Here is a 55,088-nt window from a genome sequence, read left to right on the forward strand (position 1 = left end):
TGGTGCGGCGAGCGGAACGGCCGGCGGCGACGGATCTTGCCCCCGCCAAGGTCGCCCGCGACCGAAGCGACCATCGACACTTCGAGGGCCTCCGCCGGTTGCAGCGGCGGCAGGATTCCGGGCAGGCAGGCGGCAAGCAGCGACTTGCCCGCGCCGGGCGGGCCGCTCATCAGCAGATTATGCCCGCCCGCGGCGGCAATCTCGAGCGCGCGCTTGGCGACTTCCTGCCCCTTGACCTGGGCGAGGTCGGGGCCGCGTTCGAGCGGCTCGGCCTCGACCTCGGCGGGCGCGGGCAGCAAGGCGGTGCCCTTGAGATGCGCGAGGAGCGCGAGCAGGTCGGGTGCGGCAACGACGTCAAGCTCCCCCGCCCAAGACGCTTCGCTGCCTTGCGACGCGGGGCAGATCAGCCCCTTGTCCGCGCCCGAGGCGTGGATCGCCGCAAGCAGCACGCCCGGAGAGGCGGCGATGCGACCGTCGAGGCACAATTCCCCCACCGCGACATAATGCGACAGCGTTTCGGCATCGGTTGCGCCGATCGCCGCCAGCAGGCCAAGCGCGATCGGAAGGTCGTAATGCGACCCCTCCTTTGGCAAGTCGGCTGGTGACAAATTGATCGTGATCACCTTGGGCGGGAGCGCAAGGCCGATCGCGGCGAGCGCGGCGCGCACCCGCTCGCGGCTTTCGCGCACGGCATTGTCGGGTAGGCCAACGACGGTGAAGCGCGGCACGCCCGAGGTCAGCTGGACCTGGACTTCGACGGCGCGGGCTTCGAGGCCGAGATATGCCACAGTGGCGACGGTCGCAGCCATCAGGCCCCGTCCCCCAAACGCACAACGATGTTCAGACGTCCCCCTAGCTCGGCGCGGCCACGCTAGCGTGCCGTAGCGGCATTGGGCAAGGTGCTTGCGCGAACCGGTTTCGCGAACCACATGGGCGGCAAGATGATAACGCGGGAACAATGGCGGGCGTTTATCGACCATCCGATCGTCGAATGGACGATCTTCGCCATCGGCGTGATCCTGCTTTTGCTGACCCCCGTTGTCGGTGCGCTGCCTGGACCGGGCGGAGTCGTGATCGGCGGGCTTGGCTTGGCGATGGTGCTGAAGACAAGCATGTGGGCAAAGCGCCACTACGTCCGGTTCAAGCGCTGGCAGCCGCGGGTAATGGGACGCCGGATGAATCCCGGCACTTGGACGGACTGGGCGCTGCGCCGGCAAAGTGCCAAACGCCGCGAGGAAATGCGCAAGCAGAAGGAGCTCGAAAGTGGCCAGGTCGAGAGCAAGGTCGATTGACTTGGCGACATCTCTCCACTATCGGCGCGCACGACAGCGGCTGCCTTTGTAGGCGGCCCTTTTTCTTTCCGTTTTTTGAGGCATGAGCGATGAAGCGCACCTTTCAACCGAGCAATCTGGTCCGCGCGCGCCGGCACGGCTTCCGGTCGCGCATGGCGACCGTGGGCGGCCGCAAGGTGCTGAACGCGCGCCGGGCACGCGGCCGCAAGAAGCTCAGCGCCTAGTCACGATTCGTAAGCGCGCGGACTTTCTTGCTGCCAACGGCGGCAAGCGCGCGGCTACGCCCGGCTTCGTCCTCCTGATCCGCGATCGCAGGGATTCCGACCCCTCGAAACGTGTGGGCTTTACCGTCACAAAGAAGATCGGCGGCGCCGTCGTGCGCAACCGAATGAAGCGCCGCTTTCGCGCGCTCGCGCAGGAGATCGTCCCGACTGCCGGGCTTGCCGGGGCCGACCATGTGATGATCGGCCGCGCCGGCGGTGTCGAACGCGACTTTGCGCTGCTTCGTGCAGAGCTTGAAGTCGCACTGCAGAAGCTTCGAAAGTCGTGATTGCGCAGCTCCTGATCTGGATCGCCCGTGCGTGGCAGAAAGGCCCCTCGCGGGTGCTGCCGCCCAGCTGCCGCTACCAGCCCAGCTGTTCGGCCTATGCGATTACCGCAATCCAGCGCTATGGGGCTGCGCGGGGGGGCTGGATGGCCCTGAAACGCATCGGCCGCTGTCATCCCTGGGGCGGCCAGGGTCCCGACCCGGTACCGTAGACTTTTCCGTAAGGATCGACGCGACGTGAGCGACAGCAAAAATATGATCCTGGCGGTGGTGCTGAGCGCCCTCGTACTGCTCGGCTGGAGCTGGCTGGCCGATTCCTATTTCCCGACCGCCGCGCCGCAGAGCACGACGGTCGAGAACGGCAAGGTGCAGCCCGCGCCGCAGGCGCAGACGCAAGCGCCCGGCTCGCCCGTCGCGACATCGCCGACGGTCATGCGCAGCCGCAACGCCGTGCTCGCCTCGACCCCGCGCATCCGCATCCAGACGCCGTCGCTGCAGGGCTCGATCAACCTCCAGGGCGCGCAGGTCGACGACCTGACGATGGTCCGGCACCGTGCCACCATCGACCGTTCTTCGCAGCCCGTGCGCCTGTTCTCCCCGCTTGGTGCGCCGGGCGCCTATATCGCGACCTTCGGTTGGACCGGCCAGGGCGTGCAGGTGCCGGGCCCGGACACGGTATGGACCGCCGACCGCCAGCTGTTGTCGCCCGGCCAGCCCGTGACCCTGACGACGCAGATGCCCGACGGCATGCGCTACGCTATGCGCATTTCGGTCGACGACGGCTATGTCTTCACCGTCGAACAGCAAGCCAGCAACGGATCGGGCAAGCCGGCGATCGTTCGCCCGATCGGGCTCGTCAGCCGCGCTGCCAAGTCGAACGATCCCGACAGTTGGACGGTGCACGTCGGGCCGATGAGCGTTTTTGGCGGCACCGCCGACTATGACGTCGATTGGGACACGGTTGATGAGGCGGGTCCGGGCGGCACGACCTTTAACGACGTGCGCGGTTGGCTCGGCTTCACCGACACTTATTGGCTCGCCGCGCTGGCACCGGCCGGCGACGCGCCGATGGATGCCGCCTTCCGCCGCAGCCCCAGCGGCGGCTACCAGGCCGATTACGCGCTTCCAGCGACGATCGTGCCTGCGGGCGATTCGATCACCAATCGGACGCGGCTGTTCGCCGGCGCCAAGGAAAAGGCCGCGCTCGACCGCGCCGACGATGCCGGCATCACCAAGCTTTCGAAGTCGATCGACTGGGGCTGGTTCGAATTCTTCATGCGCCCGATCTTCGACCTGCTGACCTTCCTTTTCCGCTCGGTCGGCAATTTCGGCGTGGCGATCATCATCCTGACCTTCATCGTGCGGCTGGTCATGTTCCCGATCGCGCAAAAGCAGTTCCAGTCGATGGCGGCGATGCGCAAGCTCCAGCCCAAGCTCAAGGCGGTCCAGGACAAGTGGAAGGATGACAAGGCGCGCCAGCAGCAGGAAATCCTGAAGCTGTACCAGGCGGAAAAGGTCAATCCGGCCGCGGGCTGCCTGCCGATCCTGATCCAGATTCCGATCTTCTATGCGCTGTACAAGGTGCTGCTGGTGTCGGTTGAAATGCGCCACCAGCCCTTTGCGCTGTGGATCCGCGACCTGTCGGCACCCGACCCGCTGACTCCGGTCAACCTGTTCGGCCTGCTCGACTTCACCCCGCCCGCGATCCTCGCCATCGGCGTGCTGCCGATCCTGGTCGGCGCGAGCCAGTGGCTGTCGATCAAGCTCAGCCCGCAATCGCCCGACCCGACGCAGCGCCAGATCTTCGCGATCATGCCCTGGGTGCTGATCTTCGCCATGGCGCCCTTCGCCGCGGGGCTTCAGCTCTACTGGCTGACCAACAATATCCTGTCGATCGCGCAACAATGGTGGCTGTACCGGCGCTTCGGCCTCAGCTTCAGCGACACCCACCCGGTCGAGGAATGAGCGACGCGGCCGATCATGAAGTGGCCGAGCAGGCGCGCAAGCTGTTCGCCGGGCCGATCGCGTTCCTGAAGTCGGCGCCCGAACTGAGGTTCCTGCCTGACCCCATCGTGCCCGAAATCGCGTTCGCGGGCCGGTCGAACGTGGGCAAAAGCTCGCTGCTCAACGCGCTGACCAACCGCAACAAGCTGGCGCGGACCTCGAACACGCCGGGGCGGACGCAGGAACTCAATTTCTTTGACGTCGGCGAACCGATCGAGCTGCGGCTGGTCGACATGCCCGGCTATGGCTTTGCCGAAGCGCCCAAGGATCTGGTCAAGCGCTGGCGCTTCCTGATCAACGATTATCTGCGCGGGCGGCAGGTGCTCAAGCGCGCCCTGGTGCTGGTCGATTCGCGCCACGGCCTCAAGGACGTCGACCGCGAGGTGATGAAAATGCTCGACGCCGCCGCGGTCGGCTATCATCTCGTCCTGACCAAGGGGGACAAGGTCAAACCCTCGGCGCTGGGCGCGCTTTACGAAACGACCGCGCTCGAAGCGGCCAAGCATCCCGCCGCGCATCCCCTGATTTTCCGCACGTCGAGCGAAACCGGCGAGGGCATTGCCGAGTTGCGAACCGCAATCCTGGAGGCGTCCCGCACCTGACGGGCCGTCATTCCGGACTTGATCCGGGATCCACCCTCTTCTTGGTGGGCACGACGACAGATGGACTCCGGATCAAGCCCGGGGCGACGAAAGGAAGTCATGAAGCTGATCATCGGCAACCGCGCATATTCCAGCTGGTCGTTCCGCGGCTGGCTGGCGTGCAAGCAATCGGGCGCGGAATTCGAAGAGCTGGTCGTGCCGATGTTCGACGCCGAATGGGAAGAGCGGCGCGAAGGCGACGAGTTCGCGCCGTCGCTGGGCAAGGTGCCGATCCTGTGGGACGGCGAATGCGTCGTCTGGGACAGCCTGGCGATCGTCGAATTCCTCGCCGACCGGTTCGGCCGCGACCTCTACTGGCCCGAAGACGAAAGCGCGCGCGGCATGGCGCGGTCGATGTCGGCGGAAATGCATTCGAGCTTCGCCAACCTGCGCCGCGACCTGCCGATGAACGTGCGCAAGAGCTACCCGCCAGCCGACCTCAGCGATGAGGTGCGGGAAGAGATCAATCGTATCCTGCAGCTTTGGGCGCAGGCCCGCGCGCGCTTCGGCGGCACCGGCGACTTCCTGTTCGGCGACTGGTGCGCGGCGGACATCATGTTCGCGCCGGTCGTGACGCGCTTCGTCACCTACGGCGTTCCCGTCCCCAATTTCGCCGCCGTCTACATGAAGGCGGTCCTGTCCCACCCCCACGTCGCGGAATGGATCGACAAGGCGCAGGACGAGCCCTGGGTCATCGAGCAATATGAGGCGGAGAAGGCCTAGTAAGGCGTCCCGTCCTTGTGGACGTAGCGGCCGCCGGCGGTCCATTTCATGTCGATGTCCGAATAGGCGCCGCCGGTGTCGGTCCCGGCGCTGACGCAGATGAAGCTGCATGGTGCGTCGCTGCGGTTGATCAGGTGATGGCCGTCGGCGACGCCCGCCGGCCACGCGACGATGTCGCCCGCCGCAAGCTCGGTTTCCCCATCGTCTTCGACCAGCACGGCGGTCCCGCCCAGCACGACGAGCAGTTCGTCTTCGCTCTGATGCCAGTGCCGCTGGCTCGACCATGCTCCCGGCTCGAGCACGACGTGCCGCGCGCCGAGCGCCTTCATCCCAGCCGCCTCCGCGACCTTGCGCTGCCAGCGTCCAGCAACATCCGCATCATAAGGCGGCGGATAGCCGGTGGCGTTGGTCGGTTCGAGGGCGTCGAGATCGATCTTGGGCATCGGCGGCGCGCTCCCTTGCCAGCCGCCTAGAAGGTGCCTTTCACCGACAGGCTGAAGATCGGGCCGATCAGCTGGTTGTTGCGCTGGATGTAATCGATCGGGGATCGGTCGCGCCAGTCGGTGTAGACGAAGCGGGTCCAGCGGTGGCGCGCGTTGAGCAGATTGTTGGCGTCGGCGCGCACGGTCAGCCCGAACACATTCTTGTGCTCGATGAACAGGCCGGCCCACACCGGCCCTTCCCAGCTGCGATATACCTCCGTCAGGAAGAAGGTGCGCACATAGTGGCTGTGGTCGGCATAGGCGCCCCAGGCGATGTCGCTCTTGGGAATATCGTGGCGCAGCGACACGCTGAACCAACGGTCGCGGGTGCTGCTGATCGGTCGCCGCTCGCCGGTCAGCGGGTCCTTGACGCCGGTATGCTCGAAGCCCGCCGTGAGGTCGAGCTTGGCGCCCTGCCAGCCGATCGGATCGAACTGGAAGGTGCTGGTGCTCTCGCCGCCGAACTTGGATGCGCGCGGCAGGTTGCCGACGCCCTGGCCGTTGTTGGGCAGGGGAATGTAATCGACGATGTCCTCGACCCGGTGATACCAGCCGCGCAGGCGCGTCTTGCCCCAAGGCCCAAGGTTGCGGCCCACCTCGCCCTCGAACTCCCAGCTTTGCGGCGGGACGAGGTCGGGGTTCCCGGCGCTTTCGCGGTCGCTGCTGAGGTTGGGCTGTGACAGGAAGTCGTAGAAGCTGATCTGGCCGACGCGGCGATTGATCTTGAGGCTGGCGTCCCAATTCTCGGCCGGCCGCCAGCCCAGGGTCAGGCTGCCCTTGGGGCGGAAGAACTTGCGCGCCGGGATGTCGCTGTCGACGCGGGCCAGGCGCGAGATTTCCGCGCCCGCGGCAAGTTGCAGGTCGAGGTTGTCGGTGATCGGGCGGCTCCACGTGCCGATCGCCTCGTAGCGCAATTCTTCGACCAGGCCCGACCCTTCGGGATAATCCTGCTCGACGAACGCGCCGGACGGGTCGAGGTCGAACAGACGCCCTTTCTGGTCGAGCGAATTGAACGCGCGCTCGACCGACACCTGCCAATTGTTGCGACCGCCCTTCCACGCATATTCGGCGCGGCCGACCCGCTCGACGATGGTCGTGTCGCGGTCGAACCGGGTGCCGGTCGAAGGCGCCCCGCTGTCGAATGTCGTGATCTGCGTGGTGACCAGCGGCTCGCGCTTGCGATGCGCCAATCCAATCAGCTTTAGCCGCCCCGGGCCAACGCCGAATTCCCAATCGCCGTTGACGTCGTACCACCAGCCCTTGAGCTCATTCTCGGTAATCCTGGTGCGGAAATCGCCGGCGAGCGGCTCGCGGCGGTCCTCGCGAAAGGAGGGGTTCCAGTAGGGCGTATAGGCCAGGCTGAGGTTGCCGACCGAACTTCCCGGACCGTCGATGCCGAACTTGCTCTTGAAGGTCGGGGCTTCATACTCGCTGTGATAATCCTCGTTGCGCCGCTCGGTGAGGGTCTCGTTGCGGTCGTAGATCAGGATTTCCCCGCCAAAACCGCCGCGGCCCGATGAATTCTTGACCGACAGCGTGTAGTCGAGCGGACCTGTGGCTCCGCGGTAGCTGATTGAGCCATCGTAAAGGCGCGGCTTTGCGAAATGCGCGCGAACTTCGGGATTCCACTCGAACTGGCCCGACCCCGCCTTGCTCGCCTTGACGATGACGTTGGCGACCTGTCCCGACAGCCCGGCAATGCCCAGGCTCGACGCGTCGACGATCTCGATCCGCTCGACATTGCCGGCGGGGATGCGCTGCAGCTCATCGGCCGCGCCGCCCTGCTTGTTGGCGATTCGCTCGCGGTTGATAAGGATGTTCTCCGATGCCTGGCCCAGCCCGCGGTCCTCGACGTTGACCGATCGGATGGTGAAGCCCGGCACCTGCTTGAGCATGTCGTAGGCGGTGCGCGGCGCGAAGCGTACGAAATCCGCCGGGACGAAGGTGCGGCTTTGTCCAGCTGCCGCAGGTTCCGGCTCGGCCTTTGGCGCCACCGCCGGATCGGGTTCGGACGGCTGTTCGGCCGCCGACTGCGCCACCGCCGCGTCGGTGAGGGAAATCATCGCCATGCCGGCGAGGAGGACGGCGTGACGCCAACGCAACGGACTCATAATTTCCCCTAACCCTTTTCGTACTATTCGCTACATTTGTAGCTCTGCTACATTTGTAGCGCAAGTGCTTGTGTCCAATTTCGGCCATCGCCGTGCATTTCCGGACACGAATGATCGGGCGCGGGATGGGACACGCCCTCGCCACGCCTGTTCGACCTCCAATTTTGCAAGCAGCGTGCCAGCTGAGGCCCGAGCAAGCGGCTTGCCAGTCGTGGCCCGTTCGCTACCTCTGCCGCATGCCCGACATGATCGACCCAGTCAGCCTTGCCTCGCAGCTCATCGCCTGCCCCAGCGTGACGCCCGCGAGCGGCGCAGTGTTCGATGTGCTGGAAGCGGCGCTGCGCCCCCTGGGGTTCGACATCGACCGCTGGGTGATGGGCGAAGCGCCCGACGGACCGACCGAAAACATGATCGCGATCCGCGGGCACGGCGCACCGCATTTCGGCTTTGCCGGCCACCTAGACGTCGTACCTCCCGGCGAAGGGTGGAGCGTCGGCCCCTATGAAGCGCAGGTCGTCGACGGGCGGCTGATCGGGCGCGGCGCCAATGACATGAAAAGCGCGATCGCGGCCTATGTCGCGGCGGTTGCGCGGATCGCACCGGGCGCCGGCACACTGTCGCTGCTCATCACCGGCGACGAGGAAGGCTATGCCACCTACGGCACGCCGCGGATCATCGACCGGCTCAATGCACGCGGCATCCGCCCCGACATGATCCTGATCGGTGAGCCGACCTCGGTCGACCGGTTGGGCGATACGGTCAAGATCGGCCGCCGCGGTTCGGTCAACATGTGGATCGACGTGCCCGGCGTGCAGGGCCATGTCGCCTACCCCCACCGCGCCACCAACCCGGTGCCGCCGCTGGCGCGCGTGGTCGCCGCGCTGTCGGAGGTCCACCTCGACGACGGCACCGACGCCTTCCCGCCCTCGAACCTCGAATTTACCGCCGTCTCGACCCCGACCGATGCCAGCAACGTCATCCCCGGCGAAGCGACTGCGCAGCTCAACATCCGCTTCAACAACCTCCACAAGGGCAGTGATCTGGTGCGGATGGTCGAGGAGATCGCGGCGCGCGAAGCGCCGGGCGCCAAGGTCCGCGCGCGGATCTCGGGCGAGGCCTTTCTGACTCCGCCGGGCCGCTTGTTCGACATCATCGTCGAGAGCATCCGCGAGGAAACCGGTGCCGAGCCCGAGCTGTCCACGAGTGGCGGCACATCGGACGGCCGCTTCCTCATCCAGCTGTGCCCGGTGGTCGATTTCGGCCTGCCCAATGCGACCATGCACAAGCTCGACGAAAGCGCCGCCGTCGAGGACATTCGCGCGCTGTCGCGGATCTACGAAAGGGTCGTGCGCAAGGTGCTGGCGACCGAGAAATCCCCCGACTGAGAATTTTTCGCGAGCCGTCACAGCGCGTCACGGGTTCTTTTCGTACCGTTGTCTTCCCGTCTAAATCCGTGAACGAAATCCCGAAAAATAGGAGATGGTGATGCGTCGTTTTTGCCTGGTTCTGGCCGCGTTGAGTGTCGCAAGCAGCCCCGCCGCGGCGCAATCCGGCACGCCCGCCGCGACGCCCGCCCAGACCGTCGCCGAGCAAAAGCCCGCCACCAAGCGCGTGTGCAAGCGCGTTGCCGACGTCAATCAGCTCGTCGCGCGGAAGGTCTGCCGCGAAGTGGCGGTCGATGCGAAGGGACAGCCTGCGAACCAGCAAGCGGCGACCGCGCAGGGCGCCAGCGAATAAGCGCGAAAAGCCCTACGCCACCGATTTCGCGGCGCCCTGGTCGGCGCTGCGCATCCAGTCCAGGAACTCGTCCTCGAACATCGGATGGGCGAAGACGAAGCCTTGCACGGTGTCGCAGCCCATGGCGCGCAGGATATCGGCCTGGGCAACGGTCTCGACCGCCTCGGCCACAACCTCGCACTCGACGCCCTTGATCAGGTGGATGACGGCCTGGACGATGACCCGCGCCTTGTCCGACGTCTCGATGTCCTCGATCAGCGACGGGTCGAGCTTGACGCGGTCGAGCGGCATCGCACGCAGCCGGGCTAGGTTCGAATAGCCCGTGCCGAAATCGTCGATCGCAATGGTCGCACCGTCAGCGCGCAGTGCGGCGATCTCGGCAAGTACGGTGTCGCTGGCCTCCATCGCCGCCGTTTCGGTAAACTCCGCCTCGATCATCGACAGCGGCACGCCGGCATCCCTGAAGGCCTGGCGCATGCGCGTAAAGAAATCGGGCCGGTCGAGCTGGCGGGGGCTGATGTTGAAGGCGACCCGGCCGCGAAAGCCGTCGCGGTACCAGCCGCCGACCGTCGCCGCGACTTCGCCCAGCACCCAGTCGCCAAGCTCGGAGATAACTCCGGTGCGCTCGGCAACGGGGATGAAGGTCATCGGCAGGCGAAGCCCGTCGCGCGGGTGGTTCCAGCGAAGCAGCGCCTCCGACCCGACGATCTCGCCCGTGACCAGGCTCATCTGCGGCTGGAAGGCGAGCAGGAATTCGTCGCGCTGAACGGCATCGGTCAGCGCTTTTTCGGTCTCGACCTTTTGCTGATGCTCCGCGGCCAGGTCGGCGTTGAACAGGCAATGCTGCCCGCCGCCGCGGGCCTTTGCGCGATACATCGCAATGTCGGCGGCGCGCATCAGCGATTCGATGCTTGAGCCGTGGTCGGGGATATGGCGCAGCCGATGGACGCGCCGATATCGACGCTGTGCGACGACAGCTCGAACGGTTCCGAGATGGCGACGGCAATGCGCCGCGCGACCCGCTCGATCTCCGCCGACGATTTGATCTGCGGGTAGAAGATGGTGAACTCGTCGCCGGCAAGCCGTGCCAGGAGCGGCCGCGTGCGCACATCGCCGCTGAACTCGCCGTTCACGACGACCCGCAGGCGGTTGGCGACCATGATGAGCAATTGGTCCCCGCGAGCATGGCCCAGGCTATCGTTGACCGACTTGAAACGGTCGAGGTCCACGAACAGCATCGCCGACGGCTGGTCGCCGACCTCCCCCAGCATCTTGTCCGCTTCCGACCGGAAATGGAGGCGGTTGGGCAGCGATGTCACGGGGTCGTACATGCCAAGGGCATGGGCGTTCTCGATCGACGTGCGCACCTCGGCGAACAAGGTATCCACCGCGGCGGCCAACTTCGGCATCGATCGGCGGAGCGCCTGTGGTGCCGGTGAGACCAGGTCACCGTCTTCCACCGCCAGCAACCGCTCGCTCAGCGAATTCAGCGCGCGCGCACTTTCGCTGTTGGGGCGTTCGGCGGCGACATAGCTGATGAGGACGCAGAACGTCCCTGCGGCGATCGCGGCGAGGATCTTTTCGTTAAACTCGGTCAGGTACAGCAGCGCTGCGAGCGAGAAGAGGAACGAGGCGAAGCCGGCAACGCACGACAGGATCGCGTTACTGATCTTCTGGGCCGTACCTGCTGTCATCACCGTCGAGCGCCTCGAGCCGTCGGGGTAAATTCCGCCTGACGCACCCGCGGTAACCGAGCGCGGTTAACAAAGCGTCAGCGGCGGCGAAGAATCAGGTAGAGGCTCCCGCCGCCGCCGTGACGGACGTGCGCACCTCGCACTGCGGCAATGCGCGGCGCATGCCGCGATGCCGCGAGCCAGTCGTGAACGGCAGCGCGGATTCGCCCGCGTGCAATCGGCGGTTCGCCCGGCCGGTGATGGCCGGTGATCAGCAGCACGACCCGGTCACCCGCGTCGATTGCCTGCTCGATCGCGCGGTCGATCGTCGTCCACGCCTGGTCGAGGTTAAGGCCGTGCAGGTCGACGACACGGTCGGGCGTCACGCTGCCGGAACGCAGCTTCTTGTCCCAACTTCCGTCGAGCGTATTCCTCCCCGCCGGAACGGGGAGGGGGACCGGCCGCGGAGCGGACGGTGGAGGGGTCGCACGGCGGAGAGGCGGCGGCGGCGGGCCCACTCCACCAGCCTTCGGCTGGTCCCCCTCCCCGTTCCGGGGAGGATCGATCCGTTCGCGCGACAATGGCCGGATGGTACCGGTCACCCGCGCCCAGAGTTCGGCTTCCTCAGCGCTGAGGGACACGCGCCGCAACACCCTTCGGGAGAAGGATCAGCGCCTGACCAGAGGCGGACATGCCGCCGGCGATTCGCGTCGCGTCGGCGCCGGCGCCCCAGAAGGTGTCGAAGCGGTTGGCGCCCTTGATCGCGCCGCCCGTATCCTGCGCCACCCACAGGCCGTTCGCCTCGGGCCGGTCGACGGTGAGATAGGCCGGCGCGCCATAGGGGACGAACAACGGATCGACCGCCACCGTCACGCGCTCGCTGACCGGCAGGCCGAGCGAGCCGAGCGGCGGGCCCGACAGCTCACGGAAGAAGACGTAGGACAGGTTCTCGCGCATCAGCGCCCGCCCCTGTTCGGGATTGGCCTTCATCCAGGCGATGATGTCCTGCATCTTTGCGCCCCCCGGCGGAAGCAACCCACGCTCGCGCAACAACCGCCCGATCGCGACATATTCGCGCCCGTTCTGGTTGTCGTAGCCGAGGCGCATGACGCCGCCGTCGGGCAGCTTGAGCCGGCCCGATCCCTGGATTTGCAGGAAGAACAGGTCGATCGGATCGGCCGCCCACGCAAGCTCGAGCCCGCGGTTGGCAAGCGCGCCGTCGTCGATCTCGGCACGCGTGAAATACAGCACGCACTGGCCCGTGCGCGGATCGATCCGTCCGCGGCCGGTCTGGCCGTCGGCGCGGGTGCAGCGGACAAGGTCGGGCGGCGTGCGGTAGATGGGCACTTCGTAGCCGGGTCCGCGGGTGCGCGATCCCGCAAGTTCGGGCTCATAATAGCCGGTCGCAAAGGCCTGCCCGCCGCCGACCCGGACCCAGTCGAACCGGTGGAAGAAGAATCCGGGGGCGTATGCTGGCGCCAGCGTCGCCGCTTCGGCACACACCCCCCGCCAATCCTCGGGTCGCGTCAGCCCGGACCGGTCCTCCCGCCGCGTGACGGTCGAACAACTGATTCGGAAGGCGGCGAGCGCGCGGCTCGCCTGCTCAGGCGTCAGGAGCTTGGGCGCGGCGACCGTGACGCCCGCTTCCCGCGCCGTGCGAGCATTGGGATCGGTCGGCGGAAAGACCTCCGGGGCCGGCGCCGGCGGCGGCAGCGGCACGGGCGCCGGAGCCGGCGCCGGCGGTGCTGGCGAGGGCGGTGGCGGCGCCGTTGCGCAGGCCGAAGCAAAAAGGAGAAGGGACGCGGCGCCGAGGCCGCGAAGGCCGAGCCTCACTCTTCCTCGTCGGTTTCGATCAGGCGCCAGTTCGGGTCGGGCGACGAAATGTCGCGGCGGAAGGTCCACAAATCCCGCGTCTGGACCGCATCGCTCAGCGAGCCCGCCACCACCTGACCATCGGCGTTGCGCGTGATCGCCGCGATGTCCGCCTCGAACCGTACCGTGACGACGGCGATATCGCGATCCACCATCGCTTCGGAAATGACCGCCTGCTCAATCGCGACCAGCCGGTTGTCGAGGGTGAGGCCGTCCTTCGACCGTTGGTCGACCGCCGTTGCGAAAGTCTCGTAGACATGATCGTCGACATGCGGCCTGATGGCGGCGAGGTCGCCCCGCCAAAAGGCCTCCAGGATCATGCGATAGGCGGCCTTCCCGCCTTCGAGGAAGCGCGCCACGTCGAACGACGGGTCGGCCGCGAGGAGCGCGCGCACGCCGGGTCCAGCGGTCGGCAGATACGCCAGGTCACCGCTGTCCTGCGCCGATTGAGGGACGGCGGACGGCTGAGTCGGCCGCGCCTCGACCCGCGTGTCGGGATCGGCCGGCTTCAGGATCGGCTGCTGCTCATGCCCGGTGCGCTCGCCGAGCACGCTGTACAGGCGCAACCCGATGAACAATGCAACCAGGGCCAGGATGACGATGACGGTCAAAGGGGCATTCCAATCGTAGGTTCGCGAACCAACATAGTGCGCCGCGCGTAAAGATTCCAACTCCGCGCAACGCACGAGGTCGGCATTGCGCCGCATTTGACCGACTGCTAGTCGCTCGGGCCGCAACGCCGCGCCTGGCGCGGCCCCCGATATCACCTAGGATTTGCAAGGACTGAACAGCAATGGCGGACCAGGATTCCCCCACCGGCGGCAATGGTGCCGCCGAGCCCGGCAACGAGCCGCGCGTCACCGTACATGCCCAGTATATCAAGGACTTGTCGGTCGAAAATCCGAATTCGCCGCAAGTCTATCAGTGGCAGGTCCAGCCATCGCTCGACGTGCAGTTCAACATCAACGTCGACAATCTGTCGCCCGAGCTGCACGAGATCACGCTCAAGATCGACGTCAAGGCGCGATCGGAAAATGGCGTCCATTTCGTCGTCGACCTCAGCTATGGCGGGCTGTTCGAAATTCAGGGCGTGCCCGAGGAGGCAATTCCCCCGCTGCTGCTCATCGAGGCGCCGCGCCTGATCTTCCCATTCGCGCGCCAGGTGATCGCCGACGCGGTCGTCAACACCGGCTTTCCGCCGCTGCTGCTCGATCCCATCGACTTCGCGGGTGCATATATGGCGCAGCTTCAGGCCCAGCAGCAGCAGCTGCAGGCCGGCGGCGAAAACCCCGGCGGCGCGGCGCCGGTGGGCGGATTGCCGCCTCAAGAGGAACCGCAGCCCCAGTGACCGTGTCGTGACCGCGCTTGCGGGCTAGTCGCGCATGAACCTGCTCAAGGCCACTGGCACGATCGGCGGGCTGACGATGATCAGCCGCGTCCTCGGTTTCGCGCGCGACATGATCGGCTCGCGAATCCTCGGCGCAAGCCACGCCAACGACGCTTTCAACCTCGCCTTCCTGCTGCCCAACATCTTTCGGCGGCTGTTCGCTGAAGGCGCCTTCTCGTCCGGCTTCGTGCCGTTGTTCAGCCGTCGTCTCGCGGCTGGTGGACAGAAGGACGCCGAAGAATTCTCGAACGAGATCCTCGCGGTGTTCATGCCCGCGTTGCTGATCGTCACCCTGGTTTTCCTGATCTTCATGCCGGCGGTGCTTGCGGTGGTCGCCGCTGGCTATCAGGACGTGCCCGGCAAGATGGCGTTGGCGGTCGAGCTGACCCGCTGGACCTTCCCCTACCTGCTGTTCATCAGCCTCGTCGCGTTGCTGTCGGGCGTGCTCAACTCGCTGACGCGCTTCGCCGTCGCCGCCTTCGCGCCCGCATTGCTCAATGTCGCGCTGATCCTCGCCTTGCTAGTGGCGCCGCGCAACGACCTCGACGTGGTGCGCTACATGGCGACCGCGGTGCTGCTTGGCGGGGTCGCGCAATTCGCCTTGTGCTGGTTCGCAGTGCGCCGCGCGGGCATCCGCCTCCACTTCGGCCGGCCGCGGATGACACCGGCGGTCCGGGAACTGGTGATCCTCATCTTGCCCGCGACGGCAGCGGCGGGCGTCTATCAGATCAGCCAGCTGTTCTACGGCTATTTCTCGACTCTGCTCGGCGAAGGCGCATTGACCATGCTCAGCTACGCCGACCGCCTAAACCAATTGCCGCTGTCGATCATCGGCACTGCGCTCGGCGTCGCGATCCTGCCGGCAATCAGCCAGGCCATTGCCAAGAACGAGGACCATGTTGCCGCCGACGTGCAGGCGCGCGCCTTCGACCTGTCGATGCTGCTCACCCTGCCCGCGACCCTTGCGCTCGCGGTCGGCGCGGTGCCGATCATCGGCGCCCTCTTCCAGGGCGGCGAATATACGATGGCGGCGGCGGTCACGACCGGCCAGATCCTTGCCATCCTCGTCACCGGCCTGCCGGCCTATGTGCTGGTCAAGGTGCTGACCCCCGCTTTCTACGCGCGCAAGGACGTAAAGACCCCGGTGCTGATCGCGGTCACCATCCTCATCCTCAGCATCCCCGCCAACTTCCTGCTCATCCCGGTGATCGGCATCTACAGCCTGGCGACGGTCACCTCGGCGGGCGCTTGGATCAATTTCATCTTCCTGTTCACCATCCTTTACGTTCGCGGCCACTTCCGCATGCCCGTATGGCTCGTGAGCCGCGTCGCGCGTCAACTGGTCGCGGCGCTGGTCATGGCCGCCGCTCTGTTCGGCGTCCGCGCACTGCTCGACGATTGGTTCTTCGGCGGTGTCGCGCAGCGCGGCCTGGCGTTGATCACCCTCGTCGGCGTTGGCGGGCTGGTCTATTTCGGCGTCGCTTTCCTGATCGGCGGCGTCGACCGGGAGGCCATCGCCTCCCTGCGCCGGCGAAAGCCCCCGCAATGAGGGTCGTTTCCGGCATCCAGCCCACCGGTGGCCTGCACCTCGGCAATCTGCTCGGCGCAATCCTGCGCTGGGTGCGGATGCAGGATGAGGCCGAGTGCCTGTTCTTCCTCGCCGACATGCACGCGCTGACCATTGCTGTCGATCCGGCCGAGCTGCGCGCCAACATTCGTGAAATGGCCGCCGCGCTCATCGCCAGCGGAATCGACCCCGCCAAGGCGACCTTGTTCCGCCAAAGCGCCGTCCCCGCCCATGCCGAGCTTGCCTGGATCCTCCAGGGCACGGCGCGCATCGGCTGGCTCGAGCGCATGACGCAGTTCAAGGAAAAGGGCGGCAAGCATAAGGAGCGCTCCAGCGTCGGGCTGTTCACCTACCCCGTGCTCCAGGCCGCCGACGTCCTGCTCTACCAGGCCACGCACGTGCCGGTGGGCGAGGACCAGAAGCAGCACCTCGAGCTGGCGCGCGACATCGCGCTCAAGTTCAACAATGATTTCGACGTCGAGCTGTTCGCGCTGCCCGAGCCGTTCATCGGCGGCGGCACCGCGGCGCGTGTGATGAGCCTGCGCGACGGCAAGGCCAAGATGTCCAAGTCCGACCCGTCGGAGATGAGCCGGATCCACCTCACCGACAGCGACGAGGACATCGCACAGAAGATCCGCAAGGCGCGCACCGACCCCGAGCCCCTGCCCGAGGATCCCGCGCTGCTCGACGGCCGTCCGGAGGCGCGCAACCTCGTCGGCATCTACGCTGCGCTTACTGGCGAAAGCATCGAGCAGGTGCTCGCCCGCTTTGCCGGCCAGGGCTTCGGCACCTTCAAGCCCGCGCTGGCCGACGCGGTGATCGCGATGCTGAGCCCGCTGCGCCGGCGCCTTGACGAACTCCGCGCCGATCCGGCCGAGCTGGAGCGCATCCTCGAGTCTGGTGCCGAGCGCGCCCGCACCCTCGCCGCGCCCACGCTCGCCAATGCCTATCGCGCGGTCGGGCTCGCCTGATCGACGCCGCGCCGCGCGCGGCTCGTCCACGACCTCATCACGGCGATGTTGACGGCATTCCCGGGCGCAATGGCGGGACGGTCAGCGCCACCGTCCCCGCCCGGACAAACTAGCCCTCGAGCTGCCGCATCAGCAGGCGGATGTCGGCGTCGAGCTCGGCGTCGGCAGCGCGCAGCTTCTCGATCTGGCGGACGGCGTGGATCACCGTCGTATGATCGCGCCCGCCGAAGCGGCGGCCGATGTCGGGCAGCGACTTGGGGGTCAGCTGCTTGGACAGATACATCGCGACCTGGCGCGGACGGGCGACTTCGCGGGCGCGCCGCGCACTGGTCATCTCGGCCTTGCGGATGCGGTAATGTTCCGCGACCTGGGTCTGGATTTCGTCGATCGAAATGCGCCGCTGGTTGGCACGCAGGACGTTGGCCAGCACTTCCTCGACGAACGCGACATCGATGGCCCGGCCGGTCATCATCGCATAAGCGCCGATGCGGTTGAGCGCGCCTTCAAGCTCGCGCACCGAAGAAGTCACGCGCCGGGCGAGGAAATCGATGACCGGGCGCGGCATGTCGACGCCTGGCAGCGTTTCCAGCTTCGACACGATGATGTTGAAGCGCAGTTCGTAGTCGGCGGCATTGATGTCCGCGACCAGGCCCCACGACAGGCGCGACAGGATTCGCGGTGCAATGCCGTCCAGGTCCTGCGGCGCTCGGTCGGACGTGATCACCAGCCGCCGCCCGGCGGTGATGATCTCGTTCATCGTGTGGAAGAATTCCTCCTGCGTGGAATCCTTGCCGGCAATGAACTGGACGTCGTCGATCAGCAGCAGATCGGCATTGCGCAGCCGCTGCTTGAACCCGATCGTGTCGTTTTCCTTCAGCGCGCGAATGAATTCGACCATGAACTTTTCGGCCGACATCGAAACGACGCGCGCACCGCGATTGTGGGCGGTGAAGGTGTGGCCGATGGCGTGCAGCAAGTGGGTCTTGCCGCGCCCGGTGCCGCCATGGATGAAGAGCGGGTTGAAGCCGACGGTCGAGGATGTTGCCAAGGTGCGTGCCGCGGTGGCGGCGACTTCGTTGGCCTTGCCCACGACAAAGGTTTCGAACCGGTAGCGCGGATCGAAATTGGGCGCGTTGGGATCGCGCTCGGCTGGCGGCGGCGTGTCTTCGAGGATGAGCAACGGCCCGGGACGGGGCGCATCGGTGGACGCAATGATCCGCACGTTGCGGACGATCGGAAGCACGGTCTTCCACGCCAGTGCAATCCGCTCCCCGAAGTGCGACCGCACCCAATCGGCCATGAACTGGCTGGGCATCACGATGTCGAGCGTGCCGCTCTCGGGCTCGAAGGTGCCAAGTTCGGCGGGCTTGAGCCAGCCGTCGAAGGTGCGCGCGCCAAGGTCGCGGCGAAGCCCGGCGCGCAGCGATTCCCACGCTGCCTCTAGGGGGCGGGCGCCGTTTCCATGGTCAGATTCTCACCGCCGCCCTGCACTGGCTCGCGCCTCCCTCAAACAGCCCCCGAAGAGGCAAAAGGATGCCCCCGCCCGCAAACCCGAGTCGCGCGCCGAAGACCTCGTTTCTCTCTTGCCCCCAGCGCGAAACCACGCCCGGAAGATCGTTTTTGAAAGTCTGCGCCCAAGCTTTCAAGGCCGTTTTTTCACAGAAGTGAAATAATGGGCCTTGACATAGGAAACCCGCCGATGCTGCGCAGGATTGGCGGAAAACCGGGGAATTTATCGTTATCTCCGCGTTAACGCTTTTGCGAATCGCGGGAATTGCTGCATTTTTTGGACAGTCCAGAAACGGGACGAGCCGCCGGTCGCCCGGCGGCTCGCAAAAGCCCCTCGATTTGACGGCGGTTTAGCCCAGCGATGCGACGCGCTTGGACAGGCGCGACACCTTCCGCGACGCCGTGTTCTTGTGGATAACGCCGCGGGCCACGCCGCGCGCGATTTCCGGCTGCATCTTCTTCAGCGCTGCTGCAGCATCATCCTTCTTGCCCGTGGCAATCGCCGATTCGACGGCCTTGATGAAGGTCCGGATGCGGCTGACCCGCGAATGGTTGATCGTCGCCCGCACATTGTTGCGGCGGATGCGCTTCTTGGCCTGCGGCGTGTTCGCCATCGAAAGTCCTCGTTGAATAAGCAGCGTCAAAAGAAAAAGCGGCGCAGAGCCAAATGGCCGCGCCAGCGTGGGCGTTCCCCTACGCAGACATGCCCCAAAGGTCAACCGTCGCTAGCGCTGGCAACGCGGGCAGTAAAAGGTCGATCTTCCGCCCTGGACGAAGCGCCGGACCGTGCCGCCGCAAGCGCACGGCTCGCCCTCGCGCCCATAGACCGCGAAGGTCTTGGAAAAATAGCCGAGCTCGCCGTCGGGGCTGCTGAAATCGCGCAGGCTCGATCCCCCGGCGGCGATGGCCTCGCGCAGCACGTCCTTGATCGCCGGGACAAGCCGCTCCAGCCGTGTCCGCGACACCGATCCGCCGGCGCGGCGGGGATGGATGCCGGCCCGGAACAGCGCTTCGCACACGTAGATGTTGCCCAGCCCGGCGACGATCCGCTGGTCGAGCAGGAGCAGCTTGATCGCCGCCGTGCGCCCCTTGAGACGGCTTGCCAGATCGGCGGCCTCGAGCGTGAGCGGCTCGGGCCCGAGCGCGGCGAAGGCCGGCCAAGCGGGAAGTGCGTCGGTCGCCATCAGGTCGAGCGATCCGAATCGCCGCGGATCGTTGAGCGCGATGCGCCGCCCGCTACCGGTCGTCACCAGGAAATGATCGTGCTTTTCCACGGTCTCGGGATCGACTCGCCATCGCCCCGACATGCCGAGGTGGAAGACCAGGCTGTCGCCGCGGTCGGTGTCGATCACGCCATATTTGGCGCGTCGCCACAGCTTCGTCACCCGCGCCCCGGTGAGCCGTTGCCCCAGGTCCTCGGGCATCGCCCGACGCAAATCCGCGCGGCGCGCCTCGACCGAGGCAATGCGCTCGCCCAGCAGCACGCGATCCAGCCCGCGCACGGTAGTTTCGACCTCGGGAAGCTCGGGCATTGCGCACGCCATACCCAACCCCGCTCATCCTGAGTAGCGCCGCAGGCGCGTATCGAAGGACAGTGCTTCGATACGCCGCTGCGCGGCTACTCAGCATGAGCGGGGTAGAAGGATGCAGGTATGCGCTTTAAGGCCCATGCCCATGAACGATCAGGTCAATTTCGGCGATCAACTCGTCACGCCCGAAGAAAAGACGCAGCGTGTCGGCGCGGTCTTCAGCTCGGTGGCGCGGCGCTACGACGTGATGAACGACCTGATGAGCGGCGGCATGCACCGCTTGTGGAAGGACCGGTTCGTCAATCGCGTGAAGCCGCGCCCGGGCGAGCGCATCCTCGACATGGCCGGCGGGACCGGCGACATCGCCTTCCGCATGGCGCGGCGCGGCGCGCTGGTGACCGTCGCCGACATTAATCCCGATATGCTTAGCGTCGGCCAGGACCGTGCCGCCGACCGCACCATCCCCGGCCTCATCTGGCAGGTGGAGAATGCCGAGCGGCTGAGCTTCGCCGAAAGCGCGTTCGACGGCTACACGATCGCATTCGGAATCCGCAACGTAACCGACATCCCCGCCGCCTTGCGGGAGGCGCATCGCGTTCTGAAGCGCGGCGGCCGCTTCTACTGCATGGAATTTTCGACCAGCGACTGGCCCGGCTTTGCTGACCTCTACGAGGCCTATGCGTCGCGCGCGATCCCGCGCATCGGCAAGATCGTGGCCGATGACGAAGACAGCTATCGCTATCTGGTCGAAAGCATCCGCCGCTTTCCCAAGCCGCCGGCGTTCCGCGCCATGATCGAGCAAGCGGGCTTCGTCCGCGCCGCGTTCGAGCCGATGCTCGGCGGCCTCGTCGCCATTCACTCAGGCTGGAAGATTTGACCGCTAGCACCACCCATTTGTGGCGGCTGTGGAAATGGGGCCGGACGTTGGCGCGGCACGGGGCGCTGCGTGGGATCGAACAGGATCCCATGACCCCGCCGCAGGTCCGCCGGTTGGCCAAGGCTATTCGCTTCGGCATTCGAGTGCCGGATACCCCGATTACGCCCGTGCGCTGCAGGAGATCGGCCCGGCCGCGATCAAGCTTGGCCAGGCCCTGTCGACCCGTCCCGACCTGGTCGGAGACCGCGCCGCGCTCAACCTGTCGCTGCTTCAGGACGACATTCCCGCCTCGCCGTTCCCAGCGATCAAGCAGGTCATCGAATCCTCGTTCGGCGCGCCGCTCGAAAGCCTGTTTGCGCAGTTCGACGAAGTGCCCGTCGGCTCGGCCTCCATCGCCCAGGTGCATAAGGCGGTCACGACGGAGGGCCGCCAGGTCGCGGTCAAGGTGCTTCGCCCAGGGATCGAGGACGAATTCGCCCGCGCGATGGAAACCTACGAATGGGCCGCCGCGCATGTCGAGCGCTACGGCGGGGAGGTCGAGCGCCTGCGCCCGCGCCTGGTTGTCGCGCATTTCCGCCAATGGACCGCGCGCGAGCTCGATCTGCAGCGCGAGGGCGCATCAGCCTCCGAGTTGCGCGAGAATATGGCTGCCGAGCCCAACTATCACGTGCCCGAGATCGACTGGCGGCGGACGGCGCGGCGCGTGTTGACGCTCGAATGGCTCGACGGCACGAAGCTCAGCGATCGCGCGACGCTCGCCGCGGAAGGCCAGGATTGCGAGGCGCTCGCCGCGACCCTGGTCCGCGCCTTCCTCCGCCAGGCGGTAGTCGACGGTTTCTTCCACGCCGACCTCCATCACGGCAATTTGTTCGCGCTGCGCGACGGGCGCATCGCCGCGATCGACTTCGGGATCATGGGGCGGATCGACCGCCGCGCCCGCGTCTGGCTCGCCGAAATCCTCTACGGCTTGATCACCGGCAATTACCGGCGCGTCGCCGAAATCCATTTCGAGGCGCAATATGTGCCCGGCCACCACAATGTCGACGAATTTGCGACCGCGCTGCGCGCTGCGGGCGAGCCGATCCGCGGCCTCCCGGTCAAGGATATTTCGGTCGGGCGCATGCTCGAAAGCCTGTTTTCGATCACGCGCGACTTCGACATGCCGACGCAGCCGCACCTGCTGCTGCTGCAAAAGACGATGGTGATGAACGAAGGAGTCGCCACCGCGCTCGATCCCAACATCAACATGTGGGAGACGGCCGAGCCGTTCCTGAAGGAATGGATCCGATCCGAGCTTGGGCCCGAAGCTTATTACGCCGACCGCATCATCGACATCGTCCGCGCTGCGAAGAAGCTGCCCGACCTGGTCAACCGCATCGACGAATATTACCCGCCGCGCGGCGCCGCCCCGCCTCCTCCGCCGCTGCCGGAGATTGCGGTGATCGAACATCGCGGCTGGGGCGGCTATGCCGCGACCGCCCTGCTTGCCGCAGCGGCCGGCGCCGTGGCGGCGGTTGGAGCAATGCAGCTGCTTTGAAGAGCGATTGTCCCATGGCCCGGGTTACTGTATTGTCGAATTAATACAGTGAAAGGTCCCAATATGATCGGGTTTTTGGCCCTCGCCTTCGTTCAAGCCCCTGCCGCCTCCGTCGAGGTCCCATCACAGCCCGCTCTCAGCCAGATCATCGCTGCTCGCGACGCCGAGTTTTTCGCTCTGTTCTTCGAAGGTTGCGATCCGGTTCGCCTGCGCAAGATGATCGCCGATGACGTGGAATTCTACCACGACAAGGGCGGATTGCTCTTTACCAACGCCGAGTCAATGGTCGCCGACTACGCAAAGAATTGCGCAGCACGTCAACAGCCGGACGCGTGGCGGTCACGTCGAGAGTTGGTGCGATCGAGCCTGCACGTCGATCCCGTTCCGCGGCACGGCGCGTTCGAGGTCGGCGAGCATGTATTCCACGAGCGCAAAGGTAGTGGACCTGAAAAGCTGGTGGGCCGCGGCCGCTTCGCCATCATCTGGAAGCTCGACGGCGGTACCTGGAAGCTGTCGCGCGCGCTCAGCTTCGCCCACGGCTCCGCTACCCCTTGACCGAACCGGCGGGGCCCGCCTAGCGCTCGACCTCGTGCCGGCCGAAGCCTTCGGGCCCGGGCGGACGCGCGCGGATCCAGCGCGACGCGAGAAACTTGACGCCCGCCGTCACCGGCCGTCCGGCATGACGCATGCGCGGGTCGGGCCGCTGCTCGGCATCGGTGTTGGCGAACACCAGCAGGTCCCCCGTTTTGCCGCGAGCTTCGATCCCGATGTCGGGAAAGCTCGTCTCCCCACCCGCATAATCCTCATTCAGCCAGACAAGGGCGGTCAGGATGCGCGGATTGTCCATCCCCGCGACCGCATCGAAATGCGGACGATACTCCTGCGTCTCGGCATAGCGCAGCACCTGCAGCGGCTCGCCTTGCTCGACCGACGTGCCGGTGGCGGCCGCGATGCGGCGGTTGATCGCGCGCACGAACGGCCATTCGCTGACCAGCGGAAAGCCGCTCTTGTCCGAACGGCGGACGGGATCCTCGACGAAGCGCTGGAGTTCGTCGTGAAAGATGGTCGCGCGCCGCATCCGCGGCTCGGCGAGCGTGATGAGGAAGTCGCACTCGTCGGCCGACAACAGACCTTCATGACGCGCCACGCGCGGGTCGTCGTGCACCACCTGCAATGGATAATCGCCTCGCGGGATTCCGTCCGCGTCGAGATCCATGCGCGCGATCAGCGCCAGCTGCTGCGCCGCGACGGCGTCGCGTTCGGCCCATCGCCTAAGCACGTCTTGCGCACCCTGCCAGTCGGGGTCGCCGCCAACCCCGCACGCGACCAGTCCGGCAAGCGTGCGCGCTGCGCCGACATGGCCAAGCTCGGCCGCCTTGCCCAACGCCGCCCGCGCTGCCGCGGGATCGCGCGGCGCGAACCGCCCCTCGATCAGCCACAGGCCTTCAAGAAGAAAGGCATCGGCCTCGCCGCGCGCTTGCGCGGCGCGCAATAGGGCCAGCCCCTCGCCTGCCTGTCCCGCTTGGGCCAGCGCCATCGCCTGCTGCGCGCTCGTCGTCATGTGCGATCAGTGGCAGACGCAAGGCGCCTCCGCCAATCCCCTAGTTGTCGCTGTCCAGCCCCGCAGCGTCCCACACGGCAGCTACCGCGGCTTCGCTCGCCAGCCCGACCGCGGCGCCGACGATGACGTCGCTCGGATAATGCGCGCAGCGCGGGATTTGCGACGCCCCGACGGCCGCACCTGCAGCCAATGCCGCCGCTCCATATTCGGGATATTCGCGCGACAAGGCGCGGGCGGCCGCCATCGCGCCCGCCGAATGGCCTGACGGGAAGCTCGATTCTTCCTTGGCCTTGCTGTCGCCTTTGCGGATCTCCTTGTCGACCTTGCGCTTCGCGCTGCGCGGCCGGGTGCGGTCGAATTCCATCTTGATCGCCAGCTTGGCCGAGGTCGCGGCCTCGTGTGCGATCAGCATCCGCACGCCCGCGCGGATCAGCCGCTGCTTGCGCAACAGCAGCCCACCGACGATCACCGCCGCGCACAGGGTGCGCATCTGCGGCTGGTCGCCAAGTTTGCTGAACAGGTCGAGCGCCTTGACCGCGCGCGTGTCGCCGTGCGGTTCGAACAATTCATGCGTCGCGTGATCGAAATCGATCACATATCCTTCCGCCGCGTCGATCTGCTTTTCCAGGATCATGCGGATTCAACCGTCCGCCGCGCCTTAAGTGCCGCCGCCCACAGTCTCGACTTGGGCGATGATGCGCGGCATGGGTCGGTGCATGGCGCATGTGCTCCTGATCGTCGGCGGCGGGATCGCGGCCTATAAGTCGCTCGAGCTGGTTCGGCTGCTCAAGAAAGCCGGTCACCGGGTGACTCCGGTCCTGACCAGCGGCGGCGCGCATTTCGTGACCGAGATGAGCCTCGGCACGCTGGCCGAAAACCCAGTCCACACCTCGCTGTGGGAATTGAAGGACGAGGTCGAAATCGGCCACATCCAGCTGTCGCGCGCCGCGGACGTCCTGCTCGTCTGCCCGGCGACCGCGGATCTGCTGGCAAAGATGGCGGCGGGGATTGCCGACGACCTCGCAACCACCCTGCTGCTTGCGACCGACAAGCCGGTCGTGGTCGCCCCGGCGATGAATGTGCGCATGTGGCAACATGCCGCGACGCAGCGCAACGTCGCCCAATTGAAGGCCGATGGGATCCGCGTGCTCGATCCCGACGAGGGCGACATGGCGTGCGGCGAATTCGGTCCCGGCCGCCTCCCGGAGCCGCCGGACATCGTCGAGCGCATTGCCGACCTGCTCAAGTGACGCTGCGCGGCAAGCATATTATCGTCACCGCCGGCCCGACGCATGAGCCGATCGACCCTGTCCGCGTCATCGCCAACCGCTCCTCGGGCCGCCAGGGGTTCGCCATCGCCGCCGCCGCTGCCGAGGCCGGCGCGACGGTGACGCTCGTCGCGGGTCCGGTCGCGCTTGCAACGCCGGCAGACGTCCGCCGCATTGATGTCGAGACCGCCGCGCAAATGGCCGATGCCGTCATGACGTCACTCCCCGCCGACGCCGCGATCCTCGTCGCCGCAGTCGCCGACTGGCGCGTCGAACCCTCGGCGGAAAAGCTCAAGAAGGACGCCGGCCCGCCCCAGCTGGCGTTCGTCCGCACCCGCGACATCCTTGCCGAGCTCGCCACGCACGCCGATCGTCCCCGTCTCCTCATCGGCTTCGCTGCGGAGACCGAGCGGGTCGTCGCCAACGCCGTCGCCAAGCGCTCGGCCAAGCACGCCGACTGGATCGTCGCCAACGACGTTTCAGGCGGGGTGATGGGCGGCACGCACAATCGCGTGCATCTGGTCACCGGGACCGGCGTCGAAGACTGGCCCGAAGCGTCGAAGGAGGACGTCGCCGAGCGGCTGGTCGCCTGCGTCGCGCGCGCCTTACGCTGACCCGCACGCCTTGCACGCCGGATCCGCGGGAATGCGGATCGTCCGCCAGCTCAGCGCCTGTCCGTCGAACAGGTGGAGCTTTCCGCTCTGCTCCCCGCCCACGCCGACAATCGCGTTGATGGCGAGCAGCGCGGCAAAGCCGCCGACCGCCGCGGTCAGCGCACCCAGCACGCCCAGCTCCGCGCAATTATCGCAATCCTCGGCATCGAACGCGTCGCCGACGAAGCAGCGGTAGCAGGGCCGCCCCCGGAACAGCGCAACCTGCCCTTGAAATTGCACGGCTGCCGCGGAGAGCAAGGTCAGGCCCGCCGCCACGCAGGCGTCGCTCACCGCTAGCCGGGTCGCAAAATTGTCGCTGCCGTCGATGATGAGGTCGTGACCCGCAAGCAGCTCGGCGGCGTTGTCCGCATCGATCCGCGCCCGCCGCGGGACAACCTCGATCAGCGAATTCAAATCGGCGAGGCGCGCCGCTGCAACCTCCGCTTTCGACGCGCCGGCATCGCTTTCCCGGAACAGCGGTTGGCGGTGAAGATTGCTCAGTTCGATCGCGTCGTCATCAATGATGGTGATCCGCCCGACCCCCGCGCCCGCCAAGGCTGGCAGCACCGCGCTGCCGATCCCGCCCGCGCCGATCACTACAACCGATGCCGCTTTCAATTTGCGCTGCCCGACGCCCCCGACCTGCGGCAGCACGATGTGCCGCGCGTAACGGTCGAGTTCGACGTCAGTGAGCATCATCCTCCCCACGGGTTCGTGGGGAGGGGGACCAGCGAAGCTGGTGGAGGGGTTCTGAACGGCATTCCGAAGAACCCCTCCACCGCCTGCGGCGGTCCCCCTCCCCGGCAACTGCCGGGGCGGACGTGTATCACGTACCCGTGCTCCCGAAGCCCCCGGCGCCCCGGCTGGTTTCGCTCAACACTTCCACCTCGCGGAATGCGGCCTTGAGCACTGGCGCCGGCACCAGCTGCGCGATCCGCTCGCCGCGGCGCACCGCGAACGGCTCGCTGCCGAGGTTGGCGAGGATGACCTTCACTTCACCGCGATAGTCATGATCGATCGTGCCCGGCGTGTTGAGGCAGGTGATGCCATGCTTGAGCGCAAGCCCCGAGCGCGGGCGTACCTGCACCTCATAGCCTTCGGGAATGGCGATCGCGAAACCCGTAGCGACCGCGTGGCGCTGGCCCGGATTCAGCGTCAGGTCCTCCGCCGCGACGACGTCGAGCCCCGCCGCGCCATCGGTCGCATAGGCCGGCGCCGGCAATCCCTCGCCATGCGGCAGGCGCTGCAGCTCGATGTCGATCATTTCGCCTTCTTCCTCGCCGGCTTGCGGCCGCCCTTCTTCTTGGCCGGCCCCTTCGCTGCGCGCTCGTCGATCAGGCGGACGGCTTCGTCCAGCACGATGCCCTTGGGGTCGGCGCCCTTGGGCAGGGTCGCATGGGTCGTCCCGTCGCTGACGTACGGCCCGTAGCGCCCTTCCATCACCTTCACTTCGTTGCCGTTCGGATGCTTGCCCAGCACCGCGATCGGCTCGCGCGCCGCACCGCGACCACGCCCGCCGCCCGCCGCCGCATCGGCCAGCTTGGCGACCGCGGCGTTCATGCCCGTCTCGAACACTTCGGCGGTCGAAGCGAGCTTCGCATACTTGCCGTTGTGGGCAAGGTACGGGCCGTAACGCCCGATCGACGCTGTAATCGGCTCGCCTGTCTCGGGATGCGCGCCGATTTCGCGCGGCAACGACAGCAACCGCTCCGCGACCTCCAGATTCACGTCGTCGAGCGGAATGTCCTTGGGGATCGAGGCGCGCTTGGCGTCCTTGCCCTCGCCGCGCTCGACATAGGGGCCAAAGCGCCCGGTCTTGAGCAAGATGCCCTCACCCAGGTCCTGCGGGCCGTCGCTGGCGCCGCCCTCGGCTCCGCCCTGCCCGAATTTCTGCGTGTAACGGCATTCGGGATAGTTGGAGCAGGCGACGAACGCGCCGAATTTGCCGCCCCGAAGCGACAGCCGCCCGTTGCCGCAATTGGGGCAGATCCGCTGATCGCTTCCGTCCTCGCGCGGCGGGTAGAGCCACGGCGCCAGGAACTCGTCGAGCGCCTGGGTGATCTCTGACGGCTTCTGCTCCATGACCTCGCCCGCCTTGGGCTTGAAGTCGCGCCAGAACATGTCGAGCAGTTTTTGCCATTCGAGCCGGCCGCCCGACACGTCGTCCAGCTCTTCCTCGAGTTCGGCGGTGTAATCGTAGCTGACATAGCGTTCGAAGAAGCGCTCAAGGAAGGCCGTGACCAGCCGCCCGCTTTCCTCGGGGATGAAGCGCGCCTTGTCGACGCGCACATATTCGCGGTCTTTGAGGGTCTGCAGGATCGAAGCATAGGTCGACGGCCGGCCGATCCCCAATTCCTCGAGCCGCTTGACCAGGCTCGCTTCCGAATAGCGCGGCGGCGGCTGTGTGAAATGCTGCGTGGCCTCGACGCCGGTGTTGGCCGGCGCGTCGCCTTCGCGCAGCAAGGGCATGCGCGCGCTTTCCTCATCTTGCGCATCATCGCGGCCTTCGTCGTAGAGCGCCATGAAGCCGGGGAAGAGCACCACTTGCCCCGTCGCCCGAAGCACCGCCCGGCCAGTCCCGTCGCTCAGCTCGACCGTCGTCCGCTCGAGCCGCGCGGACGCCATCTGGCTCGCCAGCGCGCGGTTGTAGACCAGCTCGTACAGCCGCGCGTGGTCGCCAGACGCGGCCTTGGCGCGGTCGAAATCGGTCGGGCGGATCGCCTCGTGCGCTTCCTGCGCGTTCTTCGCCTTGCTCGTGTAATGGCGCGGCTTGTCCGGGACGTATCCGGCGTCATAGCGGTTGGCGATCGCCTTGCGCGCCGCGCTCACGGCCTCGGGCGCCATATCGACGCCGTCGGTCCGCATGTAGGTGATCAGGCCCTCTTCATAGAGGCCCTGTGCCACGCGCATTGTGTGGCTTGCGGCAAAGCCGAGCTTGCGCGCGGCCTCCTGCTGCAGGGTCGATGTCGTAAACGGCGGCGGCGGGTTCTTGGCGAAGGGCTTGGTTTCGACCGAGGAGACGCTGAAGCGCCCCGCCTCGACCGCCGCCTTGGCCGCGTCCGCATCGCCCTTGTTGCCGATCGTCAGCCGCTCGATCTTCTTGCCGTCAAGCTGGACGAGCCGCGCGGTGAATGGCTGCCCCGCACTTTCGAAGCTGGCCGACACCGACCAATATTCCTGAGGGCGGAAGATTTCGATCTCGCGCTCGCGGTCGACGATCAGGCGCAGCGCGACCGATTGCACCCGGCCCGCCGACTTGGCGCCGGGCAGCTTGCGCCACAGGATCGGCGACAGCGTAAACCCGACCAGATAGTCGAGCGCCCGGCGCGCCCGATAGGCATCGATCAGGTCGGTATCGAGCGCGCGCGGCTTGCCCATCGCCTCGGTCACCGCGCTCTTGGTGATGGCGTTGAAGGTCACGCGCCGGACGTCGGCGGGGAGCGCCTTCTTGCCCCGCAGCACTTCCTGCACGTGCCAGCTGATCGCCTCGCCTTCGCGATCGGGGTCGGTGGCGAGGATCAAGGTGTCCGCGCCCTTCGCCTCGTCGGTGATCGCCCGCAGCTGCTTGGCGCGGTCGGGCGAGACCTGCCACAGCATTTCGAACGCCGCGTCGGGATCGACCGAGCCGTCCTTGGGCGGAAGGTCGCGCACGTGGCCGAACGAGGCGAGCACGCGGTGCCCCGGCCCAAGATATTTTTCGATGGTTTTCGCCTTGGCGGGCGATTCGACGACGACCAGCTTCAATTTGATCCCTCACGCATACGCGTAAGGTGGTGCGCCGGGATTCACCTCGTCAAGCCGCTCCTTCACGCTATGGTGGCGGCAATGAATCAGGAATTGAAACAGGCGATCGCCCGGTTCGAGGCGGGCGACGGCGCAAATGCCGTCGAGACCATCCGCCGCATTGCCTCCGCCGGCGACCCCGACGCGCTCAACGCGCTCGGCATCCTCACCTGGAGCGGCAACCAGGTCGCCTCCGATCCGCCGCGCGGGCGTCTGCTGTTCCAATATGCCGCCTCGCTCGGCAATGCGCAGGCGGCGCTGACCACCACCAACCTGATGGCCTCGGGGATCGCCGGCGAGCGCAACTGGCCGATGGCTTTCGAGCGGCTCGAGGATGAAGCCCGCCTCATTCCGCAGCGCCGCCGCGCGCTCGACCTCATCCGCCGCATGGCGCTCGACGCCAACGGCGACCCGGCCGACGCGGCGGACGGCGAAAGCCTCTCCGATCGGCCCGAAGCGCGCCTCTTCCGCCAGCTGCTGACGCCCGATGAATGCACCTACCTGATCGACATCGCATCGCCCGGCTATCAGCCGTCGACCGTCTACAACACGGCCCGCGAGCTGGTTCGCGACACTATCCGCACGTCTCACGGATCGACCATCTACTGGCTGATCGAGGATCCCGCGGTGCATGCCATCAACCGCCGCATTGCCGCGATCACCGGCACGCGTTTCGACCAGGGCGAGGCGCTGCAGGCGCTGCGCTACGCCCCGGGCCAGGAATATCGCCCGCATTTCGATTTCGTCGAAGGCGCGGACAATCCCCGCATCTTCACCGCCCTCATCTATCTCAACGACGATTATGATGGCGGGGAGACGGCCTTCGTCCGCACCGGCCTCAAGGTCCGCGGGCGGCTGGGCGACGTCCTCCTGTTCCGCAACACCGGCGACGGCGACGCGCCCGAGCCCTTGTCGGAGCACGCCGGCTTGCCAGTGACCGCCGGCACCAAGTTCCTCGCCACGCGCTGGATCCGCCGCAACCGCTGGGTGCCGTGACCGTCAGTCGCGCAGGCTGACCTTGTTGCCGGCGTGCCGCTCGAGCCGCCCGGCAAGGTCGAGCTCGAGCAAGGCCATCTGCACCGCGCCCGGCGAACCGCCCGACAAGCGGATGATCTCGTCGACCGGCACCGGTGAGGGCCCAAGCAACGCATCGACCGCGCCGATCAGCCGATCGTCGGGGTCTTCGAGCGGGGCGGGTTCGAACATGCTCGCCGCCGACGCCACGCGCGACAGCATCGGCGTCAGCACCTCGGCCACGTCCGCCGCGTTTTGCACCAGCGTCGCGCCGTTGCGGATCAGCTGGTTGCAGCCCTGCGCGCGCGGATCGAGCGGCGAGCCAGGCACCGCCATCACCTCGCGCCCCGCCTCGGCGGCCAGCCGCGCGGTGATCAACGATCCCGATCGCGGCGCGGCCTCGACCACCACCGTGCCCGCGGCCAGGCCCGCGATGATGCGGTTGCGATAGGGGAAGTGCCGCGCGCGCGGCTCGGTCCCCGGCGGCATCTCCGCAAGCACCAGGCCGCGGACGAACATCGCTTCCTGCCGCGCCTGGTTTTCGGGCGGATAGAAGACGTCGATGCCCCCTGCGATGACCCCGATCGTGCCCGTCCCGATCGCCCCGTCATGCGCCGCGCTGTCGATTCCCCGCGCAAGCCCCGACACGACCACGAAATCCTGCTGCCCAAGTCGTGCGCCAGCCCGCGCGCGAAGCGGCACGCCGCGGCCGAGGCATTGCGCGCGCCGACCATCGCCACCATCCGCCGGTCGAGCAGCTTGGCCTGCCCGCGTGCGATCAGCAGCGGCGGCGCATCGTCAAGCTGCGCCAGCGCACGCGGATACAGTCCCTCACCCAGCGCCAGATAACGCGCGCCGAGCTTCTCGACGGCCGCCATCTCGCGCTCCGCTTGCTCGCGGCTGCATAGCTTGGGCGGCGTACCACCCCCGCGCCGGGCAAGGTCGGGAACGCCCGCCAGCGCCGCCGTCGCGTCGCCGAAGCGGCGGATCAACTGGCGATAGGTGACCGGCCCGATGCCGGGGGTGCGGACCAGCCGAAGCTGATCGACAAGCTGTTCGTTCAATCCTTGCCCTTCCCAATGCGTGGCTCGGTCCCAGCCTTCAGGCGAAGGATGTTTTCGCGGTGCTTCCATAGGATCAGCACCGCAAAACCGAGCAGCATTGGGAGGAGCTTGTCGTTACCGATGATCGCGGCAGTGATCGGCGCACTGACCGCTGCAGCCATGCCCGCAACCGACGAGATTCGGATCGTCAGAAGCAGCATGACCCACGCGGCCGCATAGATGATTGCGGCCGCGGGGATGAGGGGAATGAGGACGCCCAGGAAGGTCGCGACGCCCTTGCCGCCGCGAAACCTGAGCCAGACGGGATAAAGGTGCCCGATGAGCGCACCGAAGGCCGCGAAGGGCGCAATCTGCCGGTCGAACAGGTTTTCGACCAGCAAGATCGCCGCCGTCGCCTTGAGGCAGTCGAGGACCAGCGTCAGCGCCGCCAGCCAGCGGCTGCCCGTGCGCAACACGTTGGTCGCGCCGATATTGCCCGACCCGATCTTGCGCACGTCGCCCTTGCCGCCGAGCCGCGCGAGCACCAGCCCGAACGGAATCGACCCGAACGCATAGCCGATCGCCAGTGCAAGGATCATCTCGGTCGTCACGAGCCGGGTGGTAGCAAACGGTGACGACGGCGCAATCTCCTACCGAAGGCGCGACGCTGCCTCACATCCTCCCCAGCAGTTGCTGGGGAGGGGGACCATGCGTTAGCATGGTGGAGGGGTTCTTCGGGTGTCGGTCACACAAGCACGCAATTATCGCCGCAAGATGAGCTCGCCCGAAATTCGGCTTTGGGGCGTGCTCCGCACTCGTCCGCACGGCTTCAAATTCCGTCGGCAGCGCCCGGACGATCCGTTCATCTTCGACTTCTACTGTCACCGCGCGCTTCTCGCGATCGAGATCGACGGCTTCGCTCATGACTGCGGGACCAACCCGCAACGCGATGCGTCCCGAGATAAGTGGGCCGCGGGCAGGAGCATCGCCACGCTGCGGATTTCCGCGTCTGAAGTTCGCGATAATCTGGATGGGGTCGTAGCCGGCATCCTTCAGCGATGCTGCGAAAGAACCCCTCCACCAGCTTCGCTGGTCCCCCTCCCCTCGAACCCGAGGGGAGGATGATAATCTCTTCCACCGCCCCCCTCCTCTTCTTCGACTCCGGCGTCGGCGGCTTGTCGGTGCTCGGGCCGACGCGGGCTCTGCTGCCCTCGGCCCCGACCGTCTACGTCGCCGACAGCGCCGGCTTCCCCTACGGCAAGCGCAGCGAGGCGGAGATTGCGAGCCGCGTGCCGGCGCTTCTCGGTCGGCTGGTCGAGCGCTTCCGCCCACGCCTTGCGGTGATCGCCTGCAACACCGCATCGACCATTGCGCTCGACCACGTCCGCTCCGCGCTCGACGTGCCGGTCGTCGGCACCGTCCCCGCGATCAAGCCCGCCGCCGAGCAATCGCGCAGCCGCGTGATCGGCGTGCTCGGTACCGAGGCGACCGTCCGCCAGCCTTATGTCGACGACCTTGCCGCGCGCTTCGCCGCCGACTGCACCCTCATCCGCCAGGGCTCCCCCGCGCTGGTCGAGCTTGCCGAGGCCAAGCTGTCGGGAGGTGCAGTCTCGGTCGCCGACATCGCCGCCGCGACCAAGCCGATGTTCGCCGCCGACCGCGGCGCACAGATCGACACCATCGTCCTCGCCTGCACCCACTTCCCCCTGCTCGCCGACGAGCTGCGCGCGGCGCATCCCGGCGTCGCCCTGGTCGACGGCGGGCCCGGCATTGCCCGCCGCATCGCCTTCCTCACCCGCGGCCAGCCCTGGCCCGAGGCGCCGCCGCCCGGCATCGCGGTCTTCACCGGCGAGCCGCCGTCGCCGGCGCTGGCGGCCGCACTTGCGCGCTACGGCCTTCATGAGGTGCAGACCCTATAGTCCCTCTCTCTCTCTCTCTCACTCTCTGCCGGGGAGAGGGAGGAAGTTGCGAGTCGTTCGCTATGGAAAATCGCGAGCACGGTCGCTAAAGGCCCGGCCAAGCGAGGCCGATCCTTGAATTACGACGCCATCTTCCAGTCCGCGATCGACCGCCTTCACGAAGAAGGCCGGTACCGCGTGTTCATCGATATCCTGCGCACTAAGGGGCAATATCCCAACGCGCGCTGCTTCGGCGGCAATGGCCCCAAGCCGATCACCGTGTGGTGCTCCAACGACTATCTCGGCATGGGCCAGCACCCGGACGTGATTGCGGCGATGGAGGCCGCGCTGCACGACGTCGGCGCCGGCTCGGGCGGCACGCGCAACATCGGCGGCAACACCCACTTCCACATCCAGCTCGAAGCCGAGCTCGCCGACCTTCACCACAAGGAAGCGGCGCTGCTCTTCACCTCGGGCTATGTCTCGAACGAAGCCGCGCTGTCGACGCTCGGCAAGCTCCTTCCCGGCTGCGTCATCTTCTCTGACGAGCTCAATCACGCCTCGATGATCGCGGGGATCAAGAATTCGGGCTGCGAGAAGCGCGTCTTCAAGCACAATGACCTCGACCATCTCGAGCAATTGCTGCGCGAGGAAGATCCCGAAACGCCCAAGCTGATCGCGTTCGAAAGCGTCTATTCGATGGACGGCGACATCGCGCCGATCGCGGCCATCTGCGACCTCGCCGACAAGTATAACGCCCTCACTTACCTCGACGAAGTCCACGCCGTCGGCATGTACGGCGCGCGCGGCGGCGGGATTTCCGAGCGCGACGGAGTCGCACAGCGGGTAACCCTGATCGAAGGCACGCTCGGCAAGGCGTTCGGCGTGATGGGCGGCTACGTCACCGCGTCACGCATGATCATTGACTGCATTCGCAGCTATGCGCCCGGCTTCATCTTCACCACTTCGCTGTCGCCGGTGCTCGTCGCCGGCGCGCTTGCCAGCGTCCGCCACCTCAAGGTCAGCGCCGCCGAGCGTGAGGCGCAGCAGCAATCGGCGGCGATGCTCAAGGAGAAATTCGGTGAAGCCGGCCTGCCGCTGATGCCCAGCGTCACGCATATCGTGCCGCTGCTGGTCGGCTGCCCGGTCAAGGCCAAGCGCATCAGCGACATCCTGCTTGCCGAATATGGCTTCTACGTTCAGCCGATCAATTTCCCCACCGTCCCGCGCGGGACCGAGCGGCTGCGCTTCACACCCGGTCCCCATCACAGGGCGGACATGATGGACTCGCTGACCGCCGCATTGGTGGAAATCTGGAGCCGCCAGGAGATTCGGCTCGCCGCCTGAACTTCGCACTGTCCTACAGCCGCCACTTTCGGTTAAGCGCGGGCCGTGGCCGCACTTCCTCCAACATTCGTCATTCCGCATGCGCAACGGCTCGCCCCGTTGTCGCGCCTGAGCACGGCGGCGAGCTTTGGCGGCTTTCGCCAAGCGCGGCAGCTTGCCGCAGTTGCGCGCGTGAGCAGTGCGACCTTTAGTGACTTTTCGCCTCTGCGACGGCCTGCCCCGGCCTCGCGCGTGAACACCGCGACCTTTTGTGACTTTCCGCTGCCCGGCTGGCCCGTCTAGGAACGCCGGATGCGCATCGCCCTCGCCGCCGACCATGCCGGATTTCAACTGAAGGACGAACTCGCCGCCTGGCTGCGCGAGCAGGGGCATGAGGTCGTCGACCTTGGCACCAATGCGCCCGACAGCGTCGACTATCCCGAATATGGCTCGAAGCTCGCGCGCGCCGTGGCGTCGGGGGAGGCCGAGCGCGGTGTTGCCGTCTGCGGCTCGGGGATCGGCATCTCGATCGCCGTCAATCGCGAGCCCAAATGCCGCTGCGCCCGCGTCGACGACCCGCTGTCGGCCGCGCTCGCCCGTGAGCATAATGACGCCAACGTCCTCGCCCTGGGCGCTCGGCTGGTCGGGCCGGACATGGCCAAGGCCTGCGTCAGCGCGTTCCTCGGCACCGATTTCGCCGGCGGCCGCCATCAGCGGCGCGTCGATCAACTGTCTCACCTTCTGCAGGATTCCGACTGATGGCCACCGCCGCCGAACTTGTGTCCGACCTTAACTATCGCGTGCCCGCGGGGTTCTTCAGCAACGGCGTCGCCGCCTCCGATCCAGCGGTTGACGCGGGGATCAAGGCGGAGCTCGAACGCGAGCAGACCCAAATCGAGCTGATCGCGTCGGAAAATATCGTCAGCCGCGCGGTGCTCGAAGCGCAGGGCTCGGTGCTCACCAACAAATATGCGGAAGGCTATCCCGGCCGCCGCTATTATCAGGGCTGCGGGCCGTCGGATACGGTCGAGACGCTGGCGATCGAGCGCGCCAAGCAATTGTTCGGCTGCGGCTTCGCCAACGTCCAGCCGCATTCGGGCGCGCAGGCCAATGGCGCGGTGATGCTGGCGCTGACCAAGCCCGGCGACACGATCCTGGGCATGAGCCTCGACGCCGGTGGCCACCTCACGCACGGCGCCAAGCCCGCTTTGTCGGGCAAATGGTTCAACGCCGTTCAATATGGCGTCCGGCGCGACGACGATCTGATCGATTTCGATGAGGTCGAGGCTCTTGCCAAGGCGCATCGCCCGACCCTCATCATCGCCGGTGGTTCGGCCTATCCGCGCCACATCGACTTCGCCCGCTTCCGCGCCATTGCCGATGAAGTCGGGGCGACCTTCATGGTCGACATGGCGCACTTCGCCGGCCTCGTCGCCGCGGGCGAGCATCCCTCGCCGTTTGGCCATGCGCATGTCGTCACCACGACCACGCACAAGACGCTGCGCGGCCCGCGCGGCGGCATGGTGCTGACCGATGACGAAGCCATTGCCAAGAAGATCAATTCGGCCGTCTTCCCCGGCCTTCAGGGCGGCCCGCTGATGCACGTCATCGCCGCCAAGGCGGTTGCGTTCGGCGAGGCGCTCCAGCCCGAATTCAAGACCTACGCCAAGGCGGTGATCGCCAACGCCCGCACGCTTGCTGGCCGCCTCAAGGAACGCGGCGCGGATCTCGTTGCGGGCGGCACCGACACGCACCTGGCACTGGTCGACCTGCGCCCGCTTGGCCTGACCGGCAAGGACGCCGACGAAAGCCTCGAGCATTCCGGCATCACCTGCAACAAGAACGGCGTCCCGTTCGATCCGCTGCCGCCGATGAAGACCAGCGGCATTCGCGTCGGATCTCCCGCGGGCACCACGCGCGGCTTCGGCGAGGCGGAATTCCGGGAGATCGGCGACATGGTTGCCGACGTCCTCGACGGCCTCGTCAAGAATGGCCCCGAGAATAACGGCGAAGTCGAGCGCGCGGTCAACGCCCGGGTGCGTGATCTTTGCGCGCGCTTTCCTATTTATAGCTGATGCGCTGCCCCTTCTGCGCCCACGAAGACAGCCAGGTTAAGGACAGCCGCCCGAGCGAGGACGCATCCGCGATCCGCCGCCGCCGCCAGTGCGAGGCTTGCGGGGCGCGCTTCACCACCTTTGAGCGGGTGCAATTGCGCGAACTGACGGTGCTCAAGAAGGACGGCAAGCGTCAGCCGTTCGACCGCGACAAGCTCGCGCGCGCCATCGGCCACGCCACCCGCAAGCGCGAGATCTCGCCCGAGAAGATCGACCGCCTGATCAGCGGCGTCCAGCGTCAGCTCGAGACCCGCGGCGACGAAGTAAAAACCGCGCAGATCGGAGAGGCGGTGATGACCGGTCTCAAGGCGCTCGACCACGTCGCCTACATCCGTTTTGCGAGCATCTACAAGGACTTCAGCGACCCCGGCGACTTCGCCGAAATCGCCGAGCGTGTGGAGAAGGAGGCGGTGCCGCCCGGGCAGGACAAGCTGATTTGAGCTTCTGGGCGTACATTTTGCGCTGTGCGGACGGTAGCTATTACGTGGGACACACCGAAGAGTTGGACGTCCGGATCGGTGCCCACCAATCGGGGCTGATCGAAGGATACACGAACACGCGCCTGCCGGTGACGCGGGTGTGGAGCCAGGAGTTCACGACCCGCGGGGAAGCGCTCGATGCCGAGCGGCAAATCAAGGGCTGGTCCCGCGCGAAAAAGGAGGCGCTGATCCGGGGGGATTGGGACGGGGTTCAGGTCCTGTCCCGCAAGCTCTTCGTCCGTGCGTCCTTCGATACGCCGCCGGTGGCGGCTACTCAGGATGAGCGGGCTGAACACGATGAAAATATCCCGCTCATCCTGAGTAGCGAACGAAGCAATAGCGAAGGGCGCGTATCGAAGGACGCACGCCGTCAATGACTCCGCCAATCATCATCCTCGTCCGCCCCCAGCTCGGCCAGAACATCGGTAAGGCCGCCCGCGCCATGCTCAACTTCGGCCTTACCGAACTGCGCCTTGTCACCCCGCGCGATGGCTGGCCCAACCCCGACGCGGGCCCCTCGGCCAGCGGCGCCGACATCGTGCTCGAACGCGCCCAACTGTTCGACACAGTCGAAGCCGCCATCGCTGATTGCGCGTTGGTTTTCGCCTCCACCGTCCGCCGCCGCGACCTCGTCATGCCCGTCATCGGGCCGGAGGAGATGGCGACGCAAATCCATGCATCGCCCCAGCGCTCCGCGATCCTGTTCGGGCCCGAACGTTCGGGGCTGGAGACCGAGGACGTGGCGCTCGCCAACGCCATCGTCACGGTGCCGATCAATCCCGATTTCGGCTCGCTCAACCTCGCCCAGGCGGTGATCCTGCTGGCCTATGAATGGTCGCGGCGATCTGCCTTGTCGCAACCCCCAGCGAAGGAGCTCGAAACCCCAGCACCGCACGGCGAGATCGACGGGCTGATCAACCAGCTCGACGCCGAACTCGTTGCGAAAGGCTATTTCCATCCGCCGTCGCGGACCCAGGCGACACGCAACACCATCCGCACCATCTTCACCAAGACCGGCTGGTCGTCGCGCGAGGTCAAGGCGGTGCGCGGCATCATCCGTGCCCTCGTCGGGCCAAGCCGGAACCGCTCCGAAACTTGACCTCTTGGCACCTCTCGCCTAGGTGCGCCGCTCGCAATTGACCCTGCACGTCCGGTGAAGCGGTGGTCGCGTCAGGCATCTTGGCCTGGCGGTGCGGTTCCGGACATACTCGAAACGCGAATTGGAGAATGAACTGTGACGAAGCGCACCAGCGCCAAATATAAGCTCGACCGCCGCATGGGCGAAAATGTCTTCGGACGCCCCAAGAGCCCGGTCAACCGCCGCGAATATGGTCCCGGTCAGCACGGCCAGCGCCGCAAGAGCAAGATTAGTGACTTCGGCATCCAGCTGCGCGCCAAGCAGAAGCTCAAGGGCTATTACGGCGACATCACCGAAAAGCAGTTCAAGAAGAATTATTTCGACGCCAGCCGCATGAAGGGCGACGCCAGCCAGAATCTCATCGGTCTGCTTGAGCAGCGCCTCGACATGGTCGTTTACCGCGCCAAGTTCGCGCCGACGATCTGGGCCGCGCGCCAGCTGGTCAGCCACGGCCACATCCGCGTCAACGGCGTGAAGTGCAACATCGCCAGCCGCCGCGTGAACGTGAATGACGTGGTCGAGCTGGGTTCGAAGGCGCAGGAAATGGCGCTGGTCATCGAAGCGCAAAGCCTCGCCGAGCGCGACATTCCTGATTACGTCGTTCCCGACGGCACCTCGAAGGTCACCTTCACCCGCGTGCCCAAGCTCGACGAAGTGCCCTATCCGGTGCGGATGGAGCCCAATCTCGTGATCGAATTCTACTCGCGCTGACCTTGGGTTCGGCACGGACAATCAGGGCGGCCCTCGCGGGTCGCCTTTTTTGTTGCTAGCGCGCGGCACCATGGTGCAACCGCCACTTCCCGAATGGGCGCCGCATGAGACGGTGTGGATCGGATTTCCGAGCGATCCCGAGCTGTGGCTTGCGGATTTGAAAGAGGCGGAGTGCGAAGTCGCGGCGTTTGCCGAGGCGGTCCATGCCGGCGGTGCGGGCGAGCGGGTGATCCTCGTCGTGGCGCATGAGGACGCCGCCGCCGCGGCGCGCCGGCTCGCGCCTTTCGCCGACATTCTGGTCGAGCCGTTCGGCGACATCTGGCTGCGCGATACGGGCGCGATCGTCACGGGAACGGGCAAGGCGCGGCGCGCGCAGGGCTTTTGCTTCAACGGCTGGGGCGGAAAGTACGATCTGCCCGGCGACGACAGCATCGGGGAGCGCCTCGCTACGCATGCCGGGCTGCCATATGCGAAGGCCGACTGGATTCTCGAGGGCGGTGCGATCGACCATGACGGATCGGGAACGGCCATCACCACCGAGCAATGCCTGCTCAACCCCAATCGCAACGCGCTCGGCCGCGACGAGGTCGAGGCGCGGTTGCTGCGCGACCTCGGCTTCGATCAGGTGATCTGGCTCGGCGAGGGCCTGGTCAACGACCATACCGACGGCCATGTCGACAATCTCGCGCGGTTCGTCGCGCCCGGCCGCGTGGCGATTCCGACGCCCGCGAGGGATGATCCCAACGAGGCCGTCTATCGCGACGCGGCGAAGCGGCTGCGCGGCACCCGGCTCGATATCGTCAACCTCCCCTCGCCGGGGCGCATCCAGAGCGAAGACGGCGACATCATCCCGGCGAGCTATATGAATTTCTACATCGGCAATGCCGCGGTGGTGGTCCCGCAATATGGTGCGCCCAACGACCGCGCGGCGGTGGATGTGGTGCAGGCCCTCTTCCCCGATCGCCGCGCGGTGGGCCTGCGCGCGGATCACATCCTGACCGGCGGGGGCAGCTTTCACTGCATCAGCCAGCAGGTGCCAGTCTGACGCCCCTCACCCGCTCATCCTGAGTAGTATCAAAGACGCGTATCGAAGGACCGCGGGTGGTTCGATACGCCGCTGTTGCGGCTACTAGCATGAGCGGGTTGGGCGAAGTGCGAATACTCCCTATGTGCGCGCCATGACCAAGCTCACAGTCGCCGCGCTCCAGCTCGCGTTCACCGAGGACACCGCCGCCAACATCCGCGCGGTGAGCGATCTCGTGCGCGAGGCTGCGGCGAAAGGCGCCGAGGTCGTGTTGCCACCTGAACTATTCGAAGGCCCCTATTTCTGCCGCGTCGAGGACGAGAGCCTGTTCGCCACCGCGCGCCCGACGGCGGAGCACCCGTCGGTGCTGGCGATGCAGGAGCTCGCCGCGGAGCTGAAAATCTGGATCCCGACCAGCTTTTTCGAGCTCGACGGCCCGCACCATTACAACAGCCTCGCGATGGTCGGTCCCGACGGCAGCGTCGCAGGCGTCTATCGCAAGAGCCACATCCCCGACGGCCCAGGCTATGAGGAGAAATTCTACTTCCGCCCCGGGAATACGGGCTTCAAAGTGTGGGACGGGCCGCACAAGGCGACACTCGGCGTCGGCGTGTGCTGGGACCAATGGTATCCCGAAACCGCGCGCGCGATGGTGCTGATGGGCGCGGACATATTGTTTTACCCGACCGCGATCGGCACCGAGCCGCACGATCCCGACCTCGACACCAGCCGGCTATGGCGCCGGGCGATGATCGGCCATGCGGTGTCGAACGTGGTCCCCGTCGTCGCCGCCAACCGCATCGGCACCGAACACGGCCAGCGCTTCTACGGCCACAGCTTCATCTGCGACGAACGCGGCGACATGCTGGCGGAATTTGGCGCGGAGGAGACCGGCGTGCTGGTCGCGGAGCTCGACCTCGCCGCCGCCAAGAAACACCGTGCGGCATTTGGGTTTTTCAGAGACCGGCGGCCCGAGCTTTACGGGCGGCTTACGCAGGACGTTTGAGGGCCGTCGTAAATACCGCCTCAAACATGGCCGCGTCGAGCCGCCGCGTATTCTGGTTGTAGCGGCTGCAGTGGTAGCTATCGATCAACCGCCTGCTGCCGGGAAGCGCGTGCGTTGCACCATGCGCGAATTTGGTTCGTGCAACCGGCACTTCGAACGACCGGCACAAGCTGTCGTGCGCGACCTTTCCAAGGGCGATGAAGGTGGTCAGCCGCGGCAGCGACGCAATCCCCTCCATCAGGAATGGCCGACAATTGGCTTCTTCCTGCGGCAGCGTCTTGTTCTGCGGCGGCAGGCATTTGACGGCGTTGAGGATGATCGCGCCCTTCAAGCGCAGCCCGTCGCCGGGGTCGGCGCGATACTCGCCTTCGGCCAGCCCGAACTTGAGCAGGGTCGCGTAAAGCAGGTCCCCGGCGTAATCCCCGGTGAACGGCCGCCCGGTACGGTTGGCACCGTGCTTGCCGGGCGCAAGGCCGATGATCGCCAGCCAGGCCTGGGGATCGCCGAACGCCGGTACGGGCGCGTTCCACCAGTCGAGATGCTCGGCGCGGCATTCGTGCCGCAGCGCCACCAGCCGCGGGCATAAAGGGCAGTCGCGCGGCGCTTCGGCTTGCGGCAGCGGCGATCGGTCGGCGGGTTGTATTGCGGTCACCCCTCCCACTTACCGTTCGTCCTGAGCTTGTCGAAGGGCGTTCTTTTCTGCGTCCGTCACGGCTAACGCCCTTCGACTTCGCTCAGGACGAACATACGCCTTGCCAACCATCAATCACCTTTACGCCATCGCCATCGGTTCGAACCGCCCGCACGGCCGTCACGGTCGCCCGACGGGCGTGGTTGAGGCGGCGATTGCCCGGCTCGACCGCGACTTTGGGCTGTTCGACGCCTCGCCGATCGTCCTCAACGCCGCGCATGGCGGCGCGGGGCGCGACTTCGCCAATGCCGTCGCGATCGTCGAGAGCGATCTCGATCCGCTCGAGCTGCTCGCCCAGCTCAAGGCGGTCGAGGGCGAATTCGGCCGCCGCCGCGGTCGCCGCTGGGGGGCGCGCGTGCTCGACCTCGACATCGTCTTGTGGAGCGGGGGGAAATTTCGGCAGCGTGGCCTGACCATTCCACATCGTGCGCTTGCGACGCGTAGCTTCGTGCTCCAGCCGCTCGCCGCCATTGCGCCCGGATGGCGGGTCGAAGGCGGATTAAGCGTGCGCCATCTTGCGCACCGCCTTGCCCGACGCGCCCGGCGCGGGTAACCGGCGCGAGGCGCGTGGGCCCTTAGCTCAGTCGGTAGAGCAACTGACTTTTAATCAGTAGGTCGCTGGTTCGAATCCAGCAGGGCTCACCAGCCACCCTCGATCCGGGAACTAGCCGATCCCCATATGACGCGTCGGACGAAGCGCGGTCGCGTCCTCGCGCTTGCGCAGGGCAACGGTCATCAGGCCGAGGCACATCGCGAAGACGGCGCCCAGCGCGGCGGTGCGCAGCGGATAATCGACCAGGCTGTGCAGCAGGATCGCGGCGGATGCGATCGCTGCGGCCCGGGCAAAAGGCGACGAGGCCGCTGACCGCCACACCCCACCGGCGGTGAGCGCCCACCAGCCGAGAAATGCAACGATCAGCAAGATCCCCGGAAGGCCCAGCTCAAGCGCCAGTTCGAGATAGTCGTTGTGCGCGTGATTGGTGGCCACGCGGTCGGTCGTGTCGGGATCCTCGTAGTACCGATACACCGGGCGGAAGGTGCCGAGGCCGGACCCGAACGGCAAGAATTCGCGCGCGGCGGCGATCGTCGTCCGCGCCATTTCGGCGCGCGCACTGACCGACACTGAAGACCCAAGCATGCGATCGCCGACCGGGCCCAGCGCGACTGCCCCCGCGGCAACGGCAAGCAAGGCCAGCACCGGCACGGCCCAGCCGCGAACCATGTTCCGCGCCCGCGGCAACAGCATCAGGCTGGCCCCCGCGGCCGGCACGGCAAGGATCAGCGCAGCCGCGGAGCGATTGAGCGCGATGCCGACGGCAACGACGAGCGCGACACCGACCAGCACGGCGGCGATCCCCGCCCGTTGCTGCGTCTTGCGCCCGCGCGCGGCGACGAACAGCGCGGCGATGAATGGCAGGCTGACGACCAGCAGCTGCCCCATATGGTTGGCGTTGGCAAAGAAGCCGACGGCAAGCCCGAACGACGATTGCGGATAAAAATACCACGAAGAGGTCCCGTCCTCACCGCCGGCGACCTGAAGCACGCCAAGCAGGATCGCGGCGAGCGTGGCAAGGATCAGCGCCAGCGCCAGCCACGTCCCGCGATAGGCGCGCAGGCGGACGACGGCGCAGTACATGGCGACCGCCGGGATCGCGCGCAGCACAGTCGCGATCGTGTCGTGCGGCGTCAAGGATAGCGACATCGCCGGGAGCGGCTGTCCTAGGATGCGAAAGTCGGCGGCCAGGCCCGCGCGTCCACCAAGGCCAGACCAGATTGCAGCGGGCAGCGGGATCAATTGGAGGACGACCACGATCAGCGCGGCCAGCGCTAGCCAGGCCAATGCGCGCGCCTTGCCCGTCAGCGGTTCGCTTGGCGGTGCGAGCGCCGACCAGGCGATGATCGCGACCCCCGTTAGCTGCAGCAGGACGTTGGTCCAGATGCCTTGCGCGCTGCCGCCAAGCGTCAGGCACATCAGGAGGTAGAGCGGGGCGACCCCGTGGCGCATTCGGTCAGCCATCGGCGCCGTCCCGGGTCAGGCGAACCTCACGCACGATGACGTCGCTGGGCTGGGGCATGTCGGCGGCCGAACCCACCAGCTCGACGCGCTGCGCGGGGCAATTGCCCGCGATGTCGAAGACAAACCCTTTGGCCCCCATGTCCTTGAGTGCCCGCAACGCGATTTCGCTGTTCGTGCTGACGCACCATATCCGCCAGCGCAGGCCTGCACTTCGCGCACCACTGCCTGAAGCGGGTGCCGCAAGGCGGTAACGGCCGGGCCGCAGCAGGGTAAGCTGAGCCGCCAGCACTCCGTCTTCGCGCCCGTGGTAGATGACGTGGAGCCCGCCACCGCGCTGCCGCTCGGCAAGGCCCACGCCGGACGAGGTCAGGCTCCAATTGAAGGGCGGCGGCGCCGTGCCGTCGCTGAAGGTGGGATCGAACAGCAGCGCAGTGCCCGGGCGGGCGCCTGAGACAGCCATCCATACGCGCCTGGCTTCGGCATAGCGTCCGACCCGCACGAGATTGTCGATGAGTTGCGGCAGCCAGATGACGCCCGCGCTCTTACGCGTTGACAAAGCGAGGACCGCCTCGGCGTTGGCGGCATCGGCGGCGAGCGCCTGCATGGTGGCTTGCTCGAGCAAAGGTTCGGCCCGGAACAAGGCCCGCAGCTGCGGCCAGGTTGCGCGCTGCGACGCGAATGTCGCGACATAAGGGGCAAGGCTCGCGACGCCGTTGGGCGCGAGCCGCGCAAGGACGGCAATTTCGCGCAAGCCCGCCGCAGCATTGCCCTGGCGAAGATAGAGGTCAGCCAGAAAATACCGCGCGGGGAGCGATTGCGGGTCGCGGGACCTGGCGGCGGCGAATGCGCGCAGCGCCGACGCCACGTCGCCGCCAAGCTGGGCTTGGATACCGCGGACGAGATACGGTTCGGGCGCAAGCGGCGCTTTTGCGGCCGTCTTGGCGATCCCGGCCAAGACCGCGTCCGGAATGGGTTGCCGTGCGCGCGTCGCCGCGGCGATCGAGGTCATGCCCTGCGCTATTCGCACGTCCGGATGTCCCGGCCAAACCGCCGCTGCAGTCTCGGGGCGCAAGGCGGCGAAGCTATCGACCATCCCCTGCCGCACGATTTGGGCAGCCACAAGCACGGCAATCACCGCAACCAGAATGCGACGCACGGCCATCGGTGCACTCATCGCGGCGCGTCGATCAGGCGTCGCTATCCTGCGGGATCATCAGGATTTCGGTCCGCTTCCCGCGCACCTTTTCCTGCCCGTAGCCATAGCCGTAGCCATAACCATAGCCCTTGTAGCCGTAGCCCCCACGATGCTCGGTCGACTTGGTCAGGATCGCGCCCAGGACGTGCGTGCCGGTCGCTTCCAGCCGGTTGAGCGCTTCGATCGCGGCGCGCGTGCGGGTCTTGCCGCTTTCGATCGCGAAGAGGACGTTGCCCGCAACCGCCGAAAGCAACGGCGAGTCGGCCAGCCCCAGGGTCGGCGGGCCGTCGATCACGATCACATCGAACATGCCTTCTGCCTCGGCGATCACCTTGCGGATGCGGCCGGTGGCGAGGAGGTCGGCGGGGTTCGGCGGGACCGGCCCGCTTGGCAGCAGCCAAAGTTTCTCATGCTGGGTTTCGACCACATGCGCAGCAACACTGTCTTCGGTGGTCAGGAGCTTGCTGAGGCCGACCTTGTCATTGGCGGACTTGAAGGCGGGCTTGCGCAAGTCGCCATCGATCAGAAGTACGCGCCGTTCGCGGCGCGCCAGGTTCTGCGCAATGGCCAAGGCGCTGGAGGACTTGCCCTCGGCGGGTCGCGTGCTGGTCATCAGCAGCACCTTGGGCATCCCCGATTCCGTGCTGTAGCGGAGCGCGGCGACGATTGCCGAATAGGCTTCCGAGACCATGGATGTCGGATTTTTCAAATCTTCGACGAACGTATCCTTCGCCGCCGTCCTGGGCACGGTGCCGAGGCACGCCAGCTGCAGCTTTGTGCGGATATCCTCCCGCGTTTTGATCGTATCGTTGATGAATTCGAGGCCCACCGCGCCCGCAATGCCGGCGAGCAGCCCGAATGCGATGCCCGCCAACAGATTGAACAGCAGATTGGGCTTGAACGGCGCGCCTGGAACTTCACCGCGATCGACCACCGAGACGGGCGCAACCCCGATGCCGCCGGCAACGCCGATCTGCTTGTAGCGTTGCAAGAGCGCGTCGTAGAGGCTGCGGTTGGTATCCACCTCCCGCTGATAGATGTTGTACTGGATGCTGCGACCGCGAAGGTTCAGCACCGCGCCCTTGAGCTGCGCCACTCGCGCCTGAAGCGCCTGTTCGGCGGATTGAGCCGCGCGATAGTCGGCCAGCAAACTATTGGTCCGCCCCGATTGCATTTGACCGCCTTCGCGCGAGATGGCGGCGTCAAGCTCGTTAATCTGTGACTGCAGTGCCAGCATCTCCGGATGGTCCGGCTTCATGAAGGTCCGCTTCTGCTGGTAATCGGCCTGAAGCAGCGCACGCTGCTGTCGCAAGGCCTGGGTGCTCGCGGTGACATCGCTGGTCTGTCCAACCGACTGGGACTGACGGTAGGCGCCCTCCGCCGCAACCCGGCGCGCCGTCGCTTCCGACAAGGCCCGGTTCAGCGCAATGAGCGATTCCCCTTGCAGCGAGCTGGCGTCCGACGCGGGCTTGCCGTCCGTCCCTTGCGCGGTGGTGATGATGCCTTGCGCCTGCGCATAAGCAACCAGCGCTCGTTCGGACTTTTCGAGATCGCCGCGAGTCTTTGAAATCTGCCGTTCGAGGAAATTGCGCGCATAGGCCGACGCCTCGTAGCGTCGCTGAAGCGCGGAGTTGATGAAGCTGTCCGCAATGCCGTTGGCAATCATGGCCGCGAGCTGCGGGGAGGTGTCCGAATAGCTGAAACGGATCAGCTGCCCCTCTTCCGGCGGAATGACTCGAAGCCCCCCATGGACTTTCGCGGTCGCCATCTTCAGCCGGGTGCTGGCATCGGCATCCTGCGGCACGAAATCGGCATTATTGGCGAGGTTCAGTTCCTGCGCAGTCCGCTGGGCGACGCTCTTGCTGGCCAGGAGGCCCGCCTGCGTCGCGATGAAATCGAAAGAATTGGTGCTCGTCCGTTCGCGTTCTCGCGTGTCGTCCTCGCTCACGGACACGCTCGGGGGGTTGGCTTCCAGCGTGACCGACGAACGGTAGACCGGCGTTGTCAGCAGGGTAACGACGATTGCCACGGCAACCCCCACCGCAACCGCAGCAAGGATCAGCCAGCGCCAATGCTGGACGATCCGCAGGAAAGAGTTGAGGTCGAGGATGTTGGCGGCGGAATAGACCCTCTGCCCCGGCTGGAGCTGCGACGCGCCACCGGGAAGATATTGCTGGATCGGCCACGGCCCCTGGTCCGGAACGGTGATGCTATTATTCAATTACCGAAACTCCGGATTAGACTTACGCCCGTCATCTTAGAACGGTCGAAAAGCTGCAAACAACGGAAAGCCCTGAAGGATGCGCTTGAACGTCTCCTTGATGGCGGATCCGTCGACCACGACGATATCGCCCGGATAAAGCTTGGGATCCTCCATTTGCCCGCGGCGAATGGCGACCAGATCGAACGCGGCGGCCTGGCGCTGACCGTTGACGGTGCGGAAAACCGCGATCCGGCGCGGATTGGCGTCCTCTGTCGTCCCCTTGGCAAGCGCGACCGCGCGCAGCAGGCTGCTCGACCCGATGGTCGGGAAAGCGCCCGGTTCACGTACCGCGCCATCGACGGTAACGACGCGCGTCGTCGACTCCTTGATGCCGACGCTGACGTCAGGATTCTCAAGGTATTTCTCGCCAAGTCGAGCGGTCAGCTCGCGGTCCAGCTCGGCGGTCGAAAGGTTGACCGCCTTTACCTCGCCAATCAGCGGCATCGAGATATTGCCGGCGAGATCCACCGTATAGTCGCTGCTGAGATCGGTCATCTTGAGCACCTTGATCTCGACCTTGTCGAGGGGTGCGATGCGGTATCCGGTCTCGAGCGGGACCACCGTCGGGGCGTCGGGCAACGGAAGCGCGACATTGTAAGGAATGGGGCCGCCACGGCCTTCGGCGCATGCCGTAAGCACGCAAAGCAGCGACAAAGCGGGCAGCGTCAAGAATCGTTGACGCGTGGATATCGGGGCTAGAGACACTGAATCACCTCGCAGAAGAACGCGCACTACCCCCAATCGAACGAGATTCCCCGGCACGGCGTGAGTAATCCCCATGATGGAGCGAATCAATGCGCGGCCGGAATTGGGGCGCCTGCCGATTGCCGAGTGTCGATGAACCAACGCTTACCCTGATCGATCGCAAGGGCCGTCAGGACGCCGGTGGCATAAGCGCCGGTGTCGATGCCGATGCGATTGGGACGCTCCTCGACCTCCTTGCAGATCGTGTGGCCGTGGACAACAACGAATCCATGATCGCCCTCGTGCAGAAGGAACGGGTCGCGGATCCATCGCAAGTCCTTCTGAAGCTGCGAATCGAGATCGACACCGGGACGAACGCCCGCATGAACGAAAAGATAGTCGCCGAATTTGAAGGTGTCCCCGAAGCTTTCCAGGAACGTCTTATGCTCCTCCGGGATCGCCGCCCGGATCCGCGCGAGGGCATGATCGGCTGAAAGCGATCGGATCTCGCCCGGCTCTTCACCGTAGCTGCGCAGGCATTCGGCACCGCCAAATCGAAGCCAGCCATTGATCAGATCGTCTTCGCCCGCAAGGATCCGCAACAGGACTTCCTCGTGGTTGCCCAGCAGGAAGACGGTCCGGACTCCCTCATGACCATAATTGCGAAGGCGCTCAACGACTTGCGCGGAACTGGGACCACGGTCGATCAGGTCGCCGACGAATGCCAAAACGATGTCCGCGTTCTTCCGCGCGGACATATCCGCCTCGATACGGCCGAGGAGCTGCTCAAGCAGGTCGAGACGACCATGCACGTCGCCAATCACATAGGCACGGTAATTCGGGGACCGGACGGATAGGCAGGCTTGCGGGAAAACATGAACATCCGGCCCTAAACGACTGCCGCATCAAGAAGCTGCAAGGGCCTAGGCGCTAAGCAGCGGGAAGCGCGGAATGTCGACATCGAAGGCCGTTCCGTCCTCATCGACCATGCGATACGTGCCGGACATCTCACCACTCGGCGTATCAAGCGGGCAGCCTGACACATAGTCGAAGCTGGCGCCGGGGCCGATCAGCGGCATTTCGCCCACCACGCCTTCGCCATGCACCTCATGAACCGTGCCGCGCCCGTCCACGATGCGCCAGCTGCGCGACAACAGCTGCACCGCCACGTCGCCGCCGTTTTCGATACGCACGTGATACGACCAGAACCAGCGTTGCGACGCGGGGTCGGATTGTTCGGCGAGATAGCTGACCGCCACCCTGACCGCGATTCCGCGGGTCAGCGCAACGTTCGGAAACAGCATCGCCAATGTGTCGTCCATCACCGCGCCACCTAAGCAAGACCGCCCGCGCGGCGCAACCGTTCGACGAGCCGCGCCCGCGCGTCGAGCAAGTGCGCCGAGCGCCCGGTAAGGATGTCGCGGGCCATGAAATGCCCCGTGATATCGAGCCCTTGGGCGATATCTTCCCACGTGCCCCGCCCGCCCGCGCGCATGAACGCGGGCAGGGGGAACAGCTTTTCGGCATAGGGTTCGGCGTGAAGCGCACTGACCGCGCGTCCCGAGGCGGGGCTGACCGCGACAACGTCGTCGCGCGACCCCGACACCGCGCAAGTGTCGAGGTCGAGGCCGAAGCCCATTTCGGCGAGCAGGAGCAATTCATATTGCACCAGGGCGGCGCCCCACCCCGCGGCGGACGGTGCGGCTTCGATCGCTTCCAGCAATCCGTCGAGCAACGCATATAGCCGCGGATAGGATTGCCCCTCCGGAAGCGCCGCTGCGGTGAGCACAGTCGCCCATTCGATCGCGGCGGACGGAATCGGCTCGGACAGGAGCGGGCCGCGGCTATGCAACAGCTCCAGCGCCGCGTGGGGCAGCTGCGAGTCGGTGCGGGCCGACAGCTGCGCTTGGACCACATTACCGCCGATCAGCATCGGCCGCATGCGCCGGCCCCCGGCACCGCGGACATATGCCGCAACCAGCCCCTCGCCTGGGGTCATCAGGCGCACGATCGCGCCATGCTCGCCATGGGTCCGCAGCGCGCAGACGATGGCGCGGGTGGTCAGGCGCATGGAAGGCCCCTTCTCCCCCGCGGGGAGAGGGTGGCGTTGCTGCGCTACCCCCGCGGATGGAAATAATCATAGACCTGCCGCGCGGTCGCCTTGCTGATGCCCGGCGCTTTTTCGAGATCCTCCAGCGCCGCGCCCTTGACCGCGCGCGCCGTGCCAAAGTGCATCAGCAGCGCGCGCTTGCGGTTGGGGCCGATACCGGGGACTTCATCGAGCGTGCTCGTCGTCAGGCTCTTGGCGCGCTTGGCGCGGTGGGTGCCGATGGCGAAGCGGTGCGCCTCGTCGCGCAGCCGCTGGAGGTAGAACAGCAGAGGCGAATTGGTCGGAAAGGTCAGCTCGCGCCCGCCGGGCAGGTGGAACACCTCCCTGCCCTCGCGTCCGTGATGCGGCCCCTTGGCGACGCCGACGACCGGCACGTCGTGGACGCCCATGTCCTCCATCACCTCGCACACCGCCGAAAGCTGCCCCTTGCCCCCGTCGATCAGCACCAGATCGGGCCAGTCGCCGCTGGTGCGGTCGGGATCTTCCTTTTCCAGCCGCGCGAACCGCCGTTCGAGGACTTCGCGCATCATGCCGAAGTCGTCGTTGGTCTGCGCGGTCTTGATGTTGAACTTGCGATAGCTGTTCTTGCGCAGGCCCTCGGGGCCCGCGACGACCATCGCGCCGGTCGCGTTGGTGCCCATGATGTGGCTGTTGTCATAGACTTCGATGCGCTTGGGCACCTCGGGCAGCTCGAACGCGTCGGCCAGTTCGCGCAGCACGCGCGTCTGCGTCGTCGTCTCCGCCATCCGCCGGTCGAGCGCCTCTTCCGCGTTGCGTTTGGCCTGGTCGAGCAATTTGCGCCGCGTACCGCGCTGGGGCTGCTCGATCACCACCTTGCGCTCCGCCCGCGCGCTCAGCGCCTCTTCCAATACCTCGCGCTCGAGCAGCTCGCGGTCGACCAGGATGCGCTTGGGCGGCGGCATGTCCTCGTAAAATTGGACGAGGAAGCTCGCCAGCACTTCGGCCTCGGGCACGTCATTGGTGTGCGCGGGGAAGAAGGCTCGGTGCCCCCAATTCTGCCCGCCGCGGATGAAAAAGGCCTGGATCGACATCGTCCCGCCCTTGCACGCGAGCGCAAACACGTCGGCGTCGCCTAGCCCCTCGGCATGCACCGTCTGGCTGCCCTGGATGTACGTCAGCGCGCGCAGCCGGTCGCGATAGACCGCGGCGAGCTCATAATCGTGCCGCTCGGCGGCTTCCGCCATCGATTTGGACAGGCGCGCCTGCACCCCGGTCGACTTGCCTGCGAGGAACGCCTGCGCATCGTCGACCAGCTCCGCATAGTCGGCCTGCGCAATACGCCCGACGCACGGCGCCGAGCAGCGCTTGATTTGATACAGCAAGCACGGCCGCGAGCGGTTGGCGAAGAAGCTATCCGAGCAGCTGCGCAACAGGAACAGCTTCTGCAGTGCGTTGAGCGTCCGCGTCACCGATCCGGCGGAGGCGAACGGCCCGTAATATTGCCCCTTGATGCGCCGCGCGCCGCGATGCTTTTGCACCCGCGGAAAGGCATGATCCTCGCGCAGCAGGATGAAGGGGAAGCTTTTGTCGTCGCGCAGCAGCACGTTGTAGGCGGGGCGGAAGCGCTTGATCAGCTGCGCTTCGAGCAGCAGCGCCTCGGCCTCGGTCCGCGTGGTGACGATGGTCATCGACCGCGTCTGGCTGACCATTCGCTGCAGCCGCTTGGGCAGCTTGGTCACCTGGGTGTAGCTGTTGACCCGATTGCGCAGCACCCGCGCCTTCCCCACGTACAGCACGTCACCGCGCGCATCCTGCATCCGGTACACCCCCGGCCGCGACGGCAGCGTCTTCAGCACGTTGCGGATCGCCGCGATCCCCGCCTCCAGGTCGGGCGCCTCGCTCCCGCGCACCGAATAGGTCGCCGCATCCTCATTGAAGCGCGCGGCGGCATTGGGCTGGTCGGGACGATCGGCCTTAGTCACGCGGGGTGATTTAGGGTTTCGGCCGCAGGGATGCGAGGACGGAAATGGGCTTTGATGAAACGGCGACCCAGGCGCTTCACGGCCAATCATGCTAAACCGCCCGGATGAGCGTCGCCTTTCGCCGTGAGAGTGATGAAGAGCATCTCGAGCCCAAGTTCGAGCTGCCGATCCCGCCTGGGCCCAACCTCGTCACCAGGCGCGGGCTGTCGCTGATCGAACAGCGCAATGCGGAGCTTGAGGGCCGGCTTGCGGCGGAATTGCCCGAGGACGAGCGCAAGGCCGTGCTGCGTGACGCGCGCTACTGGCGGCAGCGCCTCGCCAGCGCGCAGCTCGCACCCACGCCCGATGGCGAGACGGTGGCCATCGGGACGCGCGTGACAATATTGCAGGGCAAGACGCGCAAGACGCTGGAAATCGTCGGGCACGACGAGGCCGATCCGGCCGAGAAGCGTATCACCTTCGCGTCCCCGTTGGCGCGCGCAATGCTCGGCGCCAACGTCGGCGAGGTCGTCGATTATCGAGACGACGAGACGATCGAGATCGTAGCCATTGAGGTGCGGCCCGACTGATCGGGTCGGGCCGCTCGGTTCGCTACTCGCGCGTGGTTGCTACGCTGGTAACCTGATCATCCTCGTTGGCGACGATGACGGTTTCGGCACCGTTGGTGCCCTGCATGCGCAGGATGCGGCGGTTCTGGACGCTGCGCCAGCCCACCGCCACGATCAACGCGCAGACGGCAAGGCCGAACATGATGGCCATGAGATTGCTTGCGGATTCGGTCATTTTTCGTTCCCCTGAGTTCAGATGTTCAGGGGAGAAAACCGCCTGCCCGGGACAAAGGGTGCGCGTGGCCGCAATGCTTCCCGATCTGGGACGAAGCGCCTCACGCGGCGGCGCGCGCTTCTTCTTGCTCGCTCAGCATCCAATCGACCGCGGCGCGGGCGTGGATCGCGGTTGAATCGTAGACCGGCAGCACGTTGGCGCGGACGTCGACGGCGAGCACCAGCTCGGTGCAGCCGAGCACGATCGCCTGGACCTTTTGCTTCTGGAGCTCGGTGATCAGGGTCTTGAGTTTGCGCTGGCTGTCGCGGACGACGCGGCCGGCGGCGAGCTCTTCAAAGATGATCCGGTCGACTTCGCGCATCCAACCCGCCTCGATCGGTGCCAGGGTGATGCCGCGCGCTTCCAGCCGGTCGCGGACGTGGCCCTCGGTCATGGTGAAGCGCGTGCCGAGCAGCGCGACGCGCCCGCGGCGGTCGGCGACGATGCGATCGGCGACGGCATCGCCGATGTGAAGCAGCTGGATGCCGACCGCGGCGGCGACATCGTCATAGACCATGTGGCCGGTGTTTGAGGCGATCAGGCCGCCCTCGGCCCCGCCATGTTCGAGATTGCGCATCGCCTGCGTGGTCGCGGCGGCAACCCCCGCCCAGTCGCCCGCCAGCTCCATTTCAGCGATCGGGGCGAGGTCGAGACTTTCGACTGCCAGCCGCGCGCTGTGCAGCCCGCCAAGCCGATAGGCGATCGCGCGGTTGATATGATCGTAATAAAGCGCGGTGGACGCCCAGCTCGTCCCCCCAACGATTCCCAGCTTGCGCAACGTTCGACCCCTTCCCGATGAGCGGCGCCAGCGAGATCGCGCGCGCCCAAAACGCTTGTCACGCAAGGCGAAGCTGCCGCGCAAGCGGTAACGAACCGGGTTAGCGGAAGTTGAATCGAAAATCGGTGGATTGTTCGGAAAAGCCGTCAGCCGAGGTTCTTGACGATCTCCTCGACCATCTTCTTGGCGTCGGCGAGGAGCATCATCGTATTGTCGCGGTAGAAGAGCTCGTTATCGACGCCGGCATAGCCGACCCCGCCCATTGATCTTTTGATAAACAACACGGTGCGGGCCTTTTCGACGTCGAGCACGGGCATGCCGTAGATCGGCGAGCTCTTGTCGGTCTTGGCCGCGGGGTTGGTGACGTCATTGGCGCCGATGACGAATGCGACATCGGTCTGCGCGAATTCGCTGTTGATATCCTCCAGCTCGAACACGTCGTCGTACGGCACATTGGCCTCGGCCAGAAGCACGTTCATGTGCCCCGGCATTCGCCCCGCGACGGGGTGGATCGCATATTTGACGCGCACCCCTTCCTTCTTGAGCAGGTCGCCCATCTCGCGCAGTGCGTGCTGCGCCTGGCTCACCGCCATGCCGTAGCCGGGGACGATGATCACCTGGTCGGCCTGCTTCATCAGGAACGCCGCATCCTCGGCCGATCCGCGCTTGTACGGCCGGTCGATCGCCGCCGCCGCGCCGCCCGCGACCGCATCGCCGCCAAAGCCGCCAGCGATCACCGAGATGAAGCTGCGGTTCATCGCCCGGCACATGATGTAGCTGAGGATCGCGCCCGAGCTGCCGACCAGCGCCCCGGTAATGATCATCGCGCTGTTGTGCAGCGTGAACCCCATCGCCGCCGCGGCCCAGCCCGAATAGCTGTTGAGCATCGAGATCACGACCGGCATGTCGGCCCCGCCGATCGGGATGATGAGCAAGAAGCCGATGGCGAAGCTCAGTGCCGCGACCGTCCAGAACACCCACGGCGACTGATCGACCGTGAAATACGCGATCAGCCCGAGAATCGCCGCCAGCGTCGCCAAGTTGATGACATGGCGCAGCGGGAGCAGGATCGGCTTGCCGCTCATATTGCCGTTAAGCTTGAGGAAGG

Annotated in this window: 57 protein-coding genes, 1 tRNA gene and 3 pseudogenes (2 of these 61 running past the window's edge); 31 read left to right on the plus strand and 30 right to left on the minus strand. The window is 66.3% G+C overall.

What is annotated here, in order from left to right; translation table 11 throughout:
- Nucleotides 1-809, minus strand: the 5' portion of a protein-coding gene (locus H9L13_RS08945) for a YifB family Mg chelatase-like AAA ATPase (RefSeq protein WP_187537383.1). Its footprint begins 700 nt before the window's first position; the window shows 809 of its 1,509 coding nt (coding positions 1-809); the start codon lies at nt 807-809; its stop codon lies off the left edge, out of view.
- 90 nt (nt 810-899) lie between these two features.
- On the opposite strand from H9L13_RS08945, the gene H9L13_RS08950 reads away from it, so the two are divergent.
- The 7 genes from H9L13_RS08950 to H9L13_RS08980 all read left to right on the plus strand — a co-directional run bounded on the left by H9L13_RS08950 (nt 900) and on the right by H9L13_RS08980 (nt 5,207).
- Nucleotides 900-1,292, plus strand: coding sequence for a hypothetical protein (locus H9L13_RS08950; RefSeq protein ID WP_235090859.1), 393 nt, complete (start codon nt 900-902; stop codon nt 1,290-1,292).
- A gap of 89 nt (nt 1,293-1,381) precedes the next feature.
- The gene (gene rpmH / locus H9L13_RS08955) at nt 1,382-1,516 is read left to right on the plus strand and encodes a 50S ribosomal protein L34 (protein ID WP_166037930.1); all 135 of its coding nucleotides are present in this window, start codon (nt 1,382-1,384) and stop codon (nt 1,514-1,516) included.
- A gap of 5 nt (nt 1,517-1,521) precedes the next feature.
- On the plus strand, nt 1,522-1,842 hold the full coding sequence (rnpA, locus tag H9L13_RS08960; RefSeq protein ID WP_187540292.1) for a ribonuclease P protein component: 321 nt from the start codon (nt 1,522-1,524) through the stop codon (nt 1,840-1,842).
- Nucleotides 1,839-2,051: a membrane protein insertion efficiency factor YidD gene (gene yidD / locus H9L13_RS08965; RefSeq protein ID WP_187537384.1), complete on the plus strand. Its 213-nt coding sequence runs from the start codon at nt 1,839-1,841 to the stop codon at nt 2,049-2,051. Before rnpA ends, yidD begins: the two co-directional genes overlap by 4 nt.
- Nucleotides 2,052-2,076: 25 nt before the next feature.
- Nucleotides 2,077-3,804 (plus strand): membrane protein insertase YidC, encoded by a 1,728-nt coding sequence (gene yidC, locus H9L13_RS08970; RefSeq protein WP_187537385.1) that lies wholly within the window; start codon nt 2,077-2,079, stop codon nt 3,802-3,804.
- On the plus strand, nt 3,801-4,445 hold the full coding sequence (yihA, locus tag H9L13_RS08975; protein WP_187537386.1) for a ribosome biogenesis GTP-binding protein YihA/YsxC: 645 nt from the start codon (nt 3,801-3,803) through the stop codon (nt 4,443-4,445). Before yidC ends, yihA begins: the two co-directional genes overlap by 4 nt.
- 99 nt (nt 4,446-4,544) lie before the next feature.
- Nucleotides 4,545-5,207, plus strand: a complete 663-nt coding sequence (locus H9L13_RS08980) for a glutathione S-transferase family protein (protein ID WP_187537387.1) — start codon at nt 4,545-4,547, stop codon at nt 5,205-5,207.
- On the opposite strand, the gene H9L13_RS08985 is transcribed toward H9L13_RS08980, so the two are convergent.
- Together H9L13_RS08985 and H9L13_RS08990 are read right to left on the minus strand one after the other, a co-directional pair.
- A complete protein-coding gene (locus H9L13_RS08985) occupies nt 5,204-5,650 on the minus strand; it encodes a cupin domain-containing protein (RefSeq protein ID WP_187537388.1) in 447 nt (148 codons plus the stop codon). The genes H9L13_RS08980 and H9L13_RS08985 overlap by 4 nt on opposite strands.
- Before the next feature lie 26 nt (nt 5,651-5,676).
- Nucleotides 5,677-7,800, minus strand: a complete 2,124-nt coding sequence (locus H9L13_RS08990) for a TonB-dependent receptor plug domain-containing protein (protein ID WP_187537389.1) — start codon at nt 7,798-7,800, stop codon at nt 5,677-5,679.
- Nucleotides 7,801-8,045: 245 nt separating this feature from the next.
- Here H9L13_RS08990 and dapE point away from each other — a divergent pair, with 245 nt between their 5' ends.
- Both dapE and H9L13_RS09000 read left to right on the plus strand, forming a co-directional pair.
- Complete coding sequence (dapE, locus tag H9L13_RS08995) at nt 8,046-9,185, plus strand: succinyl-diaminopimelate desuccinylase (protein ID WP_408022133.1); 1,140 nt, start codon at nt 8,046-8,048, stop codon at nt 9,183-9,185.
- 100 nt (nt 9,186-9,285) lie between these two features.
- Entirely contained in the window at nt 9,286-9,537 is a 252-nt protein-coding gene (locus tag H9L13_RS09000; protein WP_187537391.1) for a hypothetical protein, read from the plus strand.
- A gap of 12 nt (nt 9,538-9,549) precedes the next feature.
- Here H9L13_RS09000 and H9L13_RS09005 read toward each other — a convergent pair whose 3' ends face one another.
- From H9L13_RS09005 to H9L13_RS09025, 5 genes are all read right to left on the minus strand, one after another.
- On the minus strand, nt 9,550-10,434 hold the full coding sequence (locus tag H9L13_RS09005; RefSeq protein WP_187537392.1) for a putative bifunctional diguanylate cyclase/phosphodiesterase: 885 nt from the start codon (nt 10,432-10,434) through the stop codon (nt 9,550-9,552).
- On the minus strand, nt 10,434-11,231 hold the full coding sequence (locus H9L13_RS09010) for a GGDEF domain-containing protein (protein WP_187537393.1): 798 nt from the start codon (nt 11,229-11,231) through the stop codon (nt 10,434-10,436). Before H9L13_RS09010 ends, H9L13_RS09005 begins: the two co-directional genes overlap by 1 nt.
- Before the next feature lie 77 nt (nt 11,232-11,308).
- Nucleotides 11,309-11,851 carry a Smr/MutS family protein gene (locus H9L13_RS09015; RefSeq protein ID WP_328282543.1) on the minus strand — a complete coding sequence of 181 codons (543 nt, stop codon included), beginning with the start codon at nt 11,849-11,851 and terminating at the stop codon, nt 11,309-11,311.
- The gene (gene mltA, locus H9L13_RS09020; RefSeq protein WP_187537395.1) at nt 11,835-13,043 is read right to left on the minus strand and encodes a murein transglycosylase A; all 1,209 of its coding nucleotides are present in this window, start codon (nt 13,041-13,043) and stop codon (nt 11,835-11,837) included. The genes H9L13_RS09015 and mltA overlap by 17 nt, the downstream gene beginning before the upstream one ends.
- On the minus strand, nt 13,040-13,693 hold the full coding sequence (locus H9L13_RS09025) for a Tim44/TimA family putative adaptor protein (protein WP_187537396.1): 654 nt from the start codon (nt 13,691-13,693) through the stop codon (nt 13,040-13,042). The genes mltA and H9L13_RS09025 overlap by 4 nt, the downstream gene beginning before the upstream one ends.
- 182 nt (nt 13,694-13,875) lie before the next feature.
- Here H9L13_RS09025 and secB point away from each other — a divergent pair, with 182 nt between their 5' ends.
- Genes secB through trpS form a run of 3 tightly spaced genes read left to right on the plus strand, consistent with a single transcriptional unit; the run spans nt 13,876 to nt 17,007 of the window.
- Complete coding sequence (gene secB / locus H9L13_RS09030) at nt 13,876-14,430, plus strand: protein-export chaperone SecB (RefSeq protein ID WP_187537397.1); 555 nt, start codon at nt 13,876-13,878, stop codon at nt 14,428-14,430.
- A gap of 34 nt (nt 14,431-14,464) precedes the next feature.
- Nucleotides 14,465-16,018, plus strand: a complete 1,554-nt coding sequence (gene murJ / locus H9L13_RS09035; protein ID WP_187537398.1) for a murein biosynthesis integral membrane protein MurJ — start codon at nt 14,465-14,467, stop codon at nt 16,016-16,018.
- Nucleotides 16,015-17,007: a tryptophan--tRNA ligase gene (gene trpS / locus H9L13_RS09040; RefSeq protein WP_187537399.1), complete on the plus strand. Its 993-nt coding sequence runs from the start codon at nt 16,015-16,017 to the stop codon at nt 17,005-17,007. Before murJ ends, trpS begins: the two co-directional genes overlap by 4 nt.
- 109 nt (nt 17,008-17,116) lie before the next feature.
- Here the strand turns inward: trpS and dnaA are convergent, their stop codons facing one another.
- The 3 genes from dnaA to mutM all read right to left on the minus strand — a co-directional run bounded on the left by dnaA (nt 17,117) and on the right by mutM (nt 20,048).
- Entirely contained in the window at nt 17,117-18,430 is a 1,314-nt protein-coding gene (gene dnaA / locus H9L13_RS09045) for a chromosomal replication initiator protein DnaA (RefSeq protein WP_187540294.1), read from the minus strand.
- Between the two features lie 436 nt (nt 18,431-18,866).
- Nucleotides 18,867-19,130, minus strand: a complete 264-nt coding sequence (gene rpsT, locus H9L13_RS09050) for a 30S ribosomal protein S20 (RefSeq protein WP_187537400.1) — start codon at nt 19,128-19,130, stop codon at nt 18,867-18,869.
- Nucleotides 19,131-19,241: 111 nt separating this feature from the next.
- Nucleotides 19,242-20,048 carry a bifunctional DNA-formamidopyrimidine glycosylase/DNA-(apurinic or apyrimidinic site) lyase gene (mutM, locus tag H9L13_RS09055; protein ID WP_187537401.1) on the minus strand — a complete coding sequence of 269 codons (807 nt, stop codon included), beginning with the start codon at nt 20,046-20,048 and terminating at the stop codon, nt 19,242-19,244.
- A 142-nt stretch (nt 20,049-20,190) separates the two neighbouring features.
- On the opposite strand from mutM, the gene H9L13_RS09060 reads away from it, so the two are divergent.
- From H9L13_RS09060 to H9L13_RS09070, 3 genes and pseudogenes are all read left to right on the plus strand, one after another.
- Nucleotides 20,191-20,922 (plus strand): class I SAM-dependent methyltransferase, encoded by a 732-nt coding sequence (locus H9L13_RS09060; protein WP_187537402.1) that lies wholly within the window; start codon nt 20,191-20,193, stop codon nt 20,920-20,922.
- Nucleotides 20,919-22,459 (plus strand): annotated as a pseudogene (ubiB, locus tag H9L13_RS09065) (2-polyprenylphenol 6-hydroxylase). Before H9L13_RS09060 ends, ubiB begins: the two are co-directional and overlap by 4 nt.
- Before the next feature lie 63 nt (nt 22,460-22,522).
- Nucleotides 22,523-23,014: a nuclear transport factor 2 family protein gene (locus H9L13_RS09070; RefSeq protein ID WP_187537403.1), complete on the plus strand. Its 492-nt coding sequence runs from the start codon at nt 22,523-22,525 to the stop codon at nt 23,012-23,014.
- A gap of 19 nt (nt 23,015-23,033) precedes the next feature.
- Here the strand turns inward: H9L13_RS09070 and H9L13_RS09075 are convergent, their stop codons facing one another.
- Both H9L13_RS09075 and H9L13_RS09080 read right to left on the minus strand, forming a co-directional pair.
- Nucleotides 23,034-24,020: a prolyl hydroxylase family protein gene (locus tag H9L13_RS09075; protein ID WP_187537404.1), complete on the minus strand. Its 987-nt coding sequence runs from the start codon at nt 24,018-24,020 to the stop codon at nt 23,034-23,036.
- A 40-nt stretch (nt 24,021-24,060) separates the two neighbouring features.
- A complete protein-coding gene (locus tag H9L13_RS09080; protein ID WP_187537405.1) occupies nt 24,061-24,654 on the minus strand; it encodes a phosphatase PAP2 family protein in 594 nt (197 codons plus the stop codon).
- Nucleotides 24,655-24,736: 82 nt separating this feature from the next.
- On the opposite strand from H9L13_RS09080, the pseudogene coaBC reads away from it, so the two are divergent.
- Nucleotides 24,737-25,902 (plus strand): annotated as a pseudogene (coaBC, locus tag H9L13_RS09085) (bifunctional phosphopantothenoylcysteine decarboxylase/phosphopantothenate--cysteine ligase CoaBC).
- Here coaBC and H9L13_RS09090 read toward each other — a convergent pair.
- From H9L13_RS09090 to topA, 3 genes are all read right to left on the minus strand, one after another.
- Complete coding sequence (locus H9L13_RS09090) at nt 25,894-26,640, minus strand: HesA/MoeB/ThiF family protein (protein WP_187537406.1); 747 nt, start codon at nt 26,638-26,640, stop codon at nt 25,894-25,896. The pseudogene coaBC and the gene H9L13_RS09090 sit on opposite strands and share 9 nt — an antisense overlap.
- 127 nt (nt 26,641-26,767) lie before the next feature.
- Nucleotides 26,768-27,205: a dUTP diphosphatase gene (gene dut, locus H9L13_RS09095; RefSeq protein ID WP_187537407.1), complete on the minus strand. Its 438-nt coding sequence runs from the start codon at nt 27,203-27,205 to the stop codon at nt 26,768-26,770.
- Nucleotides 27,202-29,685 (minus strand): type I DNA topoisomerase, encoded by a 2,484-nt coding sequence (gene topA, locus H9L13_RS09100; RefSeq protein ID WP_187537408.1) that lies wholly within the window; start codon nt 29,683-29,685, stop codon nt 27,202-27,204. Before topA ends, dut begins: the two co-directional genes overlap by 4 nt.
- An 81-nt stretch (nt 29,686-29,766) precedes the next feature.
- On the opposite strand from topA, the gene H9L13_RS09105 reads away from it, so the two are divergent.
- Nucleotides 29,767-30,720, plus strand: a complete 954-nt coding sequence (locus H9L13_RS09105; RefSeq protein WP_187537409.1) for a 2OG-Fe(II) oxygenase — start codon at nt 29,767-29,769, stop codon at nt 30,718-30,720.
- A gap of 3 nt (nt 30,721-30,723) precedes the next feature.
- On the opposite strand, the pseudogene dprA reads toward H9L13_RS09105, so the two are convergent.
- Both dprA and plsY read right to left on the minus strand, forming a co-directional pair.
- A pseudogene (gene dprA, locus H9L13_RS09110) lies at nt 30,724-31,802 on the minus strand (DNA-processing protein DprA).
- Nucleotides 31,799-32,380: a glycerol-3-phosphate 1-O-acyltransferase PlsY gene (plsY, locus tag H9L13_RS09115; RefSeq protein ID WP_187537410.1), complete on the minus strand. Its 582-nt coding sequence runs from the start codon at nt 32,378-32,380 to the stop codon at nt 31,799-31,801. Before plsY ends, dprA begins: the two are co-directional and overlap by 4 nt.
- A gap of 175 nt (nt 32,381-32,555) precedes the next feature.
- On the opposite strand from plsY, the gene H9L13_RS09120 reads away from it, so the two are divergent.
- The 11 genes from H9L13_RS09120 (at nt 32,556) to aguB (ending at nt 41,477) form a co-directional block, all read left to right on the plus strand.
- Complete coding sequence (locus H9L13_RS09120; protein WP_187537411.1) at nt 32,556-32,906, plus strand: endonuclease domain-containing protein; 351 nt, start codon at nt 32,556-32,558, stop codon at nt 32,904-32,906.
- Complete coding sequence (murI, locus tag H9L13_RS09125; RefSeq protein ID WP_187537412.1) at nt 32,903-33,700, plus strand: glutamate racemase; 798 nt, start codon at nt 32,903-32,905, stop codon at nt 33,698-33,700. The genes H9L13_RS09120 and murI overlap by 4 nt, the downstream gene beginning before the upstream one ends.
- A 114-nt stretch (nt 33,701-33,814) precedes the next feature.
- The gene (gene hemA / locus H9L13_RS09130; RefSeq protein ID WP_187537413.1) at nt 33,815-35,026 is read left to right on the plus strand and encodes a 5-aminolevulinate synthase; all 1,212 of its coding nucleotides are present in this window, start codon (nt 33,815-33,817) and stop codon (nt 35,024-35,026) included.
- Nucleotides 35,027-35,317: 291 nt separating this feature from the next.
- Entirely contained in the window at nt 35,318-35,764 is a 447-nt protein-coding gene (gene rpiB, locus H9L13_RS09135; protein ID WP_187537414.1) for a ribose 5-phosphate isomerase B, read from the plus strand.
- Nucleotides 35,764-37,080 carry a serine hydroxymethyltransferase gene (locus tag H9L13_RS09140; protein WP_187537415.1) on the plus strand — a complete coding sequence of 439 codons (1,317 nt, stop codon included), beginning with the start codon at nt 35,764-35,766 and terminating at the stop codon, nt 37,078-37,080. The genes rpiB and H9L13_RS09140 overlap by 1 nt, the downstream gene beginning before the upstream one ends.
- A complete protein-coding gene (nrdR, locus tag H9L13_RS09145) occupies nt 37,080-37,559 on the plus strand; it encodes a transcriptional regulator NrdR (protein WP_187537416.1) in 480 nt (159 codons plus the stop codon). Before H9L13_RS09140 ends, nrdR begins: the two co-directional genes overlap by 1 nt.
- A complete protein-coding gene (locus tag H9L13_RS09150; protein ID WP_187537417.1) occupies nt 37,556-37,975 on the plus strand; it encodes a GIY-YIG nuclease family protein in 420 nt (139 codons plus the stop codon). Before nrdR ends, H9L13_RS09150 begins: the two co-directional genes overlap by 4 nt.
- Entirely contained in the window at nt 37,972-38,697 is a 726-nt protein-coding gene (locus H9L13_RS09155) for an RNA methyltransferase (RefSeq protein ID WP_187537418.1), read from the plus strand. Before H9L13_RS09150 ends, H9L13_RS09155 begins: the two co-directional genes overlap by 4 nt.
- A gap of 135 nt (nt 38,698-38,832) precedes the next feature.
- Entirely contained in the window at nt 38,833-39,447 is a 615-nt protein-coding gene (rpsD, locus tag H9L13_RS09160; RefSeq protein WP_187537419.1) for a 30S ribosomal protein S4, read from the plus strand.
- 70 nt (nt 39,448-39,517) lie between these two features.
- A complete protein-coding gene (locus tag H9L13_RS09165; RefSeq protein ID WP_187537420.1) occupies nt 39,518-40,492 on the plus strand; it encodes an agmatine deiminase family protein in 975 nt (324 codons plus the stop codon).
- A 133-nt stretch (nt 40,493-40,625) separates the two neighbouring features.
- Nucleotides 40,626-41,477 carry an N-carbamoylputrescine amidase gene (aguB, locus tag H9L13_RS09170; RefSeq protein ID WP_187537421.1) on the plus strand — a complete coding sequence of 284 codons (852 nt, stop codon included), beginning with the start codon at nt 40,626-40,628 and terminating at the stop codon, nt 41,475-41,477.
- Here aguB and H9L13_RS09175 read toward each other — a convergent pair.
- The gene (locus H9L13_RS09175; protein WP_235090867.1) at nt 41,461-42,129 is read right to left on the minus strand and encodes a uracil-DNA glycosylase; all 669 of its coding nucleotides are present in this window, start codon (nt 42,127-42,129) and stop codon (nt 41,461-41,463) included. The genes aguB and H9L13_RS09175 overlap by 17 nt on opposite strands.
- A 100-nt stretch (nt 42,130-42,229) precedes the next feature.
- Between H9L13_RS09175 and folK the strand changes: the two genes are divergently transcribed.
- On the plus strand, nt 42,230-42,721 hold the full coding sequence (gene folK, locus H9L13_RS09180) for a 2-amino-4-hydroxy-6-hydroxymethyldihydropteridine diphosphokinase (RefSeq protein WP_235090868.1): 492 nt from the start codon (nt 42,230-42,232) through the stop codon (nt 42,719-42,721).
- A 16-nt stretch (nt 42,722-42,737) separates the two neighbouring features.
- Nucleotides 42,738-42,813 (plus strand) — tRNA-Lys (locus H9L13_RS09185).
- 19 nt (nt 42,814-42,832) lie between these two features.
- On the opposite strand, the gene H9L13_RS09190 is transcribed toward H9L13_RS09185, so the two are convergent.
- The 8 genes from H9L13_RS09190 to uvrC all read right to left on the minus strand — a co-directional run bounded on the left by H9L13_RS09190 (nt 42,833) and on the right by uvrC (nt 52,470).
- Nucleotides 42,833-44,185 carry an O-antigen ligase family protein gene (locus H9L13_RS09190; RefSeq protein WP_187537422.1) on the minus strand — a complete coding sequence of 451 codons (1,353 nt, stop codon included), beginning with the start codon at nt 44,183-44,185 and terminating at the stop codon, nt 42,833-42,835.
- Nucleotides 44,178-45,347 carry a tetratricopeptide repeat protein gene (locus H9L13_RS09195; protein ID WP_187537423.1) on the minus strand — a complete coding sequence of 390 codons (1,170 nt, stop codon included), beginning with the start codon at nt 45,345-45,347 and terminating at the stop codon, nt 44,178-44,180. The genes H9L13_RS09190 and H9L13_RS09195 overlap by 8 nt, the downstream gene beginning before the upstream one ends.
- A 25-nt stretch (nt 45,348-45,372) precedes the next feature.
- On the minus strand, nt 45,373-47,601 hold the full coding sequence (locus H9L13_RS09200) for a GumC family protein (RefSeq protein WP_187537424.1): 2,229 nt from the start codon (nt 47,599-47,601) through the stop codon (nt 45,373-45,375).
- A 36-nt stretch (nt 47,602-47,637) separates the two neighbouring features.
- Nucleotides 47,638-48,282: a polysaccharide biosynthesis/export family protein gene (locus H9L13_RS09205; protein ID WP_187537425.1), complete on the minus strand. Its 645-nt coding sequence runs from the start codon at nt 48,280-48,282 to the stop codon at nt 47,638-47,640.
- Nucleotides 48,283-48,434: 152 nt separating this feature from the next.
- Nucleotides 48,435-49,151 carry a metallophosphoesterase gene (locus tag H9L13_RS09210; RefSeq protein WP_187537426.1) on the minus strand — a complete coding sequence of 239 codons (717 nt, stop codon included), beginning with the start codon at nt 49,149-49,151 and terminating at the stop codon, nt 48,435-48,437.
- Nucleotides 49,152-49,250: 99 nt separating this feature from the next.
- A complete protein-coding gene (gene apaG / locus H9L13_RS09215) occupies nt 49,251-49,649 on the minus strand; it encodes a Co2+/Mg2+ efflux protein ApaG (RefSeq protein ID WP_235090870.1) in 399 nt (132 codons plus the stop codon).
- 11 nt (nt 49,650-49,660) lie between these two features.
- Complete coding sequence (gene recO / locus H9L13_RS09220; protein WP_187537427.1) at nt 49,661-50,398, minus strand: DNA repair protein RecO; 738 nt, start codon at nt 50,396-50,398, stop codon at nt 49,661-49,663.
- Between the two features lie 44 nt (nt 50,399-50,442).
- A complete protein-coding gene (gene uvrC / locus H9L13_RS09225; protein WP_187537428.1) occupies nt 50,443-52,470 on the minus strand; it encodes an excinuclease ABC subunit UvrC in 2,028 nt (675 codons plus the stop codon).
- Nucleotides 52,471-52,484: 14 nt separating this feature from the next.
- On the opposite strand from uvrC, the gene H9L13_RS09230 reads away from it, so the two are divergent.
- Nucleotides 52,485-52,949, plus strand: a complete 465-nt coding sequence (locus H9L13_RS09230) for a GreA/GreB family elongation factor (RefSeq protein ID WP_187537429.1) — start codon at nt 52,485-52,487, stop codon at nt 52,947-52,949.
- Nucleotides 52,950-52,971: 22 nt separating this feature from the next.
- On the opposite strand, the gene H9L13_RS09235 is transcribed toward H9L13_RS09230, so the two are convergent.
- The 3 genes from H9L13_RS09235 to H9L13_RS09245 form a co-directional block, all read right to left on the minus strand.
- Nucleotides 52,972-53,163, minus strand: a complete 192-nt coding sequence (locus tag H9L13_RS09235) for a hypothetical protein (RefSeq protein WP_187537430.1) — start codon at nt 53,161-53,163, stop codon at nt 52,972-52,974.
- 100 nt (nt 53,164-53,263) lie between these two features.
- A complete protein-coding gene (locus H9L13_RS09240; protein WP_187537431.1) occupies nt 53,264-53,980 on the minus strand; it encodes an aspartate/glutamate racemase family protein in 717 nt (238 codons plus the stop codon).
- Nucleotides 53,981-54,126: 146 nt separating this feature from the next.
- Nucleotides 54,127-55,088, minus strand: partial view of an NAD(P)(+) transhydrogenase (Re/Si-specific) subunit beta gene (locus tag H9L13_RS09245; protein ID WP_187537432.1) — the 3' portion only. Its footprint extends 448 nt past the window's final position; the window shows 962 of its 1,410 coding nt (coding positions 449-1,410); its start codon lies beyond the right edge, outside the window; the stop codon is at nt 54,127-54,129.

It is taken from the genome of Sphingomonas lutea (assembly GCF_014396785.1).
GTDB classification, from domain to species: Bacteria; Pseudomonadota; Alphaproteobacteria; order Sphingomonadales; family Sphingomonadaceae; genus Sphingomicrobium; species Sphingomicrobium luteum.

Excerpts from the sequence above, each read along its gene's own strand:
- H9L13_RS08990 (WP_187537389.1), bottom strand. The coding sequence starts at position 7,800 with ATGAGTCCGTTGCGTTGGCGTCACGCCGTCCTCCTCGCCGGCATGGCG.
- H9L13_RS09060 (WP_187537402.1), top strand. The coding sequence starts at position 20,191 with ATGAACGATCAGGTCAATTTCGGCGATCAACTCGTCACGCCCGAAGAA.
- H9L13_RS09075 (WP_187537404.1), bottom strand. The coding sequence starts at position 24,020 with ATGACGACGAGCGCGCAGCAGGCGATGGCGCTGGCCCAAGCGGGACAG.
- H9L13_RS09005 (WP_187537392.1), bottom strand. The coding sequence starts at position 10,434 with ATGCGCGCCGCCGACATTGCGATGTATCGCGCAAAGGCCCGCGGCGGC.
- recO (WP_187537427.1), bottom strand. The coding sequence starts at position 50,398 with ATGCGCCTGACCACCCGCGCCATCGTCTGCGCGCTGCGGACCCATGGC.
- dut (WP_187537407.1), bottom strand. The coding sequence starts at position 27,205 with ATGATCGACATCGAGCTGCAGCGCCTGCCGCATGGCGAGGGATTGCCG.
- H9L13_RS08980 (WP_187537387.1), top strand. The coding sequence starts at position 4,545 with ATGAAGCTGATCATCGGCAACCGCGCATATTCCAGCTGGTCGTTCCGC.
- rpiB (WP_187537414.1), top strand. The coding sequence starts at position 35,318 with ATGCGCATCGCCCTCGCCGCCGACCATGCCGGATTTCAACTGAAGGAC.
- H9L13_RS09190 (WP_187537422.1), bottom strand. The coding sequence starts at position 44,185 with ATGGCTGACCGAATGCGCCACGGGGTCGCCCCGCTCTACCTCCTGATG.
- H9L13_RS09070 (WP_187537403.1), top strand. The coding sequence starts at position 22,523 with ATGATCGGGTTTTTGGCCCTCGCCTTCGTTCAAGCCCCTGCCGCCTCC.
- uvrC (WP_187537428.1), bottom strand. The coding sequence starts at position 52,470 with ATGATTGGCCGTGAAGCGCCTGGGTCGCCGTTTCATCAAAGCCCATTT.
- H9L13_RS09120 (WP_187537411.1), top strand. The coding sequence starts at position 32,556 with ATGAGCTCGCCCGAAATTCGGCTTTGGGGCGTGCTCCGCACTCGTCCG.
- trpS (WP_187537399.1), top strand. The coding sequence starts at position 16,015 with ATGAGGGTCGTTTCCGGCATCCAGCCCACCGGTGGCCTGCACCTCGGC.
- yihA (WP_187537386.1), top strand. The coding sequence starts at position 3,801 with ATGAGCGACGCGGCCGATCATGAAGTGGCCGAGCAGGCGCGCAAGCTG.
- mutM (WP_187537401.1), bottom strand. The coding sequence starts at position 20,048 with ATGCCCGAGCTTCCCGAGGTCGAAACTACCGTGCGCGGGCTGGATCGC.
- murJ (WP_187537398.1), top strand. The coding sequence starts at position 14,465 with ATGAACCTGCTCAAGGCCACTGGCACGATCGGCGGGCTGACGATGATC.
- H9L13_RS09000 (WP_187537391.1), top strand. The coding sequence starts at position 9,286 with ATGCGTCGTTTTTGCCTGGTTCTGGCCGCGTTGAGTGTCGCAAGCAGC.
- nrdR (WP_187537416.1), top strand. The coding sequence starts at position 37,080 with ATGCGCTGCCCCTTCTGCGCCCACGAAGACAGCCAGGTTAAGGACAGC.
- H9L13_RS08985 (WP_187537388.1), bottom strand. The coding sequence starts at position 5,650 with ATGCCCAAGATCGATCTCGACGCCCTCGAACCGACCAACGCCACCGGC.
- aguB (WP_187537421.1), top strand. The coding sequence starts at position 40,626 with ATGACCAAGCTCACAGTCGCCGCGCTCCAGCTCGCGTTCACCGAGGAC.
- H9L13_RS09140 (WP_187537415.1), top strand. The coding sequence starts at position 35,764 with ATGGCCACCGCCGCCGAACTTGTGTCCGACCTTAACTATCGCGTGCCC.
- H9L13_RS09230 (WP_187537429.1), top strand. The coding sequence starts at position 52,485 with ATGAGCGTCGCCTTTCGCCGTGAGAGTGATGAAGAGCATCTCGAGCCC.
- dapE (WP_408022133.1), top strand. The coding sequence starts at position 8,046 with ATGATCGACCCAGTCAGCCTTGCCTCGCAGCTCATCGCCTGCCCCAGC.
- H9L13_RS09105 (WP_187537409.1), top strand. The coding sequence starts at position 29,767 with ATGAATCAGGAATTGAAACAGGCGATCGCCCGGTTCGAGGCGGGCGAC.
- rpmH (WP_166037930.1), top strand. The coding sequence starts at position 1,382 with ATGAAGCGCACCTTTCAACCGAGCAATCTGGTCCGCGCGCGCCGGCAC.
- H9L13_RS09010 (WP_187537393.1), bottom strand. The coding sequence starts at position 11,231 with ATGACAGCAGGTACGGCCCAGAAGATCAGTAACGCGATCCTGTCGTGC.
- H9L13_RS09155 (WP_187537418.1), top strand. The coding sequence starts at position 37,972 with ATGACTCCGCCAATCATCATCCTCGTCCGCCCCCAGCTCGGCCAGAAC.
- H9L13_RS09080 (WP_187537405.1), bottom strand. The coding sequence starts at position 24,654 with ATGATCCTGGAAAAGCAGATCGACGCGGCGGAAGGATATGTGATCGAT.
- H9L13_RS09235 (WP_187537430.1), bottom strand. The coding sequence starts at position 53,163 with ATGACCGAATCCGCAAGCAATCTCATGGCCATCATGTTCGGCCTTGCC.
- H9L13_RS09090 (WP_187537406.1), bottom strand. The coding sequence starts at position 26,640 with ATGATGCTCACTGACGTCGAACTCGACCGTTACGCGCGGCACATCGTG.
- rpsT (WP_187537400.1), bottom strand. The coding sequence starts at position 19,130 with ATGGCGAACACGCCGCAGGCCAAGAAGCGCATCCGCCGCAACAATGTG.
- H9L13_RS09165 (WP_187537420.1), top strand. The coding sequence starts at position 39,518 with ATGGTGCAACCGCCACTTCCCGAATGGGCGCCGCATGAGACGGTGTGG.
- plsY (WP_187537410.1), bottom strand. The coding sequence starts at position 32,380 with ATGATCCTTGCACTGGCGATCGGCTATGCGTTCGGGTCGATTCCGTTC.
- H9L13_RS09195 (WP_187537423.1), bottom strand. The coding sequence starts at position 45,347 with ATGGCCGTGCGTCGCATTCTGGTTGCGGTGATTGCCGTGCTTGTGGCT.
- apaG (WP_235090870.1), bottom strand. The coding sequence starts at position 49,649 with ATGGACGACACATTGGCGATGCTGTTTCCGAACGTTGCGCTGACCCGC.
- secB (WP_187537397.1), top strand. The coding sequence starts at position 13,876 with ATGGCGGACCAGGATTCCCCCACCGGCGGCAATGGTGCCGCCGAGCCC.
- murI (WP_187537412.1), top strand. The coding sequence starts at position 32,903 with ATGATAATCTCTTCCACCGCCCCCCTCCTCTTCTTCGACTCCGGCGTC.